At 61.2% G+C, this 41,611-nt stretch carries 30 protein-coding genes, 12 pseudogenes and 1 other annotated feature (1 of these 43 cut by a window edge); of the genes and pseudogenes, 21 read left to right on the top strand and 21 right to left on the bottom strand.

Annotated features, from left to right (window positions below):
- The 6 genes and pseudogenes from ASE49_RS11665 to ASE49_RS17815 all read left to right on the top strand — a co-directional run.
- The coding region (locus ASE49_RS11665) for a recombinase family protein (protein WP_056772228.1) at positions 1–436 on the top strand (436 nt) is incomplete at its 5' end.
- Between the two features lie 457 nt (positions 437–893).
- Positions 894–1,765: pseudogene (locus ASE49_RS18760) on the top strand (IS3 family transposase); the annotation flags it as partial.
- A 429-nt stretch (positions 1,766–2,194) separates the two neighbouring features.
- Positions 2,195–2,503, top strand: a pseudogene (locus ASE49_RS18880) (nucleotidyl transferase AbiEii/AbiGii toxin family protein); the annotation flags it as partial.
- 59 nt (positions 2,504–2,562) lie between these two features.
- Positions 2,563–3,010 (top strand): annotated as a pseudogene (locus ASE49_RS18250) (protocatechuate 3,4-dioxygenase); the annotation flags it as partial.
- Between the two features lie 888 nt (positions 3,011–3,898).
- A complete protein-coding gene (locus ASE49_RS11635) occupies positions 3,899–4,348 on the top strand; it encodes a transposase (protein WP_162234244.1) in 450 nt (149 codons plus the stop codon).
- Positions 4,349–4,762: 414 nt separating this feature from the next.
- Positions 4,763–5,417, top strand: a pseudogene (locus ASE49_RS17815) (Tn3 family transposase); the annotation flags it as partial.
- 159 nt (positions 5,418–5,576) lie between these two features.
- Here ASE49_RS17815 and ASE49_RS18245 read toward each other — a convergent pair.
- From ASE49_RS18245 to ASE49_RS18550, 10 genes and pseudogenes are all read right to left on the bottom strand, one after another.
- A pseudogene (locus tag ASE49_RS18245) lies at positions 5,577–5,755 on the bottom strand (transposase); the annotation flags it as partial.
- A 168-nt stretch (positions 5,756–5,923) separates the two neighbouring features.
- A complete protein-coding gene (locus tag ASE49_RS17805; RefSeq protein WP_082456421.1) occupies positions 5,924–6,583 on the bottom strand; it encodes a 4'-phosphopantetheinyl transferase family protein in 660 nt (219 codons plus the stop codon).
- Positions 6,580–7,650 (bottom strand): phosphopantetheine-binding protein, encoded by a 1,071-nt coding sequence (locus tag ASE49_RS11620; protein ID WP_056772208.1) that lies wholly within the window; start codon positions 7,648–7,650, stop codon positions 6,580–6,582. The genes ASE49_RS17805 and ASE49_RS11620 overlap by 4 nt, the downstream gene beginning before the upstream one ends.
- A gap of 164 nt (positions 7,651–7,814) precedes the next feature.
- Positions 7,815–8,618, bottom strand: a pseudogene (locus ASE49_RS18960) (AMP-binding protein); the annotation flags it as partial.
- Positions 8,522–10,579: a condensation domain-containing protein gene (locus ASE49_RS18955; protein ID WP_056772198.1), complete on the bottom strand. Its 2,058-nt coding sequence runs from the start codon at positions 10,577–10,579 to the stop codon at positions 8,522–8,524. The pseudogene ASE49_RS18960 and the gene ASE49_RS18955, both read right to left, overlap by 97 nt.
- 13 nt (positions 10,580–10,592) lie before the next feature.
- The coding region (locus ASE49_RS11600) for an AMP-binding enzyme (protein WP_442945988.1) at positions 10,593–11,045 on the bottom strand (453 nt) is incomplete at its 3' end.
- Positions 11,046–11,085: 40 nt separating this feature from the next.
- Positions 11,086–12,084 (bottom strand): annotated as a pseudogene (locus ASE49_RS18950) (AMP-binding protein); the annotation flags it as partial.
- Position 12,085: 1 nt separating this feature from the next.
- Positions 12,086–12,445 (bottom strand): AMP-binding protein (locus ASE49_RS18750; RefSeq protein WP_235522958.1); only part of this gene is annotated, 360 nt, incomplete at its 3' end.
- Positions 12,446–12,476: 31 nt separating this feature from the next.
- On the bottom strand, positions 12,477–13,883 hold the full coding sequence (locus tag ASE49_RS17795; RefSeq protein WP_082456419.1) for a condensation domain-containing protein: 1,407 nt from the start codon (positions 13,881–13,883) through the stop codon (positions 12,477–12,479).
- Between the two features lie 433 nt (positions 13,884–14,316).
- Positions 14,317–14,463 (bottom strand): annotated as a pseudogene (locus tag ASE49_RS18550) (IS630 family transposase); the annotation flags it as partial.
- Between the two features lie 50 nt (positions 14,464–14,513).
- Here ASE49_RS18550 and ASE49_RS17790 point away from each other — a divergent pair.
- Positions 14,514–15,031, top strand: a pseudogene (locus ASE49_RS17790) (transposase); the annotation flags it as partial.
- Positions 14,795–14,911, top strand: a sequence feature (AL1L pseudoknot). (Overlaps the previous pseudogene by 117 nt.)
- A gap of 219 nt (positions 15,032–15,250) precedes the next feature.
- On the opposite strand, the gene ASE49_RS11580 reads toward ASE49_RS17790, so the two are convergent.
- On the bottom strand, positions 15,251–16,102 hold the full coding sequence (locus ASE49_RS11580; protein WP_056772183.1) for a nucleotidyl transferase AbiEii/AbiGii toxin family protein: 852 nt from the start codon (positions 16,100–16,102) through the stop codon (positions 15,251–15,253).
- The gene (locus ASE49_RS11575) at positions 16,099–16,779 is read right to left on the bottom strand and encodes a type IV toxin-antitoxin system AbiEi family antitoxin domain-containing protein (RefSeq protein WP_056772180.1); all 681 of its coding nucleotides are present in this window, start codon (positions 16,777–16,779) and stop codon (positions 16,099–16,101) included. Before ASE49_RS11575 ends, ASE49_RS11580 begins: the two co-directional genes overlap by 4 nt.
- Before the next feature lie 603 nt (positions 16,780–17,382).
- Between ASE49_RS11575 and ASE49_RS11570 the strand changes: the two genes are divergently transcribed.
- The 3 genes and pseudogenes from ASE49_RS11570 (at position 17,383) to ASE49_RS11565 (ending at position 19,894) form a co-directional block, all read left to right on the top strand.
- Positions 17,383–18,231, top strand: a complete 849-nt coding sequence (locus ASE49_RS11570; RefSeq protein ID WP_056772175.1) for a hypothetical protein — start codon at positions 17,383–17,385, stop codon at positions 18,229–18,231.
- 228 nt (positions 18,232–18,459) lie between these two features.
- A pseudogene (locus ASE49_RS17785) lies at positions 18,460–18,635 on the top strand (transposase); the annotation flags it as partial.
- Between the two features lie 188 nt (positions 18,636–18,823).
- Positions 18,824–19,894: an LLM class flavin-dependent oxidoreductase gene (locus ASE49_RS11565; protein ID WP_056772173.1), complete on the top strand. Its 1,071-nt coding sequence runs from the start codon at positions 18,824–18,826 to the stop codon at positions 19,892–19,894.
- On the opposite strand, the gene ASE49_RS11560 is transcribed toward ASE49_RS11565, so the two are convergent.
- A complete protein-coding gene (locus ASE49_RS11560; protein WP_056772170.1) occupies positions 19,845–20,300 on the bottom strand; it encodes a hypothetical protein in 456 nt (151 codons plus the stop codon). The two genes, ASE49_RS11565 and ASE49_RS11560, sit on opposite strands and share 50 nt — an antisense overlap.
- Positions 20,297–21,313 carry an alpha/beta fold hydrolase gene (locus ASE49_RS11555; RefSeq protein WP_056772168.1) on the bottom strand — a complete coding sequence of 339 codons (1,017 nt, stop codon included), beginning with the start codon at positions 21,311–21,313 and terminating at the stop codon, positions 20,297–20,299. Before ASE49_RS11555 ends, ASE49_RS11560 begins: the two co-directional genes overlap by 4 nt.
- A 424-nt stretch (positions 21,314–21,737) precedes the next feature.
- On the opposite strand from ASE49_RS11555, the gene ASE49_RS11550 reads away from it, so the two are divergent.
- The 3 genes from ASE49_RS11550 (at position 21,738) to ASE49_RS11540 (ending at position 24,568) form a co-directional block, all read left to right on the top strand.
- Entirely contained in the window at positions 21,738–23,087 is a 1,350-nt protein-coding gene (locus ASE49_RS11550) for an MFS transporter (protein WP_082456418.1), read from the top strand.
- The gene (locus tag ASE49_RS11545) at positions 23,084–24,145 is read left to right on the top strand and encodes an LLM class flavin-dependent oxidoreductase (protein WP_056772161.1); all 1,062 of its coding nucleotides are present in this window, start codon (positions 23,084–23,086) and stop codon (positions 24,143–24,145) included. The genes ASE49_RS11550 and ASE49_RS11545 overlap by 4 nt, the downstream gene beginning before the upstream one ends.
- Before the next feature lie 129 nt (positions 24,146–24,274).
- The gene (locus tag ASE49_RS11540) at positions 24,275–24,568 is read left to right on the top strand and encodes a DUF1330 domain-containing protein (RefSeq protein ID WP_056772158.1); all 294 of its coding nucleotides are present in this window, start codon (positions 24,275–24,277) and stop codon (positions 24,566–24,568) included.
- A 36-nt stretch (positions 24,569–24,604) separates the two neighbouring features.
- Here ASE49_RS11540 and ASE49_RS11535 read toward each other — a convergent pair whose 3' ends face one another.
- A complete protein-coding gene (locus ASE49_RS11535) occupies positions 24,605–25,069 on the bottom strand; it encodes a hypothetical protein (protein WP_235522957.1) in 465 nt (154 codons plus the stop codon).
- 550 nt (positions 25,070–25,619) lie between these two features.
- Here ASE49_RS11535 and ASE49_RS11530 point away from each other — a divergent pair.
- The 3 genes from ASE49_RS11530 to ASE49_RS11520 all read left to right on the top strand — a co-directional run bounded on the left by ASE49_RS11530 (position 25,620) and on the right by ASE49_RS11520 (position 30,641).
- On the top strand, positions 25,620–28,157 hold the full coding sequence (locus ASE49_RS11530; RefSeq protein ID WP_056772151.1) for a TonB-dependent receptor: 2,538 nt from the start codon (positions 25,620–25,622) through the stop codon (positions 28,155–28,157).
- Between the two features lie 437 nt (positions 28,158–28,594).
- Positions 28,595–29,524, top strand: a complete 930-nt coding sequence (locus ASE49_RS11525; protein WP_235522956.1) for an MBL fold metallo-hydrolase — start codon at positions 28,595–28,597, stop codon at positions 29,522–29,524.
- Positions 29,525–30,107: 583 nt separating this feature from the next.
- The gene (locus ASE49_RS11520; protein WP_056772143.1) at positions 30,108–30,641 is read left to right on the top strand and encodes a hypothetical protein; all 534 of its coding nucleotides are present in this window, start codon (positions 30,108–30,110) and stop codon (positions 30,639–30,641) included.
- Between the two features lie 299 nt (positions 30,642–30,940).
- On the opposite strand, the pseudogene ASE49_RS11515 reads toward ASE49_RS11520, so the two are convergent.
- Positions 30,941–31,926: pseudogene (locus ASE49_RS11515) on the bottom strand (IS1595 family transposase).
- Between the two features lie 197 nt (positions 31,927–32,123).
- Here ASE49_RS11515 and ASE49_RS11510 point away from each other — a divergent pair.
- Positions 32,124–33,095 (top strand): DUF1838 family protein, encoded by a 972-nt coding sequence (locus tag ASE49_RS11510; RefSeq protein WP_235522955.1) that lies wholly within the window; start codon positions 32,124–32,126, stop codon positions 33,093–33,095.
- A 148-nt stretch (positions 33,096–33,243) separates the two neighbouring features.
- Here ASE49_RS11510 and ASE49_RS11505 read toward each other — a convergent pair whose 3' ends face one another.
- The 4 genes from ASE49_RS11505 to ASE49_RS11490 form a co-directional block, all read right to left on the bottom strand.
- Positions 33,244–35,700 carry a TonB-dependent receptor gene (locus tag ASE49_RS11505; RefSeq protein ID WP_235522954.1) on the bottom strand — a complete coding sequence of 819 codons (2,457 nt, stop codon included), beginning with the start codon at positions 35,698–35,700 and terminating at the stop codon, positions 33,244–33,246.
- A 505-nt stretch (positions 35,701–36,205) separates the two neighbouring features.
- Complete coding sequence (locus ASE49_RS11500; RefSeq protein WP_056772133.1) at positions 36,206–36,841, bottom strand: isochorismatase family protein; 636 nt, start codon at positions 36,839–36,841, stop codon at positions 36,206–36,208.
- Between the two features lie 52 nt (positions 36,842–36,893).
- Positions 36,894–37,922 (bottom strand): alpha/beta fold hydrolase, encoded by a 1,029-nt coding sequence (locus ASE49_RS11495; protein WP_235522953.1) that lies wholly within the window; start codon positions 37,920–37,922, stop codon positions 36,894–36,896.
- A gap of 121 nt (positions 37,923–38,043) precedes the next feature.
- A complete protein-coding gene (locus tag ASE49_RS11490) occupies positions 38,044–38,982 on the bottom strand; it encodes a LysR family transcriptional regulator (RefSeq protein ID WP_056772128.1) in 939 nt (312 codons plus the stop codon).
- A gap of 173 nt (positions 38,983–39,155) precedes the next feature.
- Between ASE49_RS11490 and ASE49_RS18945 the strand changes: the two are divergent.
- From ASE49_RS18945 to ASE49_RS18240, 3 genes and pseudogenes are all read left to right on the top strand, one after another.
- Positions 39,156–39,242: pseudogene (locus ASE49_RS18945) on the top strand (aldehyde dehydrogenase family protein); the annotation flags it as partial.
- Between the two features lies 1 nt (position 39,243).
- On the top strand, positions 39,244–39,630 hold a 387-nt coding region (locus ASE49_RS11485; protein WP_156370286.1), incomplete at its 5' end, for an aldehyde dehydrogenase family protein.
- A 66-nt stretch (positions 39,631–39,696) separates the two neighbouring features.
- Positions 39,697–39,871: aldehyde dehydrogenase family protein (locus ASE49_RS18240; protein ID WP_235522962.1), on the top strand; the 175-nt coding region annotated here is incomplete at its 5' end.
- A gap of 10 nt (positions 39,872–39,881) precedes the next feature.
- Here the strand turns inward: ASE49_RS18240 and ASE49_RS11475 are convergent.
- A complete protein-coding gene (locus ASE49_RS11475) occupies positions 39,882–40,676 on the bottom strand; it encodes an IclR family transcriptional regulator (protein WP_056772117.1) in 795 nt (264 codons plus the stop codon).
- Positions 40,677–40,959: 283 nt separating this feature from the next.
- On the opposite strand from ASE49_RS11475, the gene ASE49_RS11470 reads away from it, so the two are divergent.
- A protein-coding gene (locus ASE49_RS11470; protein ID WP_235522952.1) for an aldehyde dehydrogenase family protein crosses the window boundary here: on the top strand, positions 40,960–41,611 show its start. 989 nt of this gene lie beyond the right edge of the window; only the first 652 of its 1,641 coding nucleotides appear in the window; its start codon is at positions 40,960–40,962; its stop codon lies off the right edge, out of view.

Here is a 41,611-nt window from a genome sequence, read left to right as displayed (position 1 = left end):
GAAGCTCACTGGCCGCGACCAACTCGAAGCTGCCCTGCGCCTGCTCGAACCGGGAGATCAACTTCTGGCCCTTCATCCAGACAGACTCGCCAGAGACACTGGCGACCTGCTGACGATCGCCAAGCGCGTCATTGAGAAGAAGGCGGTGCTGCGGATCAATGACCCGGCCATCACGCTCGACGGCACCGACATCATGGCCGAGGTCATGCTGACCGTGTTCGGGCTCGTGGGGATGATGGAGAAGCACTTCATCCGTGCCCGTCAGCGCCGGGGCATTGAGGCCGCGAAGCTCAGGGGCGATGTCTACAAGGGCCGTCCCTCGACGATCAGCCCGGACGCTGTGCGCGATCTTCGCCAGCAGGGGTTCGGTGCCACCCAGATCGCCAAGCGTCTCCAGATCGGCCGCGCGTCGGTTTATCGGCTGCTCGCCGCCTGAGCGTCGAGCCATGCTGTAAACTCGTCCGCCGTCATGACCTGACCCGGTTGAGCCGCTGCCTGCTTGATCATCGCGAGGAAATCCGGGTCGAGTTCTTCGCCCCGGCAGATCGGGCACGGCTCATCCGTCCCATCATCACCGCACCGTCCCTCATGCTGATCCACGATCCCGGAGCCTCCGCACATGACCCAGACCGATCATACCACAGGCTCACCGCCGTCGCTCACTGAGCATGCTGCTGACGGTCAGGACCACGGTGGTTCGGGTTCTCTTCTGTTTGAATTCCGAGGACGTCCGGCGGCGTTCAGGCGCGTCCAACGAGAAAAAGATCGCGATAGCTTCGCACTCAATTTTTGGGCGAGAAACCTTGCGCCGCGTCCTCGAGGCCAACCATTGACCTTCCCTCTCTGGCCCCTCGATTTGATGTAGAGTCTGTCCCACTCGAAGGAGCAGACGGATGAGGAAGAGCCGTTTCACGGAGGAACAGATCATCGGGATGATCAAGGAGCAGGAGGCCGGGCTGTCGACGGCGGAGGTTTGCCGCAAGCATGGGCTGAGCCCTGCCACGTTCTACAAGCTGAAGGCGAAATACGGCGGGCTTGAGGTGTCCGATGCCAGGCGCCTGCGCCAGCTTGAGGACGAGAACAGCAAGCTCAAGCGGCTGCTGGCCGAGACAGTGCTCGAGAATGCGATCCTTAAGGACCTGTTGGGAAAAGCCTGACGACGCCAGGTTAGCGACGGGACGCGGCGCTGGGCGTGGTGCGGGACTACCAGATCTCGCAGCGCCGAGCCTGCGGGCTGATCGGCGTCGACCCCAAGACGGTCCGGCGAGAACGTCCGCCTGACCATGCCGAGATCCGCGAGGAGATGAGCGAGATTGCCGCTACGCGTCGCCGCTTCGGCTACCGGCGCGTCGGCGTGATGCTCGAACGCAAGGGGCACATCATGAACCACAAGAAGCTCTACCGGCTGTACCGGAAGGAGGGTCTGTCTGTCCGCCGCCGGCGCGGACGCAAGCGGGCTCGCGGCAGCCGGACGTCGATGCCGGTCCCGCTGCGGCCTAACGATCGCTGGTCGATGGACTTGGTGGCTGACACGTTCGGCGCGTCCCGCCGGCTGTGCATCCTGGCGATCTACGATGACGCATGCCGCGAGAACCTGTGCCTGGTGGGGGACACCCGCATCTCGGGTGTGCGGGTGGCCCGCGAGCTGGGCACGCTGGTGCGCCTCTACGGCAAACCGGCTTGCATCGTCAGCGATAACGGCACCGAGTTCACGAGCCGTGCGATCCTGAAGTGGGCCAGCGAGAAACGGGTCGAGTGGCACTACGACTACAACAACATCAGGCCGCCGGCCAAGCCCGAAAAGCTCGTCGAGACATTCCTTGGTGACGACCGTTTTCTGATGGTCTCGCCAAATGCGTTCAACGGGCTCGGGGTCGGTACGACGCAGCTCTACAACGAGCCGGTCGTCTACAACCGCAAGCGGCACGGGAAGTTCACCCTCGACGGGCGTGTCTATGATTTCCGGATGCGGCCGTCTGTGCCCAAGCGGTTATCCAAGGAAGTCCTGCTGGTCGATCTGCTGCACAATCTTCGACCGGCTGCCGGAAGACAAATCGGCAGTGCTTCCGCGCGCGCTCGAGCGGGCGAAGGAAATGAACCGTTCGCGTCTCGCCAAGGCCGTCCAGGACTTTGGCTCCGCGCGGGCTGAACGCTTGCTCGCGCTAGTTCTCGAGCGAGCCTGAAGGCGCACGAGATGCTGCTGCACGATCATCAGGATTTCGACGATCTCCTTGCAGTCGTCTCACGCGAGCAGGCAATCGATCCGGGACTGGTGGAGAAGGACTATTGGATCATGCACGCTCTCTGGGGTTTGCAGCAGTTGGGTTTCCGCTTCGAGCTCAAAGGCGGAATGTCGCTTTCGAAAGGGCATGGCCTTATCCATCGGTTCTCCGAGGACATCGACATCCTTATTCACCCCGACATCGACGATCTGCCAACCGGTAAGAACCAAAATAAGCCTGCTCATATAGAGGCACGCCGTACGTTCTATGATGGCCTGTCGGCCAAGATCGCGATTCCTGGCATAATTGAGGCCGAGCGCGACGAAGCATTCGATGACCAGCGATCGGCTGCGGCGAGCATTACAAGCCCGCCGGCGAGGGGTGGGGGCGCGCCCGTTTCCCGAGGTCGAAAGCCGCGCCGACCTCGCTTGGCATATCGCGTAGTGCCTGATCCTCGACGAGTTTGGCATGACCGTCATCAAAGAAATGGACGTGGACCACGGCCTCGCGGTCCGTTGTCGATGATGTTCGGTCAGCCCGACCGCTGGCTGGCCAGGATCATCCCGCTTGCGGTCAATTTCGTAACCTACCTGGTTCCCTCGGACAATCGCTGCTGGTCCCTCGGCGAGGCGATCCGCCGTGCGGTGGAAAGCTTCCCCGAAGACCTGAACGTCCAAATCTGGGGCACCGGCGGCATGAGCCACCAACTTCAGGAACCCCGTGCAGGGCTGCTCAACCGTGAATGGGACAACCGCCTCATGGACCTGCTCGAAGCTGACAGCGATGAAGCCAGCGCCACAATCGCGGCTAGCATTGCGGCGACTGGTCCGGTAGGTTGAGGTGCACCTCGTCGCACCACCGGCGTTCCGAGCGGACGCCCATGCAGCAGATGGCCTGCCGATACGTGCCGTTCCAGGTTGAAGCTGCCTCCTGCGCCATGGTTCGCTAGCCCATCATAGGGCTGTCTCCGTCTTGCCAGAACAGTGAATCAGACCAAGCAGGATACTTCAAGCTAGAGTTTTTCAATACTACCAGTGGAAAGCGGACGTAATCTGCGGCTCAGCTACTGAGCCGCTAACCACCAGTCGGCATGGCAGACCGCCCACATTCAAGCTCTCCGCGGTCACCGCCGGCGACTGCGCACCTCCAACCCGATCGAGCGCCTCATTCAGCAGGAACTCAAGCGCCGCACCGTCAAGTTCAGGGTCGGCCACAACGAACAGGCGCCTGCGCTTCGTCACCGCCGCTCTCGTCGAAATCCACGAAACATGGGCCTGCGACAACAAAGCCTTACATCTACCAGACGTGAGGTTGCTCAATCTCAATGACAAGGGCGGGTTTTCCCGCCCTTGCCGAAAATGATGAGTCTAAGGAAAAATGAAAAGCTGAAGTCCGCCAAGCAGGCTCTGTAGCAAACTCATGATACTTCCTCCACGTTTTCGTTTCGAAGTGCCCATTAGGCAAAATAAATTTATAATCACAAAGCACATGTGTCAAATGTTAATATTGGTTAATTTTTTTAGTTAAAATGTAGACGTGTTTATTAAAGATGTGATGATAATCATAAGTTTTGTGTCTCTTTTGTAAAGAGGTGGCCGGGTTGGTCTGAGAGACCGTTTTGAGATTGTGTTGCTGCGGCGGCTCGGGCGTGATTCAAGCTTGGGATGTGGACCCAAGTGAGCCGCAGCCAGATGGCTGGATTTGAAAAGCGATCGAAGTGCTGCCCGAGCGATCTTACGGACGAAGAATGGCTGTTCATTCAGCCTTTCCTGCCGCGCTTGGCCAAGCGCGGACGCAAGCTGGCGAGGTACCTGCGTGATGTTCTCGATGCGCTTCGCTATCTGGCGCGAATAGGTGGTGGATGGCGGATGTTGCCGAACGACTTCCCGCCCTGGCAGACGGTGTATTGGGGGTTTCGCCGCTTCGTGCGCCGGCCACTGTTCCGCACGATCCACGACGTCACGCTGGTGCTCGACCGTGAATGCGAAAAGCGTAAACAGCGCCCGACGGCCGCCGTCGTGGATAGTCAGTCCATCAAGGGACCAGCGGCGACAAAGCGAGGTTTTGATGCGGGCAAGAAGGTTCTCGGTCGTAAACGGCAGATTGCTGTCGGCACTGATGGTTGATTGCTAATGGTCAATCTGACGATTGCAGACATCTCGGACAGCGCTGGCACGCAATCGATCGTCGCGAACTTTCGCAAACGATGCCCTGACTCAAGCACCTGTCCGCCGACGGCGCCTATACGACCGCACGCGTCTTATGGACGCCGCGACCTATCAGGACTTCATCCTTGAGATTACCCGTCGCTTCGACAGGGAACTCAGCTTCAAGTGCTAGCCAGGCGCTGGGTCGTGGAGTGGACTTGTAACGGATTTGCGCCGAGGCGCCGGTCGCGAAGGTCACCGCTGCCCCAGCCACCAGCACCGTCACGATCAGCAACCGCGACCGGGTCATATTTCCCGAGGGCAAACTGACCAAGGGGCAGCTTGCCGATTATTATGAAAACGGTCGCCGACATCACGCTGCCTTGCTCGGGTATCCCCGCGACCGTGAGCGAGGCTCCTTATCTGCTCGACGGGCTGACGATGAACGATGCCGGGCGGATCGAGGAGCAATATCCCGACACTGGCGGGTTACCGACCATCTGATCGGGATCAGCGCCATGCTCGGTTACCGCCTTGTGCTGCGTATCCACGACCTGCCGCCCGAACGGCTGTATGTGTTCGATCCCGCTGCCACACTGACCGACCTGGGTCCTCCAGGTGGGCGGCAAAGCACGCGAGGCGTTGATCGTCTCCAACTGGCCCGACCTGTTCCGCTGCGCCGCCCCTATGAGCGCAGGGGGTCGTACCGAGCCGCATCTTGCGCAAGCTCGCCGCCTATCCGCGTTAGAACGACCTGGCTGCGGCCCTGCGCGAGGTCGGGCGGGTCGAGCGGATGCTATTCATCATCGAATAGATCCTAGATACCGGGATGCAGCGCCGCGCCCAAGTCGGCCTCAACAACGGCGAGGCGCACCAGACGCATCGGCCGACAAGGCGAGATCCGGAATCGCTCCCCCGTGCCGTTGAGGCCCGCCGCCGCGAAGGGCTCGATACCCCCGATCATCTTCTCGTCCATATCTTCCCGCTCGGATGGGCACACCTCCTCCTCACTGGCGAGTACCTTTGGCCCAGAGACACCGCCGCTTAGGGTGTCATTCGCCCTCAGCCGGAACCGACGCCAAGTTCATGCTGCTATCGCCAGTGGCAGATTGTCAAAGTACGCTTGATCCGGCGTCTTGGCGGCAAGGCTCGAATGAGGCCTGCTGCTACTAGGTAAGCTCAGATACCGGCCGATCGAGCCCCGCATCTCGCTGCCAAACACACCGGTCGGCCCTTCCAGAAGCTGAAAGCGCCACATCGAGATCTGGTTCGCGTGAACGTCAAACCGCTGTGCCAGTTCCGCCAGCGTTTTCTCGCCCTTCACTGCGGCAACGCTACCCTCGCCTTGAACGCCGGGCTGTGATTTCGGCGGGGTCGTTTGCTAATTTCTACACCTGTCACACGGCCACCGTGGCCGCCGTCAGGCAGAAAATCCACTTAACCTACTGTCCAGTTTTTGCCAGGCCGCCTCTATCGCAATCACTTCAAATCCAACGCCGCACGCTTATCTCGCTCAAACCAGCAGGTTTATGGAGGTGCCCAGGCACATAACCGTTATTGATTTTCGTTCGAAATCACAGCTAAGGCAACCAATCTCGGAGACACTATAGTATATATATTTACCTTTTGAATATTTCTTACCAAAGCGTAATTATTAGCCAGATTTACATCTACGTCGTGATAATCGAGATATACGCTATCCAAGACATTTGTACACTTGTATACAGCCTCTTTGATGCAGAAAATCAGCTTAACCGGCACGCCTAAATTTGAAGCTTGGGAGGTTTCTTGAGGGGTTGCCACGATGTCAATGAGCTCTTGTGGTAATGGTGTCGGCGGCTCGACATCTATGCCAATGCTTTTGAAGTCTGTCTGACTGGAAATTGCGGCTGCGGCAAAATCCTCGTCATGGCTAAGCGATCCAACGAACCCTTTCGGCCATATCGGTGCACCGGACTGGTTTTTGCAGATGTCGGTCGGAACAGGGTATCTTGCAGCGGTAAAAAGGTGTCGAGCTACGATGCGTGCCGAAGCACTTGCTCGCAGCACACGCACTACGGACGCCGGCATCTGTGCTCTCTCTGATGGCGTCAAATTATGCTCGTCGCCAAGCGTTATGGCTCGTGCCCCGCAGCGGATCTTTCCTGAAAAAGGTTGTGTCAATTGCGCCAAAGCCAGATCCAGCGCTATTTTCTGATCGGCTAGTGGCGTCATCGGCTAATTGAAATGTTCGAGCCCGCACTTTGCGAAATGGCTCGGATCTGTTTTTTTATCACGGAAGTGAGACTTTCTATGTTCGGGCTTTCAAAAAATTGTCCATGACCTCCACTAATTATATCGACTGAATACCCCGCACGATATGCCTCCCTGAAAACAACGTCCGGGTCGGCGTCTGCAACATAAGGGTTTAAGAAGCTTTCCTGTCCGAAAATCAGAGACACATATTCTCGATAAGGAGGAAAATCCGATTGCTCCATTAGAAACAAGACAGATATTTTGCGCCCCAAGTTTTGTAATTGTGCAGCTATCTCGCGCGCTATCACGCCACCTTGGCAGTTGCCGCCCACAATGAAGTCACCGGCAGGTTGTATCGCGGTCATTTCAGCAACGTAACGTGCGGCGATGGCGGACACATTCTCGGAGGTGTATTCCATGACCATGTGGCCCGATCGCATGCCATGAACAGGCATTTCCAAGTGGGCGGCAAGCTGAGACAGCTCATTGTGGCCTTGGAGGCACCAAAAGAGGCCTGGTCCAGGGCGCGTTTCATTCAGGGATACGATAAGCGAATCGGGTTTTAAGCGATGTCCGGACCAGTGCTGAAGGTAGTCCCGTTGCTTTTCAATGATTTCGTCGATCAAAGGACGAAGTTGTGCCTCTTGCCCATGATCCAGGAATTCCATCGCTTTGGTTTTCAGGTCTTGGATATCGTCTAGCGTATCTGTGCCGTGAATTTTGCTGCATAATTCTGCCAACGTTTTCGTTTCGAACACAAGCCGAACCGGAACATGGATATCAGCCCGATCTTGAAGCAAGGATGTAACTTTGAGTGCCAAAAGGGAATGGCCACCCAGCGCGAAGAAGTTGTCATCGCGCCCCACTTTGTCCAACCCGAGAAGCTCGGCCCAAACCCCAGCCATGATGGTCTCGATAGGAGTGCCAGGCGCAATATATGTGCTGTCATCCAGCGCATAATCAGGTTCGGGCAGGGCGTTACGATCGATTTTGCCGTTGGGGGTGAGGGGGAATGCGGGCAGGGCGATGAAGGCGGCGGGGACCATGTGGGCGGGCAGCGATACATCCGCGCTGGCGCCCCATCATCGTCTCCGGCTTGCGCCGCGAACGGATCCGTCACGAACCGCGCCGCCGTCAAATCAGCCCGGCGCAGATAGCCTTGCGCGACCTGGGCGCCGGCAACGACGATCTCGCCGGGCACGCCGACCGGGACGGGCCGGGCCCGCGCATCGAGCAGATAGATGCGCGTGTTGGGCAGGGGACGGCCGATGGGGATGGCAGCGGCGCCGGCATCCTCACCTTCGCAGGATACGGGTGCACAAGTGCTGACCACGGTGTTCTCGGTGGGACCGTAATGGTTGACGAGCTGGAAGGGCGCGCCGGGCGGAGGCCGGCGGGTGAGGCGGTCGCCGCCGGTGAGCAGGACGCGCAGCGCGCAGGCCTCGGGCCAATCGCGGGCGAGAACGGCTTCGGCAAGCGGAGTGGGCAGGAAGCTGAGGGTGATGCCGCGCGCGGCGAGCCAGGCGATCAGCAGGTCCGGGTCCTGGCGGACGGCGGCGGCGGCGATGTGGAGGCTGGCACCGGCGGTGAGGTAGGGCCAGATCTCCCAGACCGAGGCGTCGAAGGCGGGGCCGGCGACCTGTGAGGCGCGATCGTGCGGGGTGACGGCGTAAGTCTCGCGGTGCCAGTGGACCAGGTTGAGCAGGTTGCCATGGGCGACCGGCACCCCCTTGGGCTGGCCGGTGGAACCCGAGGTATAGATCACATAGGCCAGGCTGCCTGGATCGAAGGGAGTCTGATCGAGAGCGTCAGCGCGCAGCGCGGTATCGGGCTGCCGGGCGATCGCGCCGGCGTCCTGGTCGAGGAAGAGGGTGGCGCCAAAGGCCGGTAGGCGATCGCGCAGTGACTGTTTGCTGATCAGCAGCGGGGCTTTGGTATCGGCGAGGATGAAGGCCAGTTGCTGGTTGGGATATGCGGGATCGAGGGGGAGGTATGCGGCGCCGGCCTTGAGGATGGCGAGCTGGGCGATTGCTCGGCGAACAGCTGGTGGACGCCGCGCGCGCGCGGATAGGCCCGCGCCGTCCGGTTCCAGTCCTGCACCAGGCGATGACGTTCGTCCTGGGGGACGGGATCGAGGTCGACGACGGCGGCATCGGGGGCATGCGCGAGGGCCTCGACCAGCAGGGCGAGGGCGCGGTGCATGTAGGCGCAGACGCGGGCGGGATCGTGCTCGCGTACCTGGGCGCTGAGCGAGAAGCCGTCGACCATGTCGTTGACCGACAGGGCGAAGGGATAGTTGGTGCGCTCCTGGCCCTCGAGGAACGTGATGCCCGCCCATGGATCGCTGCCATCGGTGGGGGCGGCAGGCGCCTGTCCGTCTCTGATCTGGTCAGGCGCGGCCTGATCGGCGGCGAAGTGGCGGTAGTTGAGCAGGGCGGTGAACAGGGGTGCGGGCGCGGCGACGCCGCTGCAGCGCTGGGCGCGCACCAGCGAGGCGTGCTCATGGCGCAGGAGGCGGGCAAGCTGGCCATGGGCGCCGCGCACGGCATCGAGGACGGCCTCCTCGCCCAGACGGATGCGCACCGGCAGGGTGTTGATGAACAGGCCCAGGGTCTGGGCGATGCCCTCCCCGCCCTGCATGCGGCCGAACAGGACGGTGCCGAACACCACGTCCTCGCGGCCCGAGAGACGCGCGAGGACTTGTGCGAAGGCCAGGTGGCACACGCTGGCCGGCGTCACGCCGAGCCGGCGGGCCTGCGCGCGCAGGGCGAGGGCGAGTTCGGAGGGGATCGCGAGGTGGGCTTCGGTAACCCCCGTGCCATCGCCCATGACGTCCTCGAGGCCGAAGGGTGCGGTAGGCTCCTCGACGTCGGCGAGCAGGTCGGTGAAGTAGGCGTCGTGCTGGGCGGCGGGCAAGCCCAGGCGGGCCTGGGCGACGAAGTTGCGGAACGGAACGGGGGTGTCGAGCAACTGGCCGTGTCCGCGCAACTGGGCGGCGATCTCGCGCTGGAGCCCTTCGATCGTGGAATGATCCATGATCAGGTGGTGGAACAGCTGGAGGGCAAGCCAGCGGCCGTTGACAGGATCGGGGGTAACGAACAGGCGGATGAGCGGAGCCTGGCGCACATCGATGCGGGTATGGGCCGGATCGAAGCGGGCGCTGAGCCGCGCGGCGACGTCGCTGCCGCCATCCTGGGGCACCCCGTCTTCCAGCATGACGTCCTCGACGGGCACGCGGGCGGCGCGGTGGACCACCTGCACCGGCTCGTCGAGGCCTTCCCACGCGATCGCGGTGCGCAGGATGTCGTGGCGCGCGACGACGGCCTGGAGCGCGGCGGCATAGGCATCGAGGCGCGCGCGGGTATCGAAGGCGACGAGGCTGCGCAGCAGGTAGGGATCGCCGCGGCCGGCGAGCAGGTGGTGGAACAGGATGCCTTCCTGCAAGGGGGAGAGCGGGTAGATGTCCTGGATATTGGCATCGCCGCCCGGAACATCGGCGGCGATACGCGCGATCTGGGCCGGGGTCAGGTCGACCAGCGGCAGCATCGCCGGGGTGATCGCGGTGCAGTCCTCGGGGATGGTGGTGGCCAGGGCTGCGGCGATGGCGGCGCTGTTGTCCGCGGCCAGGGCATCGTCCTCACCGGCGATGGTGGCGGCCAGGCCGGCCAGGGTGGGCTCGAGGAACAGCGCGCGCACTTCGAGCGTCCAGCCCTGGCGGCGCAGGCGCTCGATGACGCTGATGGCAAGGAGCGAATGGCCGCCCAGCGCGAAGAAGTTGTCCTCGCGCCCGATCCGCTCGCAGCCCAGCACCTCGGCCCAGACCGCGGCGATGGCCGTCTCCACCGGGCCTTGCGGGGGCACGTAGGCCTGCTGGTCGCCGCCCAGGGCATCAGGTTCGGGCAGGGCGTTACGATCGATTTTGCCGTTGGGGGTGAGGGGGAATGCGGGCAGGGCGATGAAGGCGGCGGGGACCATGTGGGCGGGCAGNATCAGGTTCGGGCAGGGCGTTACGATCGATTTTGCCGTTGGGGGTGAGGGGGAATGCGGGCAGGGCGATGAAGGCGGCGGGGACCATGTGGGCGGGCAGGGCGTCGCGCACGTGGTCGCGCAGCTGGGCGGCGCGGTCGGCCTGATCTGTGTGGTCTGCCCCGTGGTCTGCGAGCTGTGCCTCGTGGAGCACGAGGTAGGCGATCAGGCGGGTATCGCCTGAGGGTCCGGGGCGGGCGAGGACGAGAGCCTCGCGCACGGCGGGGTGGCGGGCGAGGACGGCGGCGATCTCGCCGGGCTCGACCCGGAAGCCGCGGATCTTGACCTGGTCGTCGTTGCGCCCGAGGAACTCGATGGTGCCATCGGCCCGGTAGCGGCCCAGATCGCCGGTGCGATACATCCGCGCTGGCGCCCCATCATCGTCTCCGGCTTGCGCCGCGAACGGATCCGTCACGAACCGCGCCGCCGTCAAATCAGCCCGGCGCAGATAGCCNGATACATCCGCGCTGGCGCCCCATCATCGTCTCCGGCTTGCGCCGCGAACGGATCCGTCACGAACCGCGCCGCCGTCAAATCAGCCCGGCGCAGATAGCCCAGAGCCACACCGTCGCCACCGATGTAGATCTCGCCGGCGACGCCCGTGGGCACCGGGCACCCGCGCGCATCGAGCAGATAGATGCGCGTGTTGGCGATCGGTCGGCCGATCGGAATGCGCGCGGTGCCTTGAGGCGCCTCCAGTATGGGATGCGTCGCAGCGAAGGTGGTTGTCTCGGTAGGGCCATAGCCGTTGAGCAGAAGCCCGGGCGGGTTGTGCTGCAGAACCTTGGCGATGGTGACAGGATCAAGAACGTCACCGCCCACCAGCAGACAGCGCAGCTTGGGAAAATCGACAGCGATGTAATCAGCGTAGTGATTGAACAGGCCTACCGTCATCCACAGCACGGTGACGCGCAAATGGTGCAGCGTGGCCGCCATGCGCGCGGGATCAAGTACGGTATCGCGGTCCAGCACGATGCATGCGCCACCATTGAGCAGCGGACCCCACAGCTCGAACGTGGCCGCATCGAAGGCAGGGTTGGCGGCAAAGGCGACCCGGTCACTGTCCTCAAGCTGCAGATAGTCATTGGCAATGACGAGCCGGGCGATGGCGCGGTGGGGGACGACGACGCCCTTGGGCTGACCGGTGGAACCCGAGGTGTACATGACGTACGCCGGGTCCGCGCCGCTTACCGGACAGGATACCGGCCCCGGATCACCAGCGTCACCGCCTTCCAGCACGACACATGGATCGAGGCGGGCGATACCCTTCAGCGGCGGCAAGGCAAAGGCATCGGACGTTATAACGAGGCGCGTTCCGCAATCGGCGATCAGCGCGGCCAGTTGCTGGTTGGGATATGCGGGATCGAGGGGGAGGTATGCGGCGCCGGCCTTGAGGATGGCGAGCTGGGCGATGACGAGTTCGGGGGAGCGCTCGAGGCATATCGCGACGAGGGNGGCCAGTTGCTGGTTGGGATATGCGGGATCGAGGGGGAGGTATGCGGCGCCGGCCTTGAGGATGGCGAGCTGGGCGATGACGAGTTCGGGGGAGCGCTCGAGGCATATCGCGACGAGGGTGGGGGCGGGATCGGTATCCTGACGTTCCGGGTCCGCGCCGATGCCGCGAGCGCGCAAGTGGTGGGCCAGCTGGTTGGCGCGGGCTTCGAGCTCGCCGTAGGTGAGGGTGCGATCCGCCCCGGTCGCGTCGGTCCACACCAGGGCGGGGGCCTCGGGGGTGCGCGCGGCCTGCTCGGCGAACAGCTGGTGGACGCCGCGCGCGCGCGGATAGGCCCGCGCCGTCCGGTTCCAGTCCTGCACCAGGCGATGACGTTCGTCCTGGGGGACGGGATCATGTTCGGGCTTCTGGGGCCTGCTCGGCGAACAGCTGGTGGACGCCGCGCGCGCGCGGATAGGCCCGCGCCGTCCGGTTCCAGTCCTGCACCAGGCGATGACGTTCGTCCTGGGGGACTATAGGAAGATCGGAAATGGGGGACGTGACATGGCAACATACTACGGTTGAAATCAACCGGACAATGCGTTGTGCGTGAAGCGCCAAGATGGCTGGATCATAAAGATCCGGGTTGCCGTCGACATCTATGTGAGCTTCGGTTTTTGACTGACCTTCGTAAAAGCTGATGTGACAGTCGTCTACAGGACCAACTGATAGGTTATGAAACGCAGTGGGAAGGCCAGCAAATTTTGACGATAGTTCAAACGAGAAGACGTTTACGATGCACGAGTGAAGCGGGTTATTGAAACCCGCTCCCCGGCGAAGGTCATTGTGAAGCTGCTCTCCCCGATAATCCATGTGGCGAGCCGCTTCACGGGTCGATCGAGAAACCGCTCCTATGAAACTTTCAAGTGTGGTTTGAGGCTCAGCATGAAGCCGCAATGGCAGAACATTTGCCATCATTCCTGGGGTTGCGCGCGTATTTTTACGCCACCGACCACTTGAGGCTAGCCCTAAAACGACATCGCTTTCGCTGGTCAGACTATGGAAATAGATCGCACACAACGCCGTGAACGTCTGGGCAAGACTGGCGCGGCACGCTGTCGCAAGCGCTTTGAGGCCGGCTATATCCGATCTTGAGATGGATTGGGTAATGCGTATAGGCTTGGGCGAATTTGCGAACGCAGAAATTTCACCGGAAAGAGATTTGGCTGGAGGCGCATCATGGAGTTTTTCTAGCCAGTAATTTCGATCTATTAGATATCTTGACGATGACACGTATTCGTTGTTGTCTTCAATGACATCGCGCCAAGACCGTGACATATTGTCTTGCGCAACCGACTGATAGCGCGCGTTCATATCAGAAAATATGAGCGCAAGGCTGGCCCCATCACATATAATATGGTGGTAGCGATGATAGAAGAAAAAGCGATCATCATCCACGCGCAATAACGCCATGGCGAATAGCGGCTCGTCGCCTATCAGCTGTACGGGCCGACCCATGTCCTGACGCATCCAGGACTTAGCTTGGCTTTCTGCATTTGGTTGTGCGCTAAAGTCATGACACTGAATTTCAGGACGGGGATCAGCAAAAAACTGCTGGGGCACTCCTTTTTCCAGAGCAAAATTCAATCGAAAAATGTCAAAAGAGTTTTGTGTACGCAAAGCTGAGGCGCAAAATTTTTCAGTATCTAACAATCCGAATATTTCGACGTATTCGCCAATATTATATAGGCTCTTATCCGCACATAACTCATGGGCGAACCATATCGCATTTTGAGCTTCCGTGAGGGAGTAAAACTTCATATTTTGCTCCCACGGCGCTCATCGTCAAATTCGGTTAAATAGATGATATTGCCTTTAGATTTGTTTCCAAAGGCTAAGTCAAGCGTAAATAGGTTTATGTACGTTAACCAACAGATTGCCAAAATCTGTTTTTGAAAGAGGTCAATTGAAATGCTCTGTATAGCGTGTGGCGGCATTCAGCGTTGAAAAACGCGATTCCCAAGTCAGGCACGTGCTGGTCCGAGGATGTTTTTGTAAGAGCGGCTATTGGGTATACAGGCTTGTTGGGTTAAGAAGTGCGAGGTGAGCGGCTGCGGCAACCTCCATTAAATATTGCTTGCCGTTTATAGGCTGTAAAGCCCAGATCGGCTGCGAACACCTGCAAGTTACAAAATTTTAATTGTTCGAAAAATTGATTTTTACTGCAAGTCGACAGAACTAGAGCGTTTTCTGATCACGCTGGATCGTAGCCGCAGGAACTGAAGTAGTTGGCGCACTCGTCTGGCTGGAAGATATCGACGAGTTTGCTGATGAGACCCCACAGGCCTGAGACGGTGCGTTTGGATGCTTTGCGCAGCACGGCCTTAAGGCGTGAGAATGAACCGCGCCGGTTTTGCCGGAGGCTCCAACTCCTGAAAAGGTGGAGCCTGTATGAGCAAGACAACGAACAAGTTTGCACCGGAAGTCCGCGAACGCGCGGTACGGATGGTTTTCGACCACGAGCGGGATCATCCCTCGCGCTGGTCAGCGGTGGTGTCGATCGCGGAGAAGATCGGCTGCGTTCCGCAGACGCTGCATGAGTGGGTGAAGAAGGCCGAGGTCGACAGCGGCAAGCGCGCTGGTGTCCCGACCGAGGTTGCCGACAAGGTGAAGGCCCTGGAGCGGGAGGTCCGCGAGCTGAGGCAGGCTAACGAGATCCTGCGCAAGGCGTCGGCATATTTTGCGCAGGCGGAGCTCGACCGCCCGTTTCGGCGATGATCGCGTTTATCGATGATCACCGCGATGCCTATGGGGTCGAGCCGATCTGCCGCGTCCTGCCGATCGCCCCATCCACCTATCACGAGCGTGTCGCGCAGCGACAGGATTCGACACGTTTGTCGGCGCGGGCGCAGCGGGATGTCGCCCTGAAGCCGGAGATCGCGCGTGTGTTCGCCGAGAACTTCGCGGTGGCGAGACTTGGTCGGCTTCTGCCGGAAAGTTGGTTCCGGTAACCGGCAACTCCACTAGCTTCACCGTTCAGAACCGCTATTCGGGTGCCGGTCCGGTTCAAGCTGCAAATTGGCCGGGCGGCTTTATAGCGGGAAGTGTCAGAATTTCAGTCTGCGGCATGGAAAACCCGTCGTGAATGGAGGCGGAACGCCGCTGATTCTCGGTATTGAATGACCCAGTCAGACCGCCCCCATCTTCTCAAGCTTCGCCAGGAAGAAGCGGTCGCTCCACAACGCTAGCGACTTTGCCTCCGCTGGGCGCAAGAAGCGCCTAACATCGTCGGCGGCGGCTTTCCAGTCGATAGTGGCCATGGTGTTCCGCAGCGTGTCCTCCAGCCATGCCATGTCGATCTTGAAGCCTTCCCGCCCCGCCCATGGGCCTGCCTGGATGAGGGCGGCTTGGAGATGTGTCAGATTTGGGAGCACCCCATTCGAGATGTACCAGGAAAAGTCATACCAATCCCTGCCTTTCAGATATCCTCGGCAAAGAAGTGCGTGGATTTTCAATGCAAAGTTAGAAGGCAGATCCTGATGTCGCACCTCGTAATCGGCAGGGAAATCGAGAAAGGTGCTGGCTTCCCCGGACCCGGGCGGTGGATTGGTGTCGATTTCCAGCTTGATCCTGATGGTCTTGCGACGTCCCGTTCCCGCGAAGGTCAGGTCGAGCTGGCTCGCGATGGAATTATCCTTGAGCACCGCCTCCCGGACAGCTTTGTCCATCCTTTCTTTAGGCTGGGCATCAAGCTTCAATCCGAACTGGGCGAAAACCTCGACCAGAGTTTTGAGATAAGGTGCCCAGTCGAATTCAGGGTTGGGTGACCGAAGCATGAAATCGAGATCTTCGGAAAACCTGGGCAGGCGATGCAGGATACGCAGGCTCGTGCCGCCCTGAAAAAGGGCAACATCGAAAAAATCGCCACGCCATAGCGCATACAAGGCGATCTCCTGGATGATCTCCTTGGTCGCATTCTCTTCCTCCACCGCGTTGGCTGCGCGATATTGGCGAAGCTTCTCCTGAATGATTTCAATCATCCAACGCGTCCTTTGACTTCGCCGTTGTTCGTCAGAACGGCGCCCTCGAGTGATTGGAGGAAATGGTTGGCGGCTTTGTGCTTGTAAACGGGGCGGAGCGCGGAGAAATCCTTGCGCTTAAGCGACAACAGCCGATCCTCGTCGATGCGCATGCCCGTGATAAGCCAGTCCAAACCGGACCAGCGTTCTTTCCGTAGGGCAACAAGATCCATCAGTGCTCGTAAAGGCTGTGCGACGAATGCCGCAAGTTTGCCGAACTTTTCCCGGCCGACGCTCGTCAGAAACTGGTATTCCTTGAGCGCGAGGGGATGAAAGCTGAATTGCCCGAAGGATGGCGTGTCATAGGTAATCGTCTTGCGGCCCGGTGAGACGCTCGCCGTGGCGAAGACGGCCTCCGGGATCCAGCCGTGGTAGGCGAGGGCGGTTTCAAAGGAGATGTAGCTCCCTGGCAAAAGCGCCTGTGCCACGGCGAAGGGATGGACGGCATCGTTGCTGGTTCGCTGACCCAACATGTAGGTGGCCCGCTTAAGACGGATCAGAGAACCGTCCTTTAAAGCCCTATGTACCAGAGCATGACGGCGGGCATCGGTCCCGCCCAACAACTCCCGAAGCTGGTCTTCGTTGAAGATTCGCTTAGCAAGGCTTGATCCCGAAATCTGTTCCGAAAGCCCATTCATAAAATTCCAGATACTTTCAAAGAATGAAAGTTTCAAGAATTTCGTGAATCGCTAGCGAGGGCCGCCGCCTCCCCAAAGCAGCTTTATCGAATCACCTGGGCACACTCACAATTTCGCGGGCTTCAGGACTCGAACCGATCCAACAAAAAGTCCCAAGGTATCGGTCGTGGTATCGCGCTGCGAGACCCTTAAGAAATGGCGGTTTTCTGCGCCGGAATCACTCGTTTTTGAGTCCTCTTCTGGCACCAGCACTTCTCAAGTGCTTGAAATCTCTCGGGGATCGTCTAAAAAACGGTCCCCAGAGAGTATCTGCTACCCCAAACGCTACGGGAAATATAGCCGACAATCAGGTCGAAAGTCCTGGAAAACCGCCTTTGTTGAAAGCCGCGTTTCCTACGGTAAGCTGCTACGGGATTTGCCCCGTGGTGTGCTTCGACGCGGGCAGAAACTCCACTATCGCATATCGGCCCGGTGGACGCTCAACGGCTCCTGGATCGGCTCGCAATCTGGCGCTCGCTGCGCACAAACAGTCTCGCTGTTGCCGTGCGGCGATTGCCAAGCGTAATCACGCGGATTGAGACGGAGATTGAGCTTGCTCGCTCGATGGCAGGTCTGCCGGTCGATACGACGCTCATTCAACCGTTGAAGGACGATCTCCCCGAGCGTGTGATTAAGGTCGCTCAGCCAGCCAACGCAACCGTTCAGCCGGACGCCCCATCGATGCTCGGCGAGGCATATCGCAGCTACATCGACGACCCGTCTCGTGCTTGGACAGCGAACACGCGGGAGGCGTATGAGACGAGCCGGAGGCTCGCTATCGCCGTGATCGGCGGGGCGACACCCGTCGCCGCTGTCTCACGCGCGCACTGCCGCGATCTGCTCGATGTGTTGCGCTTCCTCCCTGCGAACGCGGGCAAGCTCTTTCCAAAGCTCTTTCCAAAGCTCTCGCCAAGCGAAGCGGCCGAGCACGCTCACCTGCGCGGCGACATCAAGATTATCAGCGCGGCCAACGCCAACTCGCTCATGTCGAACATGTGCAGCTTTCTGAACTGGGCGGTTAATGGGGAACTGCTCACGCGCAACCCGGCACGGGGGCTCCGCCTGCCTGATCCAATCAACAAGCGCGACAAGCGCCTACCTTTCGACCGGGATCAGCTTCACGCGATCTTCAATGCTCCGCTCTATCGCGGCTGTGCCGATGGCAATCGTGGCTACAACAAGACCGGCAACCAGGGACCGCGCAACGCGCGATTTTGGGTTCCCCCAATCCCATGCGACATCACGAGATGGCAGCTTCATTTCTTGGCGGACGTCGCGTGCCAAAAGATCAGCGTCGCAGCTCGGCGCCAATGCCGCTTTGCTACAAGCTGTGGTGGCATCATCTGGCTCCGTGTTTTGCCAGTAGAAATCTATGTTGCGCTGTTCGTTAGGGATTTTCGGAGCAAACGATAGCAGGCGATGGGCAGGGGTTGGCGGGAGAGCCCTCCACTTCTCATCATCCTCGGGGAAACTCGTCAACTTTGGAAGGGTGACATGCTGCTTGCCCCACGACTTATCCTCTTCATAACCCTCAATCTCGTATATAACGACCAAACAGTCCGAGCCGAACTCTTCGATCGCGAGCGCAGTTCTCAATACAATATAACGCCCCTGTCGAGTTCGTTGCAATTTAGAAAGTAGCATTTGCGGCCCTATTACACCGAGACAGGTCGTCCTTCGATTGACCCGGAACTGATGTCCGGATGCTGCTCGTTGGCTACTGCATGGCGATCCGCTCGAAACGCCGGTTGTGCGATGAGGTGCACTTCCACCTGGCCTATCGCTGGTTTTGCAGATTGGGAATGGAAGGTGATGTGTCTCTCTAAAGCCATTACCTTAATGCAGTCGCGGTTGGCTTGACGGTCCGTCGTCTGGCCGGCGTTGAGCTAGAGGGCGTGTCCTCGCCGCCTAGGGGGCGGTATCCACCTAGCGATTACTCCGGCTGATTTCCGCATGTGCCAGCGTTTGAAGCCGCATGCCGTATGCATGCCACGGAGAACACGTCATGCCGATTGAAATCAATGGCCTGCTCAACCACAACATCTCCAGCGAAACGCACCCCGTACCGTTCGAGCACTTCGATGCCGAAGGCATCGTGCGCATGGCGAAGCTGCACGACGTCTGGGGATACGACAAAGTGCTGGTCGCCAATGCTGCGGTGATGCCGGACAATTTCACGATTTCCGCCTATGTCGCGGCGCATACCACGCGGCTTGGGGTCATGCTTGCCCATCGACCCGGCTTCATCCCGCCGACGATGGCCGCGCGCATGCTGGCGACGCTTGAACGGTTGATGCCGGGGCGGGTGGGCGTGCATATCATCACCGCTGCCAGCGACGAGGAAACGCGCGCCGACGGCGATTACCAGACCAAGATCGAGCGGTATGACCGCGCGAAGGAATACATCTCCGTCCTGCGCCGCCTGTGGACGAGCACGGTGCCAGTCGATCACGCCGGCAAGTGGTTCCGCTTCGACGGCGCGTTTGCTGCCGTAAAGCCCACAACCAGCGCCGTGCCGGTCTATTTCGGCGGCATGAGCCCGGCGGCACTGGAAGTGGCCGGCGAATATTGCGATACGTTCGCCACCCTTTCCGATACCGTGGCCGGCATGAGCGAGGTGATCGGCAAAGTGCGGGCGGCAGCGGCGGCGCACGATCGCAGCCCCGGCTTTCTGATGTCGATCCGGATCATTCTGGGCGAGACCGAGGACGCGGCCTGGGCGCGGGCAGACGCGATCCGCGCGGCGGTTGCGGCGAACATGGGCCAGCTTGCGCAAAATACCGTGGCCGCCAAGGCGGATGGCTTCAAGCGCACGGCGGAACTGGCGGCGCGTGGGGACCGGCTCGAGAAGTGCTTCTGGAACGGCATCAATCAACTGCGCGGCGGCCAGAGCAATTCCGGCGCGCTGGTGGGAACGCCGGCGCAGGTGGCTGACGCGCTGATGGACTATTACGATGCGGGCGTGAACGCGTTCATCCTGCGCGGTTTCGATCCGGTCGAGGATGTGATCGGCATCGGCCGCGACCTCATCCCTCTGGTGCGCGCGCTTGCGGCGCAACGTGACGCCGGGCGGTAGATCCCCGTCCGGTTGGGCGATCCGGCCAACGTGACGCGTGCAAGTTCGCCACGACATAGCGGCCGTTATAGTTGCACGATGATCCGTGCGCGCTGGCGAGGTCGGGTGCAAAGGTGAGTTGCGAGATGCCGAAGAACGTGTGATCCGCGGTGGCTGCGTGTCCGGGATCGGCCTCGTAGCCATAGCGCAGGAACCACGCGCCCGACGGCAGCCGGGTGAGCTTTTCCGCAAAGCTGACCGAGCGCGAGGTCTTTGCACCCCGCGTTTCGATCACCACGCTTAAGCCTGGCGATGCCGGGGCCACCTGCATGCTGGCCTCCCAGTCGTACAGCGCTGTGCCGTCCGGCCCCAGTGTGGTGCCGCGCAAATCCCAGGTGCCGGCAAGATCGGGCAAGGTGTCGCTCATCGCGGGCTGGCCCCTGTCCCGGCCGCCGGTGCGGGCTTTGCGATCTTGCGGTCAAGCCAGGTGCGCAGGTCCCGCGCCGTTGCCGCCGGCAGTTCCAGCATGGGGTAATGGCCAACGTCAGGGTAATGGATCACGTCGACGCGCGTATTGGCGAACTCCTTCACCGCGTCAGCCGCCAGGTATTTGGGCAAGACCGGGTCCGCATCGCCCCACTGCAACAGGATCGGTGCGCGCACCTTCGCCGCATCGTCCCCTGCGCCTTTGGCCCAGACCGCTTTCTTGTTTGCTTCGTAATACGCCTTCACGCGGCTGAATCCGCCGGGGATCGTGTTGGTCTGGTAGTACCAGTCCACCGTCGCGTCGGTCAGCCGTTCGGGCCGGCCATACAGTTCGGAGAGCGAGCGGCGATAATAGAAGCGGGGGTAGTAATTGGGCACGAGGTGCTCATGCATCCAGACCATGGCCCACATGAGCCGGCTGAAGTTCGGCGGAGGCGGGGCTTTCAGGGGCAGGGCGGACAGGGCCAGCGCGGTGACCTTGTCGGGGTGCTTGGAGGCGTACAGCGTGGCGAGCGTGGCGCCGCTGGAGGTGCCGACGAGGGCAAAGCGGCGCAGCCCCTTTTTCTGCGCGATCTGGTCCAGCAGGGCGACTACGCCGGGCAGGCCTGTCGTCGGCGCGGTGTCGGTCGACAGTCCATAGGGCGGCCAGTCGAACCGCACGACGCGATACGTGTCCTTCAGCGCGTCCGCCCAGCCATCCCACTCGCGCAGATTGGTCATCGAACTATGCAGCATGATCACCACCGGCCCATCGCGCGGCCCTTCATCGCGGATATGCACGTTGGCGGTGCCGATCCGCTCGAACGTGGAGGGCGACCCGGCCTGGGCGGCCTTCACACTTTCATAGGACGGATTCCACCAGCCCAGGCGCATGGTCAGCAGCACCAGGGCCAGAACCACGACCAGCGCGAGGACGAGTGTCCCGAGCCCCTTGAGGACATGACGAACGGTCACTTCAGCGCCTCTCCTGAAAAAGCACGGGGCGCACGCCGGATAGCCCGCCCCGTAGGTGTCATGCGATGAGTTCGCGTGCCCGATGCACCCGGTTTTGTGGACGGGGGGGAGGGGCCGCGCTCATCCTCACACGCTATCGCACGGCACGCATCGACCGGTCCGTAACGCAAACCTGATCAGCAGTCGGATAAACTGATCGCAGGACCTGACGGTGCCTGCGCCCGCGTCATCATCCCGCCGACGTGCACGATGCGACAATGCAAAGCGCCGACGCTGCCACCGCGCCGAATGAACCGCGGGCCGGTCAGCCTGCTTCAACACGAAACAGAAGGACAAGGCCCTGCCGAGCGAGATTTCCAGCCTGGCCCCGTCACCCGCCGCGCCGGCGTCATCCCGTCTTTGGAGCATCCGGTTCGGTTCGCTGATGATTCCGCTGGCCCATGCCGCCGGGCAGAACGTGGTGACGGTGCTGGGTCTGCGCTTCATGACCGACAGTCTGGCCATCTCCGCCGGGGCGGCAGGGCTGATCTTCGCGCTGGTCAAGATCTACGACGGTTTCCTGGATCCGGCGGTGGGCGCGTGGAGCGACCGCGCGCACGGTCGGTGGACCACGGTATGGGGCCGGCGCCTGCCGTTCCTGTTTGCAGGCGGCATCGCCATGCCCTTGGGCCTTGCGCTGCTGTTCGGGGCGCCGGATCTGGGCTCGGTGCTGCTGGCGGAACTGTTCGTCACCCTGGCGCTGGCGATCCACGCCACCGGGTATACGATGCTGACCATTCCCGGTTTCGCGATGGTGGTCGAAAGCTCGTCCGACCCGCATGAGCGCACGCGGCTGATGGCCTGGCGCACCTATGGCAACGCGATCGGCACGCTGATCGGCTCTACTTTGCCAGCCTGGATGCTGTCGCTGACCGGACCGACGCGCGGCGGACACCTGCTGCTTGCGGTGACGGTGGGGCTGATCGTTTTTCTGGCCACGATGCTGGCGGTGCGCCTGCTGCGCCAGGCCCCGCGCACGCTGCCCCGCGCGCCTGAGCCGGGGACACCACGGGTGGGCCCGGTACGCGCGCTGGCGCGCCAGATCCGCCTTGCGTGGGACAACCGTCCATTTCGCATCCTGGCGATCGCGCATGTCTTTTTGCTGTTTGGCACCGCGATCGGCTCGGCGGCACTCGCCTTTTTCACCCGCGTTGTCGTGGGGTTGGGGGATCAAGTGCTGGGCACCTACTTCATGCTGGCGACGGTGGCGATGGTGGTGGCGATGCCGGTATGGGTTTGGCTGTCGGGCCGGATCGGCAAGAAGATCTGCTACATGGCAGGGCTTGCCCTGTTCGGCCTGGTGCAGCTGAGCTGGCTGGCGGCCCAGCCTGGCGAAAGCATGGTGCTGATCGGCGTGCGGGGGCTGGTGAGCGGCTTTGCCGGCGGCGGCATGATCTTGTGCGCATACGCCCTGCTGTCCGACGCGGTGCGCTATGATTATGTATGCAGCGGGGAGCGGCGCGAGGGTGCGTTTGCCGGCTTCACCACTTTGTTCGACAAACTGGCTTCTGCCGCCGCGCTGGCGGCGATGGGCACGTTCCTGGGCGCGATGGGTTATGTCTCGTCGGTCAGCGGGGAGGCGGCGCGGCAGTCGCCCGATGCGATCCTGGCCATCAAGCTTTGCGAATCCGCAATTCCCGCAGCGGCCATGCTCTGCGCGATCATCGCCTTGTGCTTCTACAAGCTCGATCCGGCGCAGTTGCAGGCGATGGAACTCGAAAGTGGACACGCATGACCCGCCATCCGATCGAACTGGTAGGGCTGATCTCGCCCTATCGCACATCCGAGGCAAGCGCGCAGCCGCTGCCCTACGATCCTGCATTCGTGTCCGAACTGGCGCGGGCTTACGAAGCGGCGGGGTACGACCGGGTACTGGTGGGACAGAACGCCCGTTCCGCCGACAGCCTCGTCACCGCGACCTGGGTAGCGGCGGCAACCACACGGCTAAAACTGATGGTGGCGCATCGCCCCGGCTTCATCGCGCCGACCATGGCGGCCCGCGCTCTGGCGACGCTTGACGCTTTTAGTGGCGGGCGCGCGGGCGTGCATATCATCACCGCGTTCTCCGATATCGAGACGCGGTGCGATGGGGATTATCACACCAAGGACGAACGCTATCACCGCAGCCGCGAATATGTGCAGGTGCTGCGGCGTATGTGGTCGCAGGCCGAGCCGTTCGACCACAAGGGTGCGTGGTACACGTTCGAGGGGGCGGCCAGCGAAATCCGGCCGGCGGCAGGCGCAATCCCGGTGTTCTGGGCGGGAACTTCGGCGCTGGGGCTGCGCTACGGCGCGGAACTGGCCGATGTCTATGCGCTTGGCCCGGGCAGCGTTGCCCAGGTTGGCGAGCTGGTCTCCAAGGTCAAGGCGCAGGCCGCCACGCATGGCCGCAACCCGCGCTTCTCCATGTCGATGCGGTTGGTCATCGCCGATAGCGATGCCGCCGCCTGGGACCGTGCGGACGAACTGTTGCGCGGCGTGGAGGCGCGGCAGGCGGCGCATGGTGCGCTGGGCCGCGACCTGGGCAAAGCCGCGCAGGACACCGCCGCCAATGCCGCGCAGGCCGACGATGCGGCCGCCGACCCGTGTTTGTGGACCGGGCTGACCCGGGCCACGCAGGGCCGCTTGCAGGTGATGTGTCTGGTGGGTTCGCCCGAAACTCTGGTCGCGGCGCTGATGCGCTATCGCGCGGCGGGGATCGACAATTTCCTGGTCACCGGATTCGACTGGCTGGCCGACACGCACCGGATCGGAACACAGATAGGGCCGGCGCTGCGCCGTCTGGCGGATTGATCTGCCCTTGATCGTTCCTGCAGCCCACATGCGACCATCCGCAGGGCGGATAGCCGGGCACTTTACCATGGCGGAGCTGGCGCGACCGGGACGACTGTGACCTTGCAATACCCCACGTGAGGATTTTCTATGGCTGCCTGGCTCGTTACGACCGCCCATATCAAGGACCGCGATGCGTTCATGTCCTGCGGCTACCCGCAGGCCGCTGCGGATGCACTGGCGCTGTATGGCGGCAATTATGTCATTCGTGCGCCGGGTGGGACGGTACTGGAAGGCGAAGGCCGCAACGGCGGTTCGGTCGTCGTTTCGGAATGGCCGGATCGCGCCGCCGCGCTCGCGTTCTACAATTCGCCTGAATACGCCGAAGCAAAAGTACTGCGCGAGGGGCTGGCGGAGGTCACGGTAACGCTCGTCGGGGCGTGAGGCCCGCCCATCGGCGGCATGGACCGGTTCCCTGCGTCAGGGCTTGCCGGGCACAGCGGTATCTTTTAACTCCACCCGCACCGCGATAAAAGGGGCCGTCCCGCGGTTGGATACGGCATGAAGCCCTTCCGGCTCACCCCTCATTGTTTGCGACTGCTTGAACGCTGGAACGTCAAAGCGCTGCGTTTCGACAGGCCGGCCATCAACCAGTTTATATTCGATGTAAGTAATCGGCTGGGGCTGTTCGAAGTACATGATGCTCGGCCAGCGATGATCGTGGACCGGCTCCGTCGCGCCAGGCTTCACCTCGACCCGCAACACCCGAACGTGGTCATCCTCCATCAAGATGCGATGACTGTCCGGTGCAGCAACGACCGCATCGTAATTCGTGGCCTGGGCTGCGACCGGCGCAGCAATAGCCAACGCAATTGCGAGACAGAAAGGTGTCTTTAGATGCACTGTATTGCGAACGGGCGCGGCAATCCCAATCCAGGCGTTCACTGCGCGTCTCCGATGCCGAATAGAAAGGCCGTGTCCCGCGCAGAACACTTTGCCCAGGAGGCTGCCCGATCCTGCAACCCAAATCATCGTGCGGAATGACCGGACGGGTTGAAAAATACTTCTCATCGCGCGTCTCCTCGGCTTGGTCGGAAGATATTGCCATGATTGCGAATTTAAAGCGACAGGCAGGCAGCCCCCCGGTAGGTCCCGATCCGAGGGGGCAGCGGAAAGGTCTCGGCCTTCCAACGACGCTGGCAAGGCTCGATGCACGTTTTCGCGGATGCCATGTGCAGCCACGCCAATCCGACAGGCGGACACGCACCGATTTGCAGCACATTCTTGTGCCACCTGAGTCAATTTGGCGCTAGATGAAAACCGACCAACGTGAGGGCGGTCTTAAAGCAATGTAATGTACGCTTGAAATAAGCGAACCATATTATTTTGCGGTCCAGTTAAATATTGGGCGCAATAAAAATAAAACAAAATAGACGCAGGCAGGAATGCAATATTCACCGCTCACGGGCGATTGATCAGCATTGAGGGATTAACCATGACTGGGAAACTTAAAACGGCCTACGGCGCGTCCGCGCTTTCGATTTTTGCTTTGGCTGCAGGCCTCGCCGCGCCGGCAATAGCGCAAACTGCCGATGACGCGGCCGTGTCCGGTCCTGGCGGCGACATCGTCGTCACCGCGCGCAAACGTTCGGAAGACGTTTTGAAAACACCGGTTGCGGTGTCTGTCGTCACCAGCGAGGACATCAGCAAGAAGGGCATCACCTCGGTCTCCGATCTTGCCGCCAATACGCCCGGCATGAACATCAATAACAACAGTTCGGGCCGCGCGGATCGCTCTTTCCAGCAGATCATCATTCGTGGCTTCACGCCTTCGACGTCGCTATCGACCACTGTATCGACCTTCATCGACGGTGCCCCGGTATCCTCGCCTACCGCGTTCACCTCGATCACCGATCCGGCCCGCATCGAAGTGCTCAAGGGCCCGCAAAGCGCGTATTTCGGCCGCAACACTTTTGCCGGCGCGGTGAACGTCGTCAACAAGGAGCCCACCGGCGAGTGGCATGGCTCGATCCTGGCGATGGGCGGAACGCGCAACAACTACCGCCTGCATGCCGACATCGAAGGCCCAATTTTCGGCGACGCCCTGACGTTCCGCATTGGTGCTGACAAGTTTGCCAAGGACGGTTCGTACAAGAACAAGTACAACGGCAGCGGTAACGGCGAAGTATCCACCAACACCCTGGGCGATCAGTCGAGCAAGAGCATAAATGGCCTGCTCGTCGCCAAGCCCTTCAGCGGCCTCACCATCAAGGCGTTCGGCCTGTATTCCGAGGATCACGACGGCCCTGCTGCGCAGGGGCTCATCTCCGCACGTGGACTTGCCAATGCAGCTGGCAACACCATCGTCGCCAACCAGTCCAACTGCACACTGAGCGGCGTCCAGTCCGGCACGGTCGGGTCTGCTGGAGCCAGCGTCACGGTGAATCGTCCCTTCATCTGCGGCGTCGCGCCGAGCCTCAGCGCCTATGCGCCTTCGATGAACAACGAGCTGACATCGAACGTCCGGGACTGGCTGGCCAAATCGACTGGCCGCATCCTTTCAGGCAAGGACGGCGTCCAGGACTACGGTCTGTACCGCAAGTACTATCACCTGCATCTCACCGTCGATTATGAGATCCCCGACACCGGCGTCACCGTGTCGTCGATCACGGCGATGAACCGCGAGGCGTACAGCACGCTCGTCGATCTTGACAACTGGGGTTCGGATACCATCCCGAACAGCGCTGCCGCTATCGCTTCGGGCGTGCCGTACTGGACGTATCCGTTTCTGGTCGAACGCAAGAACAGCGACTTTTCTCAGGAAGGTCGCGCGACGTTCGATAACGGCGGTCCGTTTCGTGCCACGGTTGGCGCCAGCTACCTCAACAACTGGATTGTCAACGATCTGGGCGGCGGCACCGGCTCGCTCGCCAACGTGGTGGCCAGCACGGCGGGCGAAACCCGGTCGCGCACCAAGGGAGCCTTCTTTGCGCTTTCGTATAAGTTCTTCGATCAACTGACGATCAATGCCGAAGGTCGTTACCAGATCGATACGCTGTATGCCTATGCTCAGCCCACCGGACTGACCGTCACGAATCCGGCGATCGCAACCCCGGGCTTTTACGCATACGGCGACACGCTGCTGAAGCGCACCTACAAGAACTTCCTGCCGCGCGTCATTGCGCAGTTCGAATTCAATCCCAACACCATGGTCTATGCATCGTGGTCGAAGGGTGTGAACCCGGGGGGTTTCAACACCAGCTTCCTGACCTCGCCCCCCGCCACGGTGGCTGCGGCGACCGCAGCAGGGATTACCGTTGCGGTCAAGCCCGAGAAGGTCACCAACTACGAAGTCGGCATCAAGGGCAAGCTGCTGGATGGCCGGGTCCGTTATGCGCTGGACGGCTACTTCGCGCAGTGGCGCAACCAGATCAACACCATTGCCCTTGCGCTTCTCGATCCCGGCACGGGCACGCCCCAGCTGGTTCAGGGGACCGCGAACACCGGCAACGTCGACATGAAGGGCATTGAGTTCGAAGGCAGCTTCGCGGTCAACGACCTCATCACCCTGAACGCCGCCGGCTCGCTGAACGACAGCAAGCTGAAAGAATACGTCTCGCCTACCGTCAGCCAGCTTACCGGCATCTTCGACTACAGCGGCAATGAAATGCCCAACACGTCGAAGTGGTCGGCCAGCGCTGGTGTGCAGTTCGGTGGCGCTATCAAGGCGCAGGCGGACTCCACCTGGTTTGCGCGGGCGGACTATGTGTTCAAGTCGGGCGTGTGGTCAAACGCGGCGAATATCGTGCGCACCCCGGCCTACAACAACGTTAACGTTCGGGCCGGCGTGACGATCGGGGCACTTTCGCTGCAGGCGTTCGTTAACAACGTCTTCAACGACCGTGCTTATACCTCGATCGGGGATCAGTTCCTGTTCACGCCGAGCTTCGCGTATACCAGCACCTTTTCGGCGTTGATCGTGGGCCTGCGCGAAAAGCGCACCGCTGGTGTACAGGCGAAGATCACGTTCTGACGCTAGCTTGCAACGTTCCTTGAGGGAGGCCGGACACGAAAGTGCCCGGCCTTTTTTTAGCGCCTCTTGTGCGGATGTAGGGCGGGCGCGCATCGAACCGGCTGTCGTCGATGGCGCCTATAAGTCCCCAGCCAGACATTGGATCGCATCGCTGATCGACCGCGTGATGCGCCCCTGATTGTCGAGGAAATTGCTTGTCGCCCCACCGTCCGCCGCCACTCATAAGATCTGCTTTGTAAACCAGCGTCACTCACCCTCCTTCTGGTGCCCGATAAGGCGTCGCTGCGTCTTGAAATCTGATTGCGCGCTTTGCCGCTCGGGGCATGTGGCGATACGCTGCGCCTTTCGCGCTTACCTGGTAATAAATATCGTATGGGACGTAACATTGTGACCATGTCGAGGATTGCATACCGCTTGGCGGTGCATACGATGGGCAGATGCACACATACCTCCGCCTCGCCCCCTTTATGGCATCGATCCATCGCCTGATCCTGCCGATTGGCGCCGCCATTCTGCTCGGTGCGGCGGCCCCGGTGACTTCTCCGCCCCGGTTCGATCACTGGATCGATGGGACCACTGCGAGCGAGCCTGAAACGCAGGTCCAGAAGATCGACGAGGATACGTTCGTCATCCGCCAATCGGTGAAAACCAACTTCGAGGCGCCGTTTCTTTATCTGCTGTTTGGCAAAGATCGCGCGCTCTTGCTGGATAGCGGGGCGGGCGGGCTCAAGATACGGACTCCTGTCGACCGCTTGATCGCGGAATGGCAAGCCAGGCATGGCGGCCGCGCGGTCCATCTCGTTGTCGCGCATACCCATGGACACGGGGATCATCATGCCGGTGATGACGAGTTCAGAGCGCGCCCGGATACCGACGTCGTCGGGCTTGGGCCTGACCAGGTTGCCGCGTTCTTCCATATCGCGGACTGGCCGCGCGGGACGGGCCGCTTTGATCTGGGCGGCCGCGTTCTCGACATCATCCCAACCCCCGGCCACGAGCCCGCGCATATCATGGTCTACGACGCCAGGACGAGACTGCTGTTCTCCGGCGACATGCTGTATCCTGGGCGGCTTTATGTGCCGACCGACCAGTTCGACGTTTATCGGGCCAGCGCCGACAGGTTGGCCCAATTCGCCAGGACCCATCCCGTCCGCGCGCTGCTGGGCGCGCATATCGAGATGACCAACATGCCAGGGCATGATTATCCGATGGCCGCGGGCACGCATCCTTCCGAGCATCGTTTGCCGCTATCGCCTGCGGCGATCAATGAATTCCGGAAGGCCGTGGCGAATGCCGCCTCGCCACCGGTGATCGACCGTCATGCAGACTTCATTGTCTACCCGCGCCCGCCGAAGCCCGCTTCTTAAGGCGATTGTGTAGTTTACAAACCCACTCAAATGAGAGCGAGTGACACGCCGAGCGCCACTCCAGCGGCATACCCTGCGATTGTTATCCAGTAGAAAACCGGGTGCTCTGATCTGTACATGCGTGGCATGGGCCATCGGGCCGGTATGCAGGAGTGCGCGAGGCTCCACGCCATCGTCCCAAGACAAAGCACGACGATAAACCCGCCCCATAGGGCGGGGCCGTTCACTCAGGCTTCTCCGGCGCTGGCTTGTGCTTCACCAGTTTGCCCAGCATCTCCTTGGAGCGCTGTTCGTCGTCGTCCGTCTCTAGCTCGCGACATCACGGCACATGATCTATGCCATGTGGCACACGCTGCATTTGGGGCCTCCGATGACCGACGAACCTCGTGAAACCGATGCCAGTCCCGAAGGCGGGAGTGGCACGACGAAAGTCCCCCCCTACATCCCCTTTCAAACGCTGCTTACGTTCATAAAGCAGTTGAAAACAGATGGCTAGCCGCCGCAAATCGATAAGTCTGTTCTTAGCAAGTTCTCAGGCGGGACGCAGGGTCAGCTAAAAGTAGCACTCCGATCGATGGAGTTGATGGATGATAACAAGCCTACGGAAAGTTTGAACGCGTTAGTTGAGGCTTTAGACACGCCCGATTTCGCGACCGTGCTGCTGAATATTCTTCGGCGCACGTACCCGTACGTGTTTGCACTAGACCTCTTGACCGCAACACCGACTATGTTCGCGGATGCATTCAAGGTGACTGGCGCCAAGGAAGACGTGTCGCGGAAATGTCGCACGTTTTTTCTTCACGCGGCTAAGGCTGCTGGTGTGCCGCTCGGCAATCGTATTCTAACTGGCTCTGTGCCGCGCTCTACTGCCGGCGTGAAGCGGCGCCCGAAGAAAATCAAGGAACCAGAGGCGGAGGGCACGCAGTCGTCTACTCCAACGCCAACGCCGCCCGCGGCGACTGCGATCACCGATACTGCTCTTGAGTACAAACTTATCGACCTGATGCGGGAAGAAGGCGTGGAAGACGCGGAACGCAGCGCAATCTGGACGCTCGTTCAATACCTTACTGCTAAGGCAAAGAAAAAGGCGGCTGACAACCTATCAACCGCCTCATGATTTCCCGGCGCCGCGCGCCAACCTCGCCAAAGGACCGCGCGGTGCAACACCTCGAACGAAAGGAGGAAGATGTGACGTGGCCAATCACCTGTAGGAGATCGGTAAGCCCGTAGGGCCTTCTGATCACACCTGCCTCGGTCCATACGAGGAAAGAGCAACAGCGCGTCACGGGTCCACACCGGGCGCGCTGTTGTGCTTCTATATAGGCGCAAATGTTTACATCGTCAAAAGGCGAACGTCAGCGTTGCCGCTTGGACCGCCAACGTTGGTTCCCTTTGCGGGCTCGGGTGGTCTCCCGCTTAGGTGTTGAGGTCAGGCCTTGCGTAGGTCAGGCGCTTGCCGACGATGCCCTTGAGATCTTCGATCGCGCGAGCCTTGTCATCGAAGCCGTTGGCTACGCGGTTGGTGTAGCGAAAATCGAACTCGGCAAGGTAGCGGTGCAGGTGTTGCTCACCGCAGTGCTGGTACGCGCCGCGCATGCCGCGCTTGAAGATCGAGAAGAAGCCTTCAACGGTGTTGGTGTGGATCGTCACGTCACCCTTGCGAACGTACTCACCGCCAGCGTGCAGCACGCGTTATGCTCAGCGAACTCCTTGCCGACTTTCCAGTACAGGCGGGCTTCGTCGGTCATCAGGCGGGCTTCTGCGGCGATGTTGGCGCGCAGGATGGGGTGAATGTCCTTGGCGGTGAGGTTGGGGTCCGTGAAGGTGCGGACAGCGCCGGTCTCACGATCCAGCAGCGCAAGAACCTTCATCTTGTGGCCGCCGCCGCGACGCATTTCCTTGCCCTTCTGGCAGCCGATGTAAGTCTCATCGACTTCGACCATTGTGCCGTTGCCACCGAAGGGAGCCAGATCGCCCGAGCGCATGGCTTCACGGATGCGGTGGGCAAGGAACCAAGCGCTTTTGTACTGCACTTCAAGGACGCGGCTAAGCTGATGGACGCTGATGCCCTTCTTGCTCGACACCATCAGGTGCACGGCCTGAAGCATCTTGGTCAGGGGCATGCGGGCATGCTCGAACACAGTGCCAACCTTGACGGTGAACTGCTTGCGGCACTCGCCACACTTCTTGAGGCCGTGGCGTACAACACCCTCAGGGTTTTTCACGCTCGGCTTGGAGCGGACACCATCGAGATCGTACACGCGACCGGCCACAACGCCGCAGTGGGGGCAGATTACGCCGTTCGCCCACACGACACTTTCGAGGAAAGCGAAAGCCTTGGCTTCATCGTGGAAGTGGGGGGGAAGAGAGAACGGACATGACGGCTTGCCCCTTGCCGGCACTCCTACGTTTTCAGCGTGGGTTTGTAACGTACATAATCACCTCGCTTTTACCGTTGCTTTGCTGACTGCAGCGAACATCACAAATGCCCAACCCGTCAAAACGATGGCGCCTGCACCCACAAACCGATGTATGTGCTGACAGAACACAGCGAAAACACCATCGAACGATAGTAGCTGGGCTCTACATTGTCCGCCCCGTGGATAGTCTGACGAGAGCGTTGATCCCTTCCCAGTTTGCCGGCGAATTGGTGTTTTCAACAAGGGGAGCTGATATGTCTCGATCGCTATACTTTACCGATCTGTCCAGACCGGATCGTCGCGATGCCTTGAAGCTGGCAATGGGACTGGCGGGTTCTGCGGCTATGCTTCCAGGCGTTTCTGCCGTCGCCAAGACCCGGCAGCTGGATCCGACCGACGCGAAGGATGCCGCGCAGATCTATCGCAAGATGCGTTATCGCACCGATAGCGGGCTGGTGTTTTCCTGGATCAAAGGCCCCTACATGGCCGCGATTGGCGGCGACCTCATCCCCGTTTACGCCATCAACCTGGGTGCCATTCAGCGCATTACCCACAATGCTGATGGAAGCTTCGACCTGATCGATCTGGAGATCAGCTTTCGCGTAGACGTCCAGAGTGGTGAACGCCTGACTAACATGCGCAATCCGGTAACGGGTGAGATGGTGCGTGTCGGTGGGCGGGGACCGATCCCGACCCACCTCATGGTTTCGGCAGAAAATGAAATCGAGATCCCCGACGTGCCAGGTCAGGCCAAATATGAGCATGTCCATGTCCCCGTCAGCACGTTCGCGCTTGGCCGGACCGAACTGGCCATTCGCGATCGCTCTCATGCGCGGGTCACGGGACCGGATGGATCAGTGTCCTATCTCAACGAAGTCAGCACGATATCCGCCCCCCGCGAGCAGGTGCTTGATCCTGGTACGACGAACCTCGATACGCGTGTGCAGTCCAACGATGTGCGCAGTTGGCCGGCCTGGATGAACATGGGTGACAGACCGGGGACACTGGGTCTGTTCGGCAACGGCGGCAAGGTATCCCGTTTCGCCGATCTGCCGGACGATTGGCACGCCATGTTGAAGCGATACTATCCCGAGATCGCCGCCGATCCTATCGGGGTGCTCGATGGCAAGGTCAAGGTGACATCCGTCTGAAGAGGTGGGGAGGGGGCGAGCCCCAGGCCGCCCCTTTTTTCTGACAATTGAACGAGATCGCCATTTTGGGTGAAAGGCGTTTCTCAAACAGGAAGGGCCGGGCGCGCAAGGCACCCGACCCTTTCGTGTTACCGGTTCCGAGGCGCGATCAGAACGTGATCTTGGCCTGGACACCGGCGGTACGCAGTTCAGGCAGGCCAAGGACCAACGCCGAGTAACGGGCCGTGTAGGCGAAGTTCGGGGTGAACATGTAGTTTTCCGAAACGCTGCCCGGCTTCTTGTTGTTGGTGATATTGGTCACGAACGCTTCGAGCGTGATGTTGCCGTGGGTGATGCCGGCGCGTGCGTTGAAGAGGTGAAGATCTGGCGTGCGGGCGATGTTCGCCTCATCGGTCCAGACGCCGGACTTGAAGTTCCAGTCACCCCGAACGAACCAGCGGCCGTTATCCCAGCCGGCGATGTCTGTGCCGACGGTGACCCCGACGTTGGCCGAATACTTCGAGACGTTCTTGATCTCGTTGCCCGAGTAATCGAACACGCCGGTGAGCTGGCTGACCGTGACGCTTTCGAAATCCTTGATGTCGGAGCCGGTGAACGCACCCGCGGCATCGATGGTCAGGAAGTCGGTGGGGCGCCAGGTGACTTCACCCTCAAGGCCATAAAGATCGACGTTGCCCGAATTGGCCGAGCTGTTGACGAAGCTGTAGCCGGTGGTCTGGCTGGGATCGGGCGCGACGATGGCGACCAGATTGATCTGGTTGGTCCACTGCGCATAGTACGCGGCGAAGGAATAGCGCACCTTTGATCCGATGCGGCCCTTCAGACCCAGTTCGTAGTTGGTGATCTTCTCCGGGTTGATCGCCAACTGTGCGCCAGCATCAAAGGCCGCCTGCTGCACCGACGCGGTGTTGGACAGGATGTTGGTATTGAACTGCGCCGGGTTCACACCCTTGGCCCAGGATGCATAGACCATCGTGTCCGGATTGATCTGCCAGTTCACGATCGCGCGTGGTGTGAAGTTCTTGTACTTGGCGCTGGCGAGCAGGGTGCCGCCCGCATACGTTCCGGCCGGGATGAACACGCTCGAGGGATTGACCAGGCCTTTCGCCGGCGCGTAGGATTCCAGCTGGTCGATCTGATAGCGTCCTTCGAAGCTGGCGGAGATCGTATCGGTGATGTCGTAGGTCAGGCCGAAGAACAGGCCGGTGGTCTTGTTGCGGCTGAGCCCGCCCGGCGTAAGCAACGATACGGTCAACGCGCCGGTTCCGCCACCAAGGCCCTGATACTGGTCGGCACTGAGATAGCTGACGCCGGCTACCCCGTGGAACCTCCCGGTTTCATAAGCGAGCCTGCCTTCGAGTGAGAAGTCCTTGATCTTGCGCTCGATCAGGTACGGAAAATCGAAGTAGCCCTGGCCATAATTCGCGCCTTTAAACGCGCGGGTGTCGTAGCCGTCCAGATCGATGAACGTGGTCCATACCTCGCGGTTGTAGCCGGCGAGCGCCGAGGCAGTCAGGCCGTCTGCGACTTTCCAGTCCAGCGTGGCGTGCGCGTGCCGCGTCTTGCGCAGCAGGCCGTAGCCATCGACGCCGTCGCTGGGCTTGACGATGCGGTTGGTGCCGATCGCCAGGAACTGCCGCGTGAAATCGGTGTTCGTGACGTTGGCGGTGACCGGGTTGGCGATGCTGGGGATGGTGCCGCAGAAGAACGGGTTCTGGACGGCAGCCCCGGCGGGCAGGCCGGTGGCCGGATTGATCACGCCGCGGCTGTCACCGGTGAGCGTGCAGTTGGACTGGCCCTTGACCAGGACATTCCCGGCTGGATCGCGAATGTCGACCGCCGACAGGCGCGTCTGTGCCGAAGGACCGTCCTTGTCCTCGCTCATCATGCCGAACAGCTTGATGGTGATGTCGGCAGAAGGGGTGATGGCGAGCATCGCGGTCGCCACCTTGGTCGACTGGTCGCCAAGGGTCCGCCCGTCATAGTTCTTCCAGGAGCCTTCCTTGGAATACTTCTCGCCGGTGACGCGGAAGGCGAGCAGATCCTGAATGATCGGACCTTCGATCGAGCCGCGCAGGCGCCAGTTGTCGCGCGTGCCGACCATGCCCAGAACCTGGCCGCCCCATTCGTTGCCGGGCGTCTTGGTGACGACGTTGACCGCACCGGCAAAGGTGTTGCGGCCGAAGTAGGCGCTTTGCGGACCCTTGATGATCTCGATCCGCTCGGGATCGCTGATCGCGCTGAGCTGCGACGGCGACGATACTGCAACGCCGTCGATGAACATCGAAGTCGTGGTTGCCAGCGCGGTGGACGGGGTCATACCGCGCAGGCTGATCTGCTGGAACGAGCGGTCGGCGTGGCCCGACGAACTGCTGTTGATGTTGATGCCCGGGGTCGATGCGGCCATGTCGGTGACCGACACGATGCCTTTTACGTCAAGCGTCTCGGAGGTAATGGCAGTGACGGTAACCGGCGTCTTGAGAATGTCCTCGCCCGTCTTGCGGGCCGTGACGATGATGTCGCCGCCGACACCGGTGCTTGCTTCATCGGCGGTTTGCGCCAGTGCGGGCGCAGCCCAGGCCATGCCTGCGACGAGCGCAAGCATCGATAGTGAGCCCGCGAAACGGATCGTTCTAAAATTGCCGGTCATTTTATCCCTCAATAGTAATCAAACAACGCGCGCGATGCGCAGCGCTTTGAATTGGTTCCTGACGCCTGAACAAGCTGATGGACCCCAGCAGACTTAAATGATCTAAATCTGAGGAATCTCGTTTTCGATTTACGTAATTTTATTGCACGATGGCGTCCTGGTCATTCGACCAAGCCGTTACCAGGCAGAGCATAGCCAATTTTTCAACTTTGATTCTGCAAAAAATCGCTGAATGCTCGCCAAGTTATAGGCTGCATCTTTAATGGAGATTGCCGGGACTGGGGGTGTATCTGGTTCGTGTTCGCCTGTCGGATTGTGTCACGGGTTTTCCTGCACTGCCACACCAGCTGGCGTGCGGTGGCGACCAGTGACGCGGCGTGGCCCCGGGGCCCGAGCGTGCACGCGATGCACGATCGCCCGTAACCTACACGCGTAGAGGGTCTGCCACGCCAGCCAGCGATCAGGTGCGCAGCCCTTCCAGGAACGCGATAGTCTCCGCTTCAGTGACGACATCGGCGTACTTTGCGTTCATGTCGAACAAGTTCGCATCGTGCGGGGCAGCATGACGATCCCCGCACGCTTCGGCGACCACTGCGGTCTTGAAGCCGTGTGACATCGAATCGATGCAACTCGCACGGATGCAGCCGGAAGTGGTCAGCCCGGTCAGGATCACGCTGTCGATGCCCGCCGCGGTCAGCGTCGAGGCGAGCGAGGTGCCGAAGAAGGCGCTGGGATACTGCTTGGAAATGACCAGTTCGTCGTCGAACGGCGCAAGCCCCGGCCCCCAGGCGCCCATCGGGCTGCCCTTGAGGAAGTTTTTCAAAGGCATGGCTTTTTCGAAAAAGCGCCCGCCGTCGATACCGGTCGGGTGGTAGACTACGTTGGTAAGGATCACGGGCACGTCGGCCTCGCGCGCCGCCTTGCGAACCCGCAGAGCCGAGGCGATGGCGTCATCGACTTCGGAATAAAGCGCGTTCCCCGGCTCGAAATAGGCCTGGCAGAAGTCGATCAGCAGCAGCGCGGGTCGCAGGCCAAAGCCGACACGGTTGTCGTAGGCTTTCTTGTAGTTGGCGAGCAGGTCTTCTTCGGAGCTCATGTGGCGGGTTCCTCTTGTATAAGTCATGCCTTGCGAGCGGCCGGCGATGGCATCACTGTAGAGGCTGTCGGGCCGGCAGGATCGGTGTCGCCGCCTCGACGTAAGCCGCGATCAGCTGGGCGAAACGGTCGGGTACTTCGAGCGGCGGATAATGGCCCACGTCCGGCATCACGACCCTAGAGACTTGCGCGTTGGAGAGGTAGCGGGAAAGGGCGTTCAGGGCCGACTCCGGCAGCAGCGGATCGGCGCCGCCCCACAGCAGAAGTGCCGGCTTGCGGATCTTGGCCATCTCGATGGTGGCCTGCTTGCCGTCACCGATCCGCGCGATCAGGCCAACGAGGTTCTTTTCGGGAACGCGGCGGTAGAAGTCGTAATATTCCTTGCGAGTTCTGGCGGAGATCCGCTTTGCGTCACCGGCGAAGAAGCTGAGAAATTCGTCCCAGAAGTTCTGGTCGCGAAAGCCCGTGGCTTTCATGCGGTCCATGGCGGCCACCAGCCCCGGCGACATGACCATATGGCTGGTGTCCACCGGGTCGGACGGCGTGTTGGACAAAATCAGGCGCTCGACCAGATCGGGCCGCCGCGCGGCCAGATACATGCCCATCGTGCCGCCGCTGGACACCCCCACGAACGTCACTTTGCGGATGCCCAGCTTATCAAGCAGGGCAATCGGCACGTCGGTGGGGACCAGCGCCTTCATCGCCGCATCGGTGGGACCTTGCGAAAGTCCGTAGCTGGGCAGATCGAGGCGCACGATGCGGTAGCGGGTCTTGAGCACCTGGGTGATGCGGTCCCACGTTCGCAAGCTACTTTCCGAGCCGTGGACCATCAGCAGGACCGGCGCATCGCGGGGGCCCTCGTCCTTGTAGTGGATCGACAAGCCGCCGACCTCGAAATACCGGCTCTGCTTGTCGGCATACATCGTGCGCAATTGGTCGAGCGTCAGCCACGGATGGTCCGCCCTGGCCGTGGGCAAGGGGTGGGGAGCGGCGGCGGCAGTTTGCGCCAGAGCGGCAACGGGCATGGTTGCGAGCGCCAGGGTGGCAAGCAGGAAGGCTGAAAGGTGGGTCAGTTTTGGCACGGTATGTCGGTCCCTTCCAGCGGCTTGCCCCGATAGGCACGATGGCTTGCCAGGTTATCGGCGGCCAGCGCAATGTTGGTCTGTTCGCGCGGATTATCCGACTGGAGAGAAGCCGCCAAGCCTAGCAGGCCGGCACGGCATTGTGGACGTGCCCCTCGGCGGGGGCCTGCATGACGCTGAGCAGTGCCTTGAGGCACTGCCTTTCCGCCGTCTCGTAACAGCCTTCGATCCACAGCAGGCCCAGCGGCGGCCCCTCGATAATCGAGCCCGGCACCTGCCGTACCGTGCCCGCGCTCAGTTCCGTGGCGAACTGGCCAACGGGAACCATGCCCAGCAGCCCACCATCCAGAATCATGCGACGGATGAAGTGCATCGAGGTTGAGCGGATAGCGGCGGTGTCTGGGGTCATGCCGAATTGCGCGAGCAGGTCCAGAACAGTTTCAGACCTGGCGTGCCGGATCGACACGTCCGGCGCATCGGCCTGTGCCCACGCATGATTGCCGATCGGTCCTCCTTCGGCGATCTCGGAAAGGATCGGATGGTCGGCGCGCGCGAAGATCGAATAGAACTGGCTGAACAGCGGATGGAACGCGATTTCTTCCACGTCGCTGGCCTCCAGCGGCGCGGCGGAGAAGGCGATGTCCAGTTCGCCGCGTCGTAGCAGGCCGATAAGGTCGGCACTGTAGCCTTCGACGACGCGCAACGTCACGCTCGGCGCTGCCTGCCGATACGCTGCGATCGTCTGCGCCAACCGGCTGCTGACCAGCATCGGGTGCACGCCGACGACTATAACCTGGGTCCTGTTGCTGCGCTCCACGTCGGCAAGGAGGCGGTTGTGTTCGTTGACGATCAGCCGCGCCCGTACGATCACCGCCTCGCAGGCCTTGGTTGGCCGAATGCCTGACGGTCCACGGTCGAACAGCCGCATCCCCAGCGTTTCCTCCAGCTGGCGGATGCTCCAGGTCAGCGCCGGCTGGGACATGCCAAAGCGGCGCGCGGCCTTGCGGAAGCTGCCCGCTTCGTACACCGCGATCATGCGTTCGAACTTGTCGATGTTCATCGGGCAGCGTTGTCCAGGACTGGCAATAGGCCCTGATCGATCAATTCTATGGATCGGTCCGGGCGGATGTGCCGAGTGTTCGCCTTTCGGTCATCCCGCAGGGCAGCTAGCTGCCCGTCATGCGGCATAGATATCCGCCTGATGGTGATGCGGTGTAAACGGGCGGCGCGCGGCTCGACCGGCCCGGCAACTTCGTGCAGCCCACGATCTACACCGATTGCCGGCCCGACATGGCGCTGGTGCGCGAGGAAATCTTCGGCNGGCGGCGCGCGGCTCGACCGGCCCGGCAACTTCGTGCAGCCCACGATCTACACCGATTGCCGGCCCGACATGGCGCTGGTGCGCGAGGAAATCTTCGGCCCGGTGATGGCGGTGATGAAAGTGACCACCACCGACCTCGACGAACTGGCCGCCCTGGCCAACGACACGCCCTATGGCCTGTCCGGCTCGGTATGGACGCGCGACYTGTCSACCGCGCACCGCCTGGTCAAGCGCATCCGGTCTGGCCACGTCTCGATCAACTGCCACGGCGCGGTCGGCACCAACATCCCGTTCGGCGGCTACGGCCAGTCAGGCTGGGGCCGCGAATTCGGCAAGGAAGGCCTCGACGGCTACCTCGAAACCAAAGCCGTCACCGCAAGGCTGTGACCCGCTACCGTCACGCGTGCCCCATCGCAGTTTTTCGAGGCGATCCTCGACCCGTTCTACCGCCTNAAGTACGGCATCGCCGCAGCGGCAGCGGCAAGCGCTCGTCTCGATCAACTGCCACGGCGCGGTCGGCACCAACATCCCGTTCGGCGGCTACGGCCAGTCAGGCTGGGGCCGCGAATTCGGCAAGGAAGGCCTCGACGGCTACCTCGAAACCAAAGCCGTCACCGCAAGGCTATAACCCGCTACCGTCACGCGTGCCCCATCGGAACAGGGTTGGACAAGTCGTGGCTAATCCCTGCCGCCGTGCCTTTCATGTCGTCCAGATACAGCTCCAGCGCCTGCGTCAGCCGCATCGCCGCCACGAAGAACACCATCGTCATCGCCGCCTCGAAATGGCCGTTGCGGAAAATCGGCACGGAAATCGAGGTGGTCTTGCCCGGCGTCAGGTTGAAGTGATTGCGCCCCTGCACCGCATACCCTTCGGCGCGAATACGCTCCACATCCAGGCTGACTTCAGCCGTGGCCAGATAGTTCAGGTCGATGTCCTGCGAAACGCGCATGAAGCGCAGAATCATCTCGCGCTCGTCGTCAGGCGCGTAAGCCATGGACACCTTGCCCGATGCGCTGTCCAGGATCGGCAGCGTGAAGCCGGGATAGTAATGCTCGAACGTGAGCGACGAGTTGGAATGCGTCGAATCGCGCAGCATCATTTCACGCCCCACGCGGATGGCGATGGAGACCGGCCAGCCCACGCGCTTGGTGAGCCCAACGATGTGAGGCCGCGCAATGCGCACCAATTCGTCGTCGTGCTGGAATCCCGTGGCCAGCGTCTGCACCATGGCGGTGGCACGATAGCGCTTTCTGGACGGTTCCTGTTCGATCAGGCCTTCGTACAGCAACGTCTGCACGATGCGGCACGCTGTGGGATAGGGCACCTGCGATGCCTTGGCGATCTCCATCATCGAGAGCGAGCCGTGGCGGTTGATCGCCTTCAAAGCCGCAATCGAACGCGTGATGGAGCGAATTGGTACGCCTTTTTCCATTATCGAACCCCGCCTTGATTGTGCACTTCACGCAGAGTGACAAATCAATGACGTTTGACCGAATTTATCAAGCCTTTATCCGACAGGCGGATAGATTTTCCGCTTGATGAAGCTTTTTTGGGGTGTGGGCAGCGTCCTTTGGCGCTCGAATACGCCCAACGTCGACACCGAGGCCTGCCGCGTAAAAGGGCAAAGCTATCCGCCCAGCGACTTTTTGGCGGTGTGCATGGGTGCTCAGACAGGCACAGAACTAGATACGGTGAGCGATACAGGAGACCGCGTGATGCCGCTTGATTTCAGCACCCTTCGCCCCGGTACGACAGCCTTTCTTGCCCGGCGCGGGCGAGGATGCGGGCTTTTGATCGCCGGTGCATGGCAAAACGCGGCGGATGGCGGGACGTTCGCCACGCTCGATCCGGCAACCGGCAGCGAACTGGCGCAGGTCGCCAAGGCCGGGCCGGGCGAAGTGGATGCGGCGGTTGGTGCGGCACGGGCGGCGCAGGCGGGTTGGGCCGCGACCGTACCGGTGGAGCGCGCGCGCATCCTGTGGAAGATCGCCGAGCTTATAGAGGCCAACATCGATGATCTGGCCGAACTGGAAACGCTGGATCAGGGCAAGCCGTTGTTTGTGGGCCGGTGGGCGGAAATCCCGGGGGCGGTGAACCAGTTCCGCTTCTTTGCCGGCCAGGCGATGGCGATTGAGGGGCAGACGCTCGAAAGCTCGATCGCCTATCAGCCGGCGGGCAAGCAGGTGCGATCCTGGACCGTACGCGAACCGGTGGGCGTGGTGGCCGCGATCGTGCCGTGGAACTCACCGCTGGTGCTGACCGCGATGAAGCTGGCCCCGGCGCTGGCGGCGGGCTGCACGGTGGTGCTCAAGCCGGCGGAAGATACCTCGCTCACCGCATTGCGCCTTGGCGAACTGATGGTCGAGG

It is taken from the genome of Novosphingobium sp. Leaf2, assembly GCF_001421325.1.
Lineage (GTDB): Bacteria > Pseudomonadota > Alphaproteobacteria > Sphingomonadales > Sphingomonadaceae > Novosphingobium.
The sequence above is the reverse complement of the archived record's forward strand: the minus strand, read 5'-3'. Positions and strand labels throughout refer to the sequence as shown.

What these genes read in the sequence shown, in the direction of transcription:
- ASE49_RS11560 (WP_056772170.1), bottom strand. Translation starts at nt 20,300, where the DNA reads ATGAGCGACACCTTGCCCGATCTTGCCGGCACCTGGGATTTGCGCGGC.
- ASE49_RS11575 (WP_056772180.1), bottom strand. Translation starts at nt 16,779, where the DNA reads ATGAATGGGCTTTCGGAACAGATTTCGGGATCAAGCCTTGCTAAGCGA.
- ASE49_RS11620 (WP_056772208.1), bottom strand. Translation starts at nt 7,650, where the DNA reads ATGGTCCCCGCCGCCTTCATCGCCCTGCCCGCATTCCCCCTCACCCCC.
- ASE49_RS11520 (WP_056772143.1), top strand. Translation starts at nt 30,108, where the DNA reads ATGGATGATAACAAGCCTACGGAAAGTTTGAACGCGTTAGTTGAGGCT.
- ASE49_RS18955 (WP_056772198.1), bottom strand. Translation starts at nt 10,579, where the DNA reads ATGGTCCCCGCCGCCTTCATCGCCCTGCCCGCATTCCCCCTCACCCCC.
- ASE49_RS11565 (WP_056772173.1), top strand. Translation starts at nt 18,824, where the DNA reads ATGCCGATTGAAATCAATGGCCTGCTCAACCACAACATCTCCAGCGAA.
- ASE49_RS11490 (WP_056772128.1), bottom strand. Translation starts at nt 38,982, where the DNA reads ATGAACATCGACAAGTTCGAACGCATGATCGCGGTGTACGAAGCGGGC.
- ASE49_RS17805 (WP_082456421.1), bottom strand. Translation starts at nt 6,583, where the DNA reads ATGACGCCACTAGCCGATCAGAAAATAGCGCTGGATCTGGCTTTGGCG.
- ASE49_RS11540 (WP_056772158.1), top strand. Translation starts at nt 24,275, where the DNA reads ATGGCTGCCTGGCTCGTTACGACCGCCCATATCAAGGACCGCGATGCG.
- ASE49_RS11500 (WP_056772133.1), bottom strand. Translation starts at nt 36,841, where the DNA reads ATGAGCTCCGAAGAAGACCTGCTCGCCAACTACAAGAAAGCCTACGAC.
- ASE49_RS11550 (WP_082456418.1), top strand. Translation starts at nt 21,738, where the DNA reads ATGATTCCGCTGGCCCATGCCGCCGGGCAGAACGTGGTGACGGTGCTG.
- ASE49_RS11505 (WP_235522954.1), bottom strand. Translation starts at nt 35,700, where the DNA reads ATGCTTGCGCTCGTCGCAGGCATGGCCTGGGCTGCGCCCGCACTGGCG.
- ASE49_RS11580 (WP_056772183.1), bottom strand. Translation starts at nt 16,102, where the DNA reads ATGATTGAAATCATTCAGGAGAAGCTTCGCCAATATCGCGCAGCCAAC.
- ASE49_RS11530 (WP_056772151.1), top strand. Translation starts at nt 25,620, where the DNA reads ATGACTGGGAAACTTAAAACGGCCTACGGCGCGTCCGCGCTTTCGATT.
- ASE49_RS11475 (WP_056772117.1), bottom strand. Translation starts at nt 40,676, where the DNA reads ATGGAAAAAGGCGTACCAATTCGCTCCATCACGCGTTCGATTGCGGCT.
- ASE49_RS11545 (WP_056772161.1), top strand. Translation starts at nt 23,084, where the DNA reads ATGACCCGCCATCCGATCGAACTGGTAGGGCTGATCTCGCCCTATCGC.
- ASE49_RS11570 (WP_056772175.1), top strand. Translation starts at nt 17,383, where the DNA reads ATGGCAGGTCTGCCGGTCGATACGACGCTCATTCAACCGTTGAAGGAC.
- ASE49_RS11525 (WP_235522956.1), top strand. Translation starts at nt 28,595, where the DNA reads ATGCACACATACCTCCGCCTCGCCCCCTTTATGGCATCGATCCATCGC.
- ASE49_RS17795 (WP_082456419.1), bottom strand. Translation starts at nt 13,883, where the DNA reads ATGAAGTTTTACTCCCTCACGGAAGCTCAAAATGCGATATGGTTCGCC.